The organism is Stenotrophomonas sp. 1278 (assembly GCF_029892765.1).
Lineage (GTDB): Bacteria > Pseudomonadota > Gammaproteobacteria > Xanthomonadales > Xanthomonadaceae > Stenotrophomonas > Stenotrophomonas indicatrix.
Genome location: NZ_JARXWD010000004.1, coordinates 224,273 through 281,943, shown reverse-complemented (window position 1 = coordinate 281,943; position 57,671 = coordinate 224,273). Strand labels below are relative to the sequence as shown.

Sequence of the window (57,671 nt, the reverse complement as noted above, 5' to 3'; positions counted from 1 at the left end):
GTGGGCGAGGTGCCGCCGGCGCTGCAGATCGAGGCGGTTACCCAGCGCGGGCGCGCACTGCGCATGCTCGGTCGCGGACGCGAGTGCCTGGCGCACCTGCAGCCACTGCAACCGCTGGCGGCCAGCCAGGCGGCGGCATTGCCGGCGGCGGTGGCCGAGTTCCACAGCCAGCTTGGGCGTTGCCAGGCCCAACTGGGTGACGCCGATGCGGCGCGACGTTCGTTCCAGCAGGCGCTGGCGCTGCGCCACCAGGGGATGGTCGAGCGCTTCGGGCGTGCTGAATCACTGGCCGATCTGGCCGCCCTGGACGCCACCGCCGGACGCCTGCCGGCCGCGCTGGCGGGGTACCGGCAGGCGCTGGCCCTGCTCGGCCAACGCGCCGACGCCAGCAGCCCGCAGGTGATCAGCCTGCATCGCCAGCTGGGCGATGTGCTGGCCCGGCAGGGCGACACGCAGGCGGCAGCGGCCGAGCTGGAGCTGGCCTGGCAGGCGGCACAGGAGGCATGGGGACCGCGCCACCCGGAGGCACTGGTGGTCCGCCGTGCACGCGCGTTGCTGGCCCTGCAGCGTGGCCAGCACGCGCTGGCCGGCCAGGAACTGCGGCAGGTGCAGGCACAGCTGCTCGGCGCCCTGGGCCCGGACCATCGCGAGATCGGCTACGGCGAGTTCGCCCTGGGGAAATGGGCCAGCGCCAGCGGCGACGCCTCGGCGGCGGCAGCACACTATGCCCGTGCGGTGGCGATCTGGCGCCAACCGGATCACGTCGCTCTGCTGCCGCAGGCGCTGCTGGCACAAGGGCAGGTCCTGCAGCAGGCCGGCCAGATCGCGCAGGCCCGCACCGTGCTGGCCGAGGCACGACAGCTGCTGCTGGCCCAGCGCGGTCCGCAGGCACCGGCCCTGCACGAGCTTGATGCCCGCCTTGCGGCATTGGCGCAGGCTGAACAGGGTATCGAGTCCACCGCTGCCCGTTAACGTTTGTCTGCCTATGATGGCCGACCTTCCCTTTGCTCCCGCGCCTGCATGCAACGACGCGACTTCATCCGCAATGCCTCCCTGGCCCTGGCCGCCTTCGGCCTGCCGTCACTGCCGGCCTGTGCGGCCAGCAAGAGTGGCCAGCTTGGGCTGCGCCGGCTTGGCCAGCCGCAGCCGTTCGATTTCGCCACCCTGAAGGGCCAGGCGCGCGCGCTGGCACAGGCGCCCTACCAGAGCCACAAGCGGGTGCTGCCGGGCAAGCTGGAGGCGCTGGACTGGGATCAGTACCAGTCGATCGGCTACCGCCAGGACCATGCCCTGTGGGCCGACCAGCCGGGTAAGTTCCAGGCCAAGTTCTTCCACCTGGGTCTGTACTTCCATTCGCCCGTGCGCATGTACGACGTGGTCGACGGCAAGGCGCAGGAACTGGCCTATGACGGCGCCGCGTTCAACTACGGCAAGAGCGGGTTGAAGAATGGTGAGCTGCCGGCCGACCTCGGCTTTGCCGGGTTCCGGCTGAACACGCGCAAGGACACCGACCGCGATTTCGCCGCGTTCCTGGGTGCCAGCTACTTCCGCGCAGTGGGCAAGGAAGGCCAGTACGGACAGTCCGCGCGTGGCCTGGCCATCGACACCGGCATGGGCAAGCCGGAGGAATTCCCAGACTTCATCGCCTATTACCTGGAACAGCCTGCTGCCGACTCGGACACCATCATCGTCTATGCGCTGCTGGATTCGCCCAGCGTGGCCGGTGCCTACCGCTTCGCCGTCACCAACGGCGATGTGCTGCTGATGGACATCGACAGCGCGTTGTACCCGCGCAAAACCATCGAGCGGCTGGGCATCGCCCCGTGCACCAGCATGTACCAGGTAGGCGAGAACGACCGCCGCATGGGCTGGGACTGGCGCCCGGAGATCCACGATACCGACGGCCTGTCGCTGTGGACCGGCGCTGGTGAATGGATCTGGCGGCCGCTGGTCAACCCGCGCAACCTGCGCTTCAACATGTTCGTCGACCGCAACCCGCGTGGCTTCGGCCTGCTGCAGCGTGACCGCAACTTCGACCATTACCAGGACGACGGCGTGTTCTACGAGAAGCGTCCGTGCCTGTGGGTGGAGCCGAAGGGCGAATGGGGCGAGGGTTCGGTGCAGCTGGTGGAGATTCCCACCGTCGATGAAACCTTCGACAACATCGTGGCCTTCTGGAACCCGAAGGAAAAGCCGCAGCCGGGCCAGGAACTGCTGGTCGGCTACCGGCTGTACTGGGGCGCACAGCCGCCGGCGCATACGCCGCTGGCCCATTGCGTTGCCAGCCGCACCGGCCTGGGCGGGGTGATCGGCAAGAAGCGCGAGTACTTCTCGTGGCGCTTTGCGGTCGACTTTGAAGGCGGCGAACTGGCCAGCCTGATCGACAAGGCCGACGTCGAAGCCGTTGTCGAAACCAACCGTGGCCGGGTGGAGATCGTCTCGGCGCGGCCGCTGCGCGAGATCAAGGGTTACCGCGCGATGTTCGACCTGGTGCCGCCGGAGGGCAGCAGCGAGCAGATCGACATCCGCCTGTACCTGCGCAGTGGCGGCAAGACCCTCACCGAAACCTGGCTGTACCAGTACACCCCGCCGCCGGCTGGTGCGCCGGAGCGCACGCTGTACTGAGTGATGCAGGGTGCCGGCTTGCTGCCGGCACCTTGGGTTACGGCTTGCCCTCGGTTGCCGCTGGAGGTGGCGTCTGGGTCGGCAGGCCGACTTCCACGGTGCCGCGACGTATTTTCATCCAGTTCTCGTCCTGCCAGCGCTGATAGCGGTCTGGATCCCAGTACGTGGGATCGTAGAGGCGGTCGGCTTTGATGGTTCGGCTCACGCCTCCATCCATGTAGACGATGTCGACGTTGTTGGACAGTGAGCCGGTCCGGCTCCCGGTCATCGCACGCTTGCCCCGCTGCAGCTCCGCGGCCAGGCGTGGGCGAGCCGCTGCATCGCCGTACTCATCGCGCAGCCGCAGCGCCTGCGCTCGTGCGATATCGTGCTGTTCCAACGGCAGTGCTGCCCAGTACTTGTCGCGCAGCTCGAGCATCAACGGGTATCCGCGCTCGGCCGCGACATCCATCCACGCAAAGGCCATGACCGGGTCGGCAGCACGTTTGACACCGTACCAGTACATCTCGCCCAGCAGCCCCTGCGCAGGCTTGTCGGCGTAGCGGGCAGCCTTGCGGAAGTTGTCCATCGCCGCTTCGGCGTCGCCGCGTTGCAGCGCATCCATGCCCCACTGCCGGAACTTCATGTCTGGATGCCCGTCCAGGAATCCGGCGCCAAGCAGTGCCGCATCATCCAGCGGAGCGGCGGGCCCCTGGCCGGAGGCGACGGCAAGTACAGGCAGGAACAACAGGGGAATCAACAGCAGGGCGGAACGCATGGCGGACTTCCAGTTCGGCAGCAGACGTTGCCGCAGCCTAGGCAGGTAGCCGTCCACTTGTAAACGGCTGGATGCCATGCCCTACAGCGGCAGCGGTGCCTGCGCCGGATCGATCCGCCCCTCGCCACGGGTGATCTTCTTGAACTCGGCGCGGCTGACCGACACGTAGCGCTCGTTGCCGCCGATCTCCACCTGCGGGCCGTCCTGCACGGCATGGCCATGTTCGTCCACGCGCACGGTCATGGTCGCCTTCTTGCCACTGTGGCAGATCGTCTTGATCTCCTGCATCTCGTCGGCCCAGGCCAGCAGGTACTGGCTGCCCTCGAACAGCTCGCCGCGGAAATCGGTGCGCAGGCCGTAGCACAGCACCGGGATGCGCAGCTGGTCGACCACTTCGCTGAGCTGCCAGACTTGGCTGCGGCTGAGGAACTGCGCCTCGTCCACCAGCACGCAGCCCAGCGGCCCGTTGGCCTGCAGATCCTGGCTGACCCACTGCTGCAGGTCGGTGTCGCGTTCGAAGGCCATGCCGTCGGCGCGCAGGCCGATCCGCGAAGCGACCACGCCCGCGCCGGCACGGTCGTCCAGGCGCGGGGTCAGGATCGCCACGCGCATGCCGCGCTCGCGGTAGTTGTGCGCGCTCTGCAGCAGGGTGGTGGTCTTGCCGGCGTTCATCGCCGAATAGTAGAAATAGAGCTTGGCCATCGGCCGATTGTACGACGCCACCCGGCGCCGGCCGAAGCCGTTCAGCAAGCCCACCGGCCGGCGGCTGTGGCCGCCACCAACGCCCGCTACAATCGCACCCCAATGCACGGTCTCAATCCCCCCCAAGCTGCCGCCGTCCTCCACATCGAAGGACCGCTGCTGGTGCTCGCCGGCGCCGGCAGCGGCAAGACGCGCGTGATCGTGGAAAAGATCGCCCACCTGATCGGCTGTGGCCGCTACCCGGCCAAGCGCATCGCCGCGATCACCTTCACCAACAAGTCGGCCAAGGAAATGCGCGAGCGCGTGGCCAAGCGCCTGCGCGAGCAGGATGCTGATGAAGTGACCATCTGCACCTTCCATGCGCTGGGCCTGAAGTTCCTGCAGATCGAGCATGCCGCCGTCGGGCTCAAGCGCGGTTTCTCGATCTTCGATGCCGATGACGCGGCCGCGCAGATCAAGGACCTGATGTACGGCGCCAAGCCGGACGACATCGAGGACATGAAGAACCTGGTGTCGCGCGCCAAGAACGCCGGCCTGTCGCCGGAGCAGGCGATGGCCGCTGCGCGCAGCAACCGCGAGAAGGAAGCGGCCGGCATCTACGAGCGCTACCAGTTGCGCCTGAGCGCGTTCAACGCAGTGGACTTCGACGACCTGATCCGGTTGCCGGTGCAGATCCTGGAAGAGAACCCGGAGATCGCGCTGGCCTGGCGCGAGCGCATCGGCTACCTGCTGGTCGACGAATGCCAGGACACCAACGATGCGCAGTACCGCCTGCTCAAGCAGCTGGCCGGTGACAAGGGCAACTTCACCTGCGTGGGCGATGACGACCAGTCGATCTACGCCTGGCGCGGTGCCAACCCGGAAAACCTGCAGCAGATGGGGCGCGATTACCCGGCGCTGGAAATCATCAAGCTGGAGCAGAACTACCGGTGTTCCAACCGCGTGCTGCGCGCGGCCAACGCGCTGATCGCCAACAATCCGCACGAACACCTGAAGAAGCTGTGGAGCGACCAGGCCGACGGCGAGCGCATCCGTGTGTGGGAGTGCCGCAACAGCGAACACGAGGCCGAGAAGGTCGCCGCCGAGATCGCCTTCGTAGCGCAGACGCGCAACGTGCCGTGGAGCGATTTCTGCATCCTGTTCCGCGGCAACTTCCAGTCGCGGCCGCTGGAAAAGGCCATGCAGCTGCTGCGCATCCCCTACCACCTGACCGGCGGCACCATGTTCCTGGAGCGCCAGGAAGTGAAGGACACGCTGGCCTGGCTGCGGCTGCTGGTGAACCCGGACGACGACACCGCGTTCCTGCGTGCGGTGCAGTCGCCCAAGCGCGAAGTCGGCGCCGGCACCCTGGCCAAGCTGGCCGAACTGGCCTCGGAAAAGGACATGCCGATGGCGCAGGCCGCCGAGGCGATCGGCGCGTTGCAGCAGCTGCCACCGCGCGCGGCCAACAGCCTGGCGCGCTTCACCGACATCCTGCGTGACCTGCGCGCGCAAACGCGGCAGATCAGCTCCGGCGACATGATCCGCAAGGTCGCCAAGGAATCGGGCCTGCTCAGCGAGCTGCGGCAGCAGGCCAAGGAAGAAGCCAGCTACCAGCGTCGCGCCAACAACATCGAAGAACTGGCGCAGTGGTTCGAGGGTGGCCCGCGTGGTGCCACCGCGGCCGATCTGGCCGGCCAGCTGGCGCTGTTGTCGCGCAGTGACAAGGACGAGGGCGGAAACCAGGTGCGGATGATGACCATGCACGCCTCCAAGGGCCTGGAATTCCCCTACGTGTTCATCGTCGGCTGCGAGGACGGCGTGCTGCCGCACCAGGTCAGCCTGGACGAGGGCAATCTGCAGGAAGAGCGGCGCCTGCTGTATGTGGGCATCACCCGCGCCAAGATCCAGCTGTGGATGAGCTACAGCAAGCTGACCCGCAAGTTCGGCGAGCACGTGCGGCTGAAGCCGAGCCGCTTCTTCGAGGAGATCCCGGCCGAGGAGATCCAGCGCGATGGCGCTGATCCGGTGGCGGATGCGGCGCGCAAGAAGGAGCGGGCGACGGCGGGGTTGGCGGCGATCGAGGCGTTGTTCGACTGAGGCGCTCCAACGGCGCCGCCCCTCCGTGGTGGAGCGCGCGTTGGCTACGCGGTGTGGCTTCGCGGGGGACGCCGTGAACCCGTCCCTGGGGGCTTAGCCGCGCCATCCATGGCGCGGATACCCCCGCGAACCCACCCCGACCGGCCTCTGTCAGATTCCGGGCGCGTCCTGCCACGGCAATGCAAAGAAAATCAAAATCAACAACCGGGGGCTGAGGCACAATCGGGGTCTCTGGCTGGAGACCTGTCCGTGCACCCGATTGAAAGCGAACGCCTGCGCCTGCGGGCCATTGAACCGGACCGCGATGCGGCACCGATGCTGGCCCTGCTCAATGATCCGGGCTTCGTGCGATTCATTGGTGACCGCAACGTGCGTGACGAAGCGCAGGCGCGCGAGTACATCGCCCTGCGTGTGCTGCAGAGTTATGCGTTGAATGGCTTCGGCATGTATGCGATCGAGCGGCTGTCCGATGGTGCGTGGCTGGGCAACGCCGGGCTGGTGCGCCGCGAGGGGTTGCCGGCACCGGATATCGGCTACGCGGTGCTGTCCGCATACGCGGGGCAGGGCTATGCCAGCGAGGCGGCACGGGCGGTGTTCAATCACGCGCGCACGGCGCTGGGCCTGCTGGATCTCTACGGCATCACCGATCTGGACAACGTCGCCTCGGCGAAGGTGCTGCTGGGCCTGGGCATGCACGAGCGCGGGGTCATCCAGCTGCCGGGCATCGAAACACCCAGCCGGCTGTTCGCCACCTTGGGTGCGGCCGACGTCGGGTAGTGCCGGCCGCTGGCCGGCAACCTGACCATGCCTGGATGCCGGCCAGCGACCGGCACTACCGGGTGCAGCTGCGGTGGCGCCGGGCCATGCCCGGCGGGCTGTTTCAGCCGCGCAGCCCGGCCAGCTGTGCCTGCAGCTCGGCCACTGCCGCTTCCAGCTGCGCCACGCGCTCGGCCAGGCCGGGGTCGGCCGGCTCGGCGCCGCCGCCACTGCTGGCGTACTTCGCTGCCAATGCCGCGCCGTCCACTTCACCGCACAGCAGGTGCATGTAGCGGTCTTCGCGCTGGCCGCTGGCGCGCGGCAGCACCACCAGCAGGGCACGCTGCTGCAGGCGCTCGATGGCGTGGCGGGCTTCGTCGGCATCGGCGAAGCGGTGCAGGCGCTCGGCGCGGGTGACCAGTTCGCCCAGGGTCTGCGGCCCGCGCAGCAGCAGCAGGGCCAGCAGCACGGTCTGCTGCCGGGTCAGGTCCAGCGCGCTCTGCAGGCGGTGCTCGTAACGGTCGGCGCGCGAGGAGAAGTGCTGGCGCGCCAGGCCCAGGGTCTCCAGCTGGCGCAGTGCATGCTCCACGCTGCCGGCGCTCACGTTCATCACCGGCTCGCGGGCGGTCTTCTGGTTGGCCGCCGATTGCGCGGCGTTGACGGTCAGCGGGTAGGTGTCCGGGGTGGTGGCTTCCTTCTCCACCAGGCAGCCCAGCAGGCGCGCCTGTACGGCATCCAGCAGCGGAACGTCGGGGGTCTGGGCAGGGTCGGTCATGGCGGCTTCCGGAAGACAACGTGTCAACCGCCAAGCATAGCCGTCCCGGCGGCGCCTTTGCCGGTAAAATGGGCCGGTATATCTGATTGCCGGTGAATCCATGCGTCGTCCCGTTTCCTTGTCCCTGACCCTGCTCGCCACTGCGGTGCTGGGCCTGTCCGCCTGCAAGCGCGTGGAAGCGCCTGCCGAAGCCGCCACCCCGCAAGCCCCGGCCGCCGCCGCCAAGGCCGACGGTGCCCTCGACGCGACCGCCAACGACAACCTCAATGCCGTGCTGTGGATGCAGCGCGCGCAGGAATACAGGGCGATCACCGAGCAGACCTACCGTGCCGCCGCTGACCATCTGGACGTTGCGCTGAAGGAAGCCCACTGGGACGCGCTGGTGCCGGAAGAGCGCGGCAACGAGGCCAAGGGCCTGAAGCCGGCCGTGGTGCTGGACGTGGACGAGACCGTGCTGGACAACTCGCCTTACCAGGCGCGCCTGGTGCGTGACGGCAAGGAATACGACGAACTCAGCTGGGACCAGTGGGTGGCCGAAAAGAAGGCCAAGGCCATTCCCGGCGTGGTCGATTTCGCCAAGGCTGCCAATGCCAAGGGCGTGACCCTGCTGTACATCTCCAACCGCGCCGTGCACCTGAAGGACGCGACCCTGGCCAACCTGCGCGAGCAGGGCCTGCCGGTGGCCGATGACAGCGTGTTCCTCGGTCTGGGCACCGTGGTTGAAGGGTGCGAGCAGGCCGGCAGCGAGAAGAACTGCCGCCGCCGCCTGGCCGGGCAGAAGTACCGCGTGCTGATGCAGTTCGGCGACCAGCTGGGTGACTTCGTGGAAGTGACCGCCAACACCAACGATGGCCGCGACGCGCTGCTGCAGCAGTATCACGACTGGTTCGGCGAGCGCTGGTGGATGCTGCCGAACCCGACCTACGGCGGCTTCGAGCCGGCGCAGTTCAACAACGATTACGCGCAGTCGCGGCAGGCCCGTCATGACGCCAAGCGTGCCGCGCTGGACTACGCGCCGTGAGCCGCGCCCCGCTGCCGCTGCGTGACGACGAGCGCCTGATCTTCGCGCTGGACGTGCCTGACCGTGTGCAGGCGCTGGCATGGGTCGACCGCCTTGGCGACAGCGTGGCGTTCTACAAGATCGGCATGGAACTGCTCGCCTCCGGTGAGTACTTCCAGGTGCTGGACGAACTGGCCCGCCGCGACAAGCGCGTGTTCGTCGACCTGAAGTTCTTCGACATCCCGGCCACCGCTGCGGCGGTGATCAAGCGCCTGGCGCAGTGGCCGGTCAGCTACGCCACCATCCACGGCTGGCACCCGGCGATGATGGAGGCCTGCGCGGCCGCCAACAGCGGCGACATGCGCCTGCTGGCGGTGACCGTGCTGACCTCGATGGGCCGCCCGGACCTGGCGCAGATGGGCATCGACCGCGAGCCGGTGGAGGTCGTGGTCGAACGCGCGCTGGCCGCGCAGGCCGCTGGCATCGACGGCGTGATCGCCTCTGGCCAGGAAGCCGGCCCGATCCGCGCCGCGACCGGCGCCGGTTTTTCGATCGTCTGCCCGGGCATCCGTCCCGGTGGCCCGGTCGGCGATGACCAGAAGCGCACGGTGGGTGTGGCGCAGGCGTTTGCCGATGGTGCCGATGCCATCGTGGTCGGTCGTCCGATCCGCCATGCGTCCGATCCGCAGGCTGCAGCACGGGCGATCCAGCAGGAAATCGCGACGGCTCTGGCCGCGCGCTGAGCCCCGCCCCGACGGCGGTCACGCCGGCACCACGAGCGCCATCCCGTCGAATGCGGGATGGCGTTCGCATTTGTGCCTGTTGCTCTGACGCACCCGACCCCAGCCGGGAAAACTGTGCGCCGCATCGCGCTGTGCGCGCGGAGCGCCCTCTATCAATCGATGCACCAGCACGGACCGCGGCCGTGCCGGTACCAACCATCGATAGAGGAATACACGGATATGTATCGCAGCACCTCTTTGTTGTTCGGCGGCCTGTTGGCGGCGGCCATCGTCTTTCCCTCCACGGCTGCACCCCAACCCCGCGAAGCACCGCGCATCATCGGCGGCGAGGATGCCAAGCCGGGCGACTACCCGTTCATGGTCAGCCTGCAGGGCATCTCCTACGGCCACACCGACCACACCCGGCACTTCTGCGGCGGCACGCTCATCTCACCGTCCTGGGTGCTTACCGCCGCGCACTGCGTGCAGGGCAATTCGCCCGCCTCGATCGCGGTACTCGGCAATGTCACCAGGCTGTCCACCGAACCGTCCGCGCATGCATCCAACGTCAAGGCCATCCACATGCACCCGGCGTTCAACAGCGGCAACACGCTGGAACATGATGTTGCCCTGATCCAGCTCAGCGCACCGTTGGCCGATGCGCAGCCGGTCGCGCTGCGGTTGCGGCCCGATGCCAGCTATCTCAAGCCAGGCCGGGAGTTCACGGTGATCGGCTGGGGCGACACCGACATCAGTGAAGAACGGCTCTATCCTACCCAGCTGCAGACGGTGCAGACCCCGTTCGTGCCTTTCGCCGAATGCCAGCAGGCCTACGGAGGGGAGCTCGCACGCGGCAAGGTCATCTGCGCCGGCCGCGAAGGGATCGACAGCTGCCAGGGTGACTCCGGTGGTCCGCTGCTGCTGCGCCTTCGCGGGGGCTGGACCCAGTTCGGTGTTGTCAGCTGGGGCGAAGGCTGCGCGTTGGCCGGCCACCCCGGCGTTTATGCCCGAATCGCCGAAAAACATGCCGTAGATTTCATTGAAGCAGTCTGGCAACGTGATTGATCCAATAAAATCAATGAGTTGAATGACATTTCATCATGCATTGCGTTAACTTTGCGGGCAGCGTAGGATCGCCGCCATCCGGTCTTCGGGCCGGACATGCGCCACAACACTGTCCACCGGCCTTGCGCCGGTTTGAAGAGCCTGCGATCCCTGTGGTCCGGGCTCTTTTTTTATCCGCCGGGTGCGGCAAGGGCCCATCGGCGCGGGGCGTGGATCCACCGCGCAGTGCGCGCCATGGCAGAAACCGTGACGCCCCGGCTTGCCGCTGTCACGTCGCAGGCCGCAAGATGCGGACCGGTCCGGGGAGTCCGATTGCATGAGCGTGGTAATGCGAGGAAGGTCTGCGCGGGGATGGGGGCTGGCGGCCATGCTGCTGCTGGCCATCGCCGCGTGCCGTGAATCCGGCAGTGATCCGGCCGCCGCGCCGGCCGAACCTGTCGCTGCAGTACAGGCGATGGCGCAACGGCTGGCCGAGGACGACCTGGTCGGCTATGCAAAGCTGTCGGTGCCCCCCAGCCAGTACCAGCGCCTGCAGCAGGCCTGGGCCGACGGCCACAGCCAGTGGCCGCTGACCGGACTGCCGCTGGGCGACCAGCTGCTGCCGATGCTGGCGGCGCTGCGTGAGCCCGGCGCCAGCGTGCAGCTGCAGCGCAGTTTCGACCGCCAGCTGGCCGGCCAGGCCCGCGCCGTGCGCCAGGCCGCGCAGTCGATGGGCAACTTCGGTGTGCAGTACCTGCGGCACCAGAAGGGCTATACGCCCGGCCAGCAGGCGCACTACATCCAGCTGGTGCAGACCCTGGCCGCCTGGGCGCAGGATGCCCCGATCAGCGACCGCGCCAGAGCCCGCAGCAGCATCGCCGCCCTCGTCGGCGCCGCCGCCCAGGTGGGTTTCCAGGACGATGCCGGTCTGCAGGCCGCAGGCATGGAAGGCAGCCTGCAGCAGCTGGCGCCGTTCATCCACACGCTGAAGGCGGTGCTGGCCAGCTATGGCCTGGGTGTGGACGAGGCGCTGCGCAGCGTGCGCGGTGAGCTGCTGTCGGTGGAGGGCGACAATGCTCTGGTGCGCCTGCAGTACGAGCTCGCCGGCCGCGCGATGACCGTGCAGGTGCCGCTGAGCCGGCGCGAGGGCCACTGGTACCTGACCCGCACCCTGGCCGATACCGATGCCCTGTTGCGGCAGGCCGATGCGGCGCGCGCCGCCGCCGCTCCGGACCCTGTGCCCGCCCCGACAACCGATGGGGAAGCGGCAACGCCATCGGCTAAGCCATAATGACGTCGATGTCGAAACAGAACCCGCTGCCGTTCCCCGGCGAAGAATCCCAGCCGACGCCCGCCGACACGGCGCCGGCGTCCCCCTCGACCGACGCCGGCACGCCGCCGGCGGCGACGCCTGTGCACGCGCGTCCTGCCGGCCGCCGCCCGCTGTGGGCGCGCCTGCTCGGGCGCCTGGTGGAACCCTGGCTGTCGCTGAAGATCGAGCCGGAAGACCCGGGCCAGTACAACGATGGCCGCCCGGTCATGTACGTGCTGGAAGACTACGGCCTGTCCAACGCGCTGATCCTGGACAAGGCCTGCCGCCAGGCTGGCCTGCCCTCGCCGCTGGTACCGCTGGCCGGTGACCCCACCGGCCGCAAGCGCGCCTACCTGGCCCTGTCGCGGCGCAGCTCGAGCAACTCGCTGATTCCCGAGCAGCGCGGCGCCAAGACCCATTCCGATTCGCTGGCCAAGGTCCTGCAGGCCCATCGCGTGCGCGACGACCTGGATGTGCACCTGGTACCGGTGTCGATCTTCGTCGGCCGCGCCCCGGACAAGCAGAGCGGCTGGTTCGCCGTGCTGTTCTCGGAAAACTGGGCGCTGGTAGGCCGCTTCCGCCGCCTGCTCGGCCTGCTGCTGAACGGCCGCAACACCATCGTCCGCTTCGCACCGCCGATCTCGCTGCGCAGCACCGTCGACGAGGGCCTGGAGCCCGAGCGTACGGTGCGCAAGCTGCAGCGCGTGCTGCGTACCCATTTCCGCCGCATCCGCGAGTCGGTGATCGGTCCTGACCTGTCGACCCGGCGCCTGCTGGTGGACCAGGTGCTGGCCGCCGAGACGGTGCGCGAGGCGATCGCCTCGCAGGCCAAGCGCGACAACAGCAAAACCAGCGATGCCTGGAAGAAGGCGCACGCCTACGCCTGGGAAATCGCCGCGGACTATTCCAGCCCGGTGGTGCGCTCGGCCAGCTTCATGCTCAGCCATGTGTGGAACCGCATCTACGCCGGCGTGCTGGTGCACCACCTGGACAAGTTCAAGGCCGCAGCGCCGGGCCACGAAGTGGTCTACGTGCCCAGCCACCGCAGCCACATGGACTACCTGCTGCTGTCCTACCTGCTGTACGACCGCGGCATCGTGCCGCCGCACATCGTGGCCGGCATCAACCTGAACCTGCCGGTGGTGGGCACCCTGCTGCGCAAGGGCGGTGCGTTCTTCATCCGCCGCTCGATCCGCGGCAACGCGCTGTATTCGGCGGTGCTGAGCGAGTACGTGGCGCAGCTGGTCGCCGGCGGCTATTCCATCGAGTACTTCGTCGAGGGCGGGCGCTCGCGTACCGGCCGGTTGCTGCAGCCCAAGGGCGGCATGATCTCGATGACCCTGCGCGCGTTCCTGCGCCAGCCGCGCAAGCCGGTGCTGTTCCAGCCCATCTACATCGGCTACGAGAAGCTGATGGAGGGCGGCAGCTACCTGGATGAACTGTCCGGGCGGCCCAAGGAGAAGGAATCGATCTGGCAGCTGCTGTGGGGCATCCCCAAGGTGCTCAAGCAGAACTACGGCCAGGTGGTGGTGAACTTCGGCGAACCCATCGCGCTGAACGATGTGCTGGCCGAGAAGGCTCCGGAGTGGGGTGGCGAGGCGGTGTCCGAGGACGAGAAGCCCTCGTGGCTGTCGACCACCGTCGACACCCTGGCCGAGCGCATCCAGGTGCGCATCAACGGCGCGGCCGACGTCAATCCGATCAACCTGCTGGCGCTGGCCCTGCTGTCCACGCCCAAGCATGCGATGGGCGAGGCCGACCTGATCGCGCAGATCGAGCTGTGCAAGACCCTGCTGGTGGAGATGCCGTATTCGGGCCGGGTGACGGTGACTCCGCACTCTCCGGAGCGGATCATCGCCCACGCCGAAGAGATCAACGTCCTCACCCGCATCAAGCACCCACTGGGCGACGTGCTCAGCGTCAGCGGCGATACCGCGGTGCTGCTGAGCTACTTCCGCAACAACGTGGTGCACCTGTTCACCGCATCGTCGTGGGTGGCCTGCTGCTTCCAGAACAACCGCCGCATGAGCCGCACCGGCTTGGTGCAGCTGGGCCGCACGGTGTACCCGTTCCTGCAGGCCGAACTGTTCCTGCCGTGGACCGAGGACGAGTTCGCCCAGCGCATCGACCAGACCATCGACGTGTTCGTGCGTGAGGGCCTGCTGCAGAACGTCAACGAAGACGACGGTGGCATCCTTGCCCGCAACACCGGGCAGACCGACGAAGTGTTCCGCCTGCGCGCGATCGGCCACTCGCTGCAGCAGGCATTCGAGCGCTACTACATCGCCATTTCGGTGCTGGTGAAGAACGGCCCGGGCACGCTCGGCGCCGCCGAGCTGGAAAGCCTGTGCCAGCAGGCCGCACAGCGCCTGAGCCTGCTCTATGCACCGGCCGCGCCGGAGTTCTTCGACAAGTCGCTGTTCCGCGGCTTCATCCAGAAGCTGCGCGAGCTGCGCCTGGTGTGGCCGGACGAGAACAGCAAGCTGCTGTTCGACGAGCGCCTGGACGCCTGGGCCAAGGATGCCAAGTTCATCCTCGGCCGCGAACTGCGCCACACCATCGAACGGGTCAGCCCGGAAGCGGCGCGCCCGGACGAACCGGCACCGCAGGATTGAACCTGCGGCGACTGTCGGGCCTGGCCGCGTTGATCGCGGCCGGAGGCCTTGCGGCTACTTCGGCGCAGGCTGCAGAAGCCTGCGTGGACGACAACCTGCCCGGGCGCCTGGCCGATGCGCCGGTGCGCCTGTGTATCGAGGCCAGGCAACCGGTGCGCTACCGCTTGTGGTTGGCCGGCGAGGTGCGCATCAGCGGTGATGAATCCGCCGCTCGCCAGGGTCTTGCCGGTGACTGGTACGGGCACCCGCTGGGCCTGCGCTGTTCCGGTGCCGACAACGTGCGCCGCTGCGACCTGACCGTGGACGGTGAGGCGGCCTGGAGTGCGGAGCTGGCGCTGCCGCGTTGATGCAGGGCCCCATCCACGCATGGCGTGGATCTACCGGGACATCCCGGCATGGCGTGGATCCATGTGTTTCCGGGTCGCCCCATCCACGCATGGCGTGGATCTACCGGGACTTCCCGGCATGGCGTGGATCCATAGGCTGCCGCTGTGCCATCGGCGTTCGGGGCGGCGTAGGCCAGTAGATCCACGCCATGCGTGGATGGGCCACCGGTTACGCCGGTTCGTCCGGAATCTGCAGGCTTTCCAGCTTGGTGATGCAGTCCTTCAGCTGCAGCTTGCGCCGCTTCAGGCGCTTGAACTCCAGCTCATCTTCGCCGTTGGCGGCCATGCGCGCGATCTGTTCATCCAGCAACCGGTGCTCGGCGCGCAGGGCGACGAGGTGTTCGACGATTTCGGCGGGGTTGTAGGTGTCCACGGTCTCCGAGCATACACAGCGACGATGACTGCCGGGAGAGGGGAATCCCGACCCCGGGTCCGGGCTGCCACAAGCCGGTAGAATGGCGCCATGTCCGCCGTGATCTCCCTGCCCGATCCCCCGCAGCGCGTTCCGCGCGATCCGCGCGTGGACGGGCTCGGGGCGGACAAGCTGGGCAAGCGCCTGCGCCGCCAGGTCGGCCAGGCCATCGCCGACTTCGGCATGATCGAAGCGGGCGACAAGGTCATGGTCTGCCTGTCCGGCGGCAAGGACAGCTACACCCTGCTGGACCTGCTGCTGCAGCTGCAGAAAAAGGCGCCGGTGCCGTTCGAACTGGTGGCGGTGAACCTGGACCAGAAACAGCCGGGTTTCCCCGCGCACGTCCTGCCGGAGTACCTGGCCGGGCTGGGCGTGCCGTACCAGATCATCGAGCAGGACACGTATTCAGTGGTCAGCCGGGTCATCCCGGAAGGCCGCACGATGTGTTCGCTGTGCTCGCGCCTGCGCCGTGGCGCCCTGTACAACCACGCCAAGGCGCATGGCTTCAGCAAGATCGCACTGGGCCACCATTGCGATGATGTGGTGGCCACGTTCTTCCTGAACCTGTTCCACCACGCCAAGCTGGCCGCCATGCCACCGAAGCTGCTCAGCGACGATGGCCAGCACGTGGTGATCCGCCCGTTGGCGTACGTGCGCGAGCACGACATCGCCCAGTACGCGCAGGCGCGCCGTTTCCCGATCATTCCCTGCACCCTGTGTGGCAGCCAGGAAAACCTGCAGCGTCGGCAGGTCGGCCTGATGCTCAAGCAGTGGGACCAGGACCATCCGGGGCGCATTGAACAGATCGCACGTGCAATGGCCGACGTGCGACCTGCGCAGCTGGCCGATGCCGCCCTGTTCGATTTCATGGCCCTGGGCCGCCGTGGCGATGCGGCGCATGCCGATGCCTGGCCGGCCGACGCAGTTCCCGAGACGCCTGCCGTTTAAGGTCGGGCGCCCTTCTTCTTCAGACACCGGAATTCCATGTTCTTTCGCAACCTGACGTTCTTCCGCTTCCCGACTGCCACTGATTTTTCCGAAGTCGACACCCTGCTGCCGCACGCCCTGCTCAAACCGGTGGGCGCACTGGAAATGAACTCGCGTGGTTTCATCTCGCCATTCGGCCGCGAAGAGAAGGAAGTGCTCTCGCACCGCATTGCCGAACACCTGTGGCTGACCGTCGGTGGCGAGGACAAGATCCTGCCCGGCGCGGTGGTCAACGACCTGCTCGAGCGCAAGCTGGAGGAGATCGAAGAGAAGGAAGGCCGCCGCCCTGGTGGCCGCGAGCGCAAGCGCATGAAGGACGACCTGCTGCATGAACTGCTGCCGCGCGCCTTCGTGAAGTCCTCGCGCAACGATGCCTTCATCGACCAGCTGCACGGCTATGTGGCGGTGGACACCTCCAGCCGCAAGACCGGCGAATACTTCATGTCCGACATCCGCGGCCTGCTCGGCAGCTTCCCGGCGATGCCGCTGAACGCCGAAGTCGCGCCGCGTTCGATCCTGACCGGCTGGATCGCCGGCGAGCCCCTGCCCACCGGCTTCAGCCTGGGCGAGGAGTGCGAGATGAAGGACCCGGTGGAAGGCGGCGCGGTGGTCAAGTGCCAGCACCAGGAACTGCGCTGCGACGAGATCGACAAGCACCTGGATGCCGGCAAGCAGGTGACCAAGCTGGCCCTGGTGTTCGAGGACAACCTGTCCTTCGTGCTGGGCGACGACCTGATCGTGCGCAAGCTGAAGTTCCTGGACGGCGCGCTGGACCAGCTGGAACATGCCGACGAAGACGGCCGCCGTGCCGAGTTCGACGCCCGCTTCGCCCTGCAGAGTGCGGAGATCCGTCGCCTGTTCCTGCTGCTTGAAGAAGCCTTCAAGCTCAGCAAGGCTGACTGAACAGGCAGGCCGTCGGCCGCCGGTCATCCGGCGGCCTCGCACGGCGCTATGCTGGGACCATGAGCCGTCTGCTGCGCCGCCTGATCTCGCCGGTCCCACCCGCCACCGTGCAGCGCGATACCGTTCGCCTGCGCCTGGAGGATGTCGAGATCGAGATACTGCGCGTGCGTGATCCGCGCGCGCGCCGGATCAAGCTCAGCGTCGATGAGCGCGGCGCACGACTGACGTTGCCGCCGCGTGCCAGCCTGGTGATGGGCGAGCGCTTCCTCGAACTGCATCGCGAATGGCTGGGGCTGCAGCTGCGCCACTACCAGGGGCATGGTCTGCCCGCCGCGTTGCAGCCCGGCGTTGAAGGGGTGCTGCCGCTGCGCGGCGAGTTGTTGCCACTGCGCTGGCAGGAAGGCCGCTACGCGCGGCTGGAAATCGACGGGCACGGTGCCTGTGTGCAATGGCCGAGCCGTGGCGGCGATGCGACCCTGCGCCGCCTGCTGCGCGAATTCTACGAAGCACAGACCCGCGCCGATGTCGGCCGCTGGTTGCCGAAGTACCTGCCCGGCCTGCCGCGCGCGCCCAGCCGCCTGCGGTTGAAGGTGATGTCCTCGCAATGGGGCTCGCTGGCCCCCGACGGCAGCATGGCGCTGGACCTGGCACTGGTACTGGGCCGTCCCGCCGCCTTCGAGTACGTGCTGGTGCACGAACTCTGCCACCTGATCCAGGCCAACCACTCGCCCGCGTTCTGGCACGAAGTGGAACAACGCTTCCCCGACTGGCGCGAGCAGCGCGACTACTTCCAGCTGGAAGGGCGCAGATTGAAAGCAATGCTTCGGCAGCTGCTGTAGCGCTGTGATTTTGTAGAGCCGAGCCATGCTCGGCTATCGCGCACGGCGTGGATATTCAGCCATCGCGACCAAGAGCAGTCGAGCAAAATCGGCTCTAGTGAAGCGCGCACAGCGCGCGACCCGCTTCTGCTCCTGCTCTTCTTTTTCTCTTCCGTGGTGGCACGGAAACTGTCTGAGGTCGGGCGGGTGGGCCATGCAGGGGCGTTGGCGCCATGGATGGCGCCATCGAGCTTACAAGGGTGAGGGCGCTTTGCTTGCGAAGCACTGCTTCGCAAGCGACCGAACGCACAGCCGCCAGCGGCTGGGCCGGGCCCCGGAGGGGGACTTGCAGCGTCCCCTGCATGGCCCACCCGCCCGGCCAAGCGCGGCTTTTGATTGTGCCCCTGCGCCACGAGGGGCTCAGCCGTTGGCCGCAAACCTCATCGACCCGCGCGCAAGGCCGCCGCCTCCGCCCACCGCGCCGCCACGCGCGGCGCAGTGATGCACACCGCCTGATCGGTCACCGTGGTCACCGCCCGTTCCAGCAGCTGGATGTCCGCTTCGTGCTGGCGCGCCACGTGCGGATCCTCGAAGAAGATCGCGCGCTGGCAACGGCCTTCCAGCACGCGGTCGGCAATCTGCGCGTCGCCGCCCATCGGCCCGCTCTGGTAGCGCGTCACCCACGCCGCATCCGCTGGCCAGCCGCGGCTCCAGGCCAGCTCGTTCAAGCGCTGGCCGGTGGTACCGGTGGCGACGCGTTCGCCGAAGCGCGCCAGTACGTCGAAGTGTTCATCGGCGAACGCCAGCATCGCCGGCTTCATCGCATCGTGCGCGATCAACGCCAGCGTCTGCCCTTCGAATGCATGCAGGTCGTTGGCGCCTGTATCGGCAGCCAGGCCAGCATGGATGCGCTCCACCTCGATCCAGTCGCGGGCGGTGGCCACGGTGGAAATGAAAGGCTTGCCGTGGATCACGCACTGGCGCTTGAGCGCGGTCGCCTCGGGGAAAACCGAGGAAGGGTCCACCGGATCCATCAGATAGACCGCACCGTCCAGCGTACGCTCGGCGCCCATGCCCACCACTTCGGCCACCAGTTTCATCAAGCCGCCGTCGCGACCGTAGGGATAGCGCTGCAGGCCGTCGTAACCGGCAAGGAAGCCGTTGCGCTGGATCGCGTCGTGGGTGCGGCCGACCGCACACAGTGTCACGCCCAGTTCGCGCAGCCCGGGTTCGCTGGCGCGCAGCCAGCGGAACAGTGCCGCGCGCGCGTCGTGGTGATGGAGACGGTTGGCGGCCAGGCCGATGCGCATCGAAAGCTCCGGGATCGGTAGAAGCGGCAGTGTATGTCGCTATTGGCGGTTTCGGAGGGTTTTACAAATTTCCTCATTGTTGCTGGCAGGGGCGTCGCTAGCGTGGCAGGAGGCCGCACCGCGATGCGGCCATGCCCCTGCCTGCGACATGAGGATGTCCACCGTGAATGTCGCTGGCCCTTTGGCCCGCATCGCCGCCCTGTCGCTGTTGTCGGCGCCGGCCTGGGCCGGACAGTGCGAAGGCCCCATCCTGCTTGCCTATCCCGCTGACCGTGCGCCGTTGTCGTCCAGTCAGGACGACACGCCACAGGGGCTGGTGGCCGCCTACCTGGCGCTGCTGCAGGAGCAGGTGCCCACGCTGCGCGCCACACCGGTCGCGGCGACGACGCTGGCCGCTGCCGCGCTGCCTGCAGGGACCCACGCCGTGCTCGGCTGGCCGCGCGCGCAGACGCCGAAAGGCTGGGTGGCCAGCGTGCCCTACCTGCAGGTGCCGCAGGTGATCGTGCGACGCCCCGACGCGCTGCCAATCCACGGCCTGGACGGACTGCACGGTCGCGGCGTGGCCAGCCTCGACACCGTGCCGCTTGCCAGGGTGCTGGAGGAGTCGGGCGCGCATGTGCCGCTGCTGCAGGTGGCGGCGTTGGACAAGGCGCTGCAGCTGCTGATCAGCGGCCAGATCGATGCAGTGGTGGGCAACCTGGTGGAAGTGGAAGCGGCGCTGCGCGATCAGCCTGGCGGCGCGCTGGACGTGGCGGCGCCGGCCGGCTTCAGCGACGCACTGGTATTGGCGGCGCTGCCGGCGTGCGCGCACCTGGTGGATCGCTTCAACCAACTGCAGGCAGGCATGACGGAGGAGCAGCGCGAGGCATTGCGGGCCCATTGGGTCTCGACATCCCCTCGCCGCGGCCACGTGCCGCCGGTGTCGCCCCTGCGCGGCTTGATCGCAGTGCTGCTGATGCTGCTGACAATGGGCCTGGTGCACGCATTCGGCTACTGGCGACTGCACCGCGAAGGCCTGCGCAGGCAGGCGCTGGAGCAGCGGCTGCAGGAAGTCACCGCCAACCTGCCGGCGGTGGTGTACCAGGCGCGGCGCAGCAGCACCGGCGAGTACAGCGTTCCCCACATTGCCGGCGATGTGCATGCCCTGTTCGGGATCAGCGTAGATACCGCGCGGGTCGACCATGGAAGCCTGCTGGCAGCAGTCCATCCGCAGGACCGCCGCTCGGTGCTGGCCTGCGTTGATGCCGCCGCGCTGGTGCGCGGGCCCATCGACATCACCTTCCGCACGCGCGGCCCCAACGGCTGGCGCTGGGTACGTTCGCACGGGCGCCCGATCGCCTGCAGCGACAGCGGCGTGGAATGGAGCGGATACTGGATGGATGTCACCGAGGCGCGCGCACGTACGCAGGCACTGAACGATGCGCGGCGTGATGCCGAGCAGGATGCTGCCGCCAAGTCCCATTTCCTGGCCACCATGAGCCACGAGATCCGCACGCCGATGAGCACCATGCTGGGAATGCTGGAGCGCTTCGGCAACGGCGCGCTGGATACGCGCCAGCACCAGGTACTGGTGACCATCGATGATGCCGCGCAGATGCTGCGACAGATCCTTGATGACGTCCTGCACAGCCAACGCCTGCAGTCCGGGCCACAGCCACCGCAGTGCCTGCCCACCGACCTGGCCGGGCTGCTGCGTGCGGTGCAGCGCCTGCTGGTGCCGGTGTCAGCAAGCAAAGGGCTGCATCTGCGCTGCGAGGTGGATCCTGCGCTGCAGCGTGGATCGTTGGCCGATGCGCTGCGCCTGCGCCAGATCCTGTTCAACCTGGCAGGCAATGCGCTGAAATTCACCCTGCACGGTGGGGTGGACCTGCAGGTGCGGGTGCTGCAGCAGCGCGAACGTGGCCAGCAGCTGCGCCTGCAGGTGACCGATACCGGTGTGGGCATCAGCCGGGAGCGCCAACGGGCGGTATTTGCAGCATTTACCCAGGCCGACGCCTCCACCACCCGGCGCTTCGGTGGCAGCGGCCTGGGCCTGGCGATCTGCCGGGACCTGGCGGCATCGATGGGCGGGCAACTGCACCTGTGCAGTACGCCGGGCGTGGGCACCACGGTGTGGCTGGACCTGTACCTGCCGGCCTGCGAGGCGCCATCGGTGGAGCATCGTGATGATGCGGCTGGCCTGCACGAATTGCCGCCGGTACGGGTACTGGTTGCCGAAGACCATCCCACCAACCTGCAGCTGCTGATGCGACAGCTGCGGGATCTGGGCCTGCAGGTGCATGCCGCAGCCAATGGCGAGCAGGCCTGGCAGGCGTGGCAGACGCAACGGTTCGCGCTGGTCATTACCGACTGCCACATGCCGGGCATGGACGGCTTTGCCCTGGCCCGCGCGATCCGCGCCGATTCCCGTGCCGACGCGGCAAGGGTGCCGATCATTGCGTTGACCGCCAGCGTGCTCGACAGTACCCGCCAGGCCTGCCTCGACGCTGGCATCGATCATTTCATCGCCAAGCCGGTCGACCGCCAGGCACTGCATGCCACCCTGGCCGCAGTGCTGATGCCGCTCGATCTGTCAGTGCGCCAGTAGCCGGGCGATGCTGGCGGCGGCGTCGCGACCTTCGGCCACGGCGGTCACCACCAGGTCGGCACCGCGCACCGCGTCGCCACCGGCGAACAGGCGCGGATGTGCGGTCTGGAAGGGCAGCTTGCCCTTGCCTCCGGCGAGGATGCGGCCGTTGGCCTGGCCCTCCACGCCATGCTCGGCCAGCCACGACGGCACGCTGGGCGAGAAACCGAACGCGATGATCACCACGTCCGCTTCCAGCAGCGACTCGCTGCCCTCGATCTGTACCGCGTTCTGGCGGCCGTTGGCATCGGGTTCGCCCAGGCGCGTCTCGATGACGGTGACGCCGATCACTTCGTCATCGGCGCCGGCTTCGATCGACAGCGGCTGGCGGTTGAACAGGAAGCGCACGCCTTCCTCGCGCGCGTTGGCCACTTCGCGCGCGCTGCCCGGCATGTTGGCTTCGTCGCGGCGGTAGGCACAGGTGACCTTGGCCGCGCCCAGTCGCACCGCGCTGCGCACGCAGTCCATGCCAGTGTCGCCACCGCCGAGGACCACCACGCGCTTGCCGTTGAGGTCGGGCAGGGCGATCTGGTCTTCCCAGCCGGCGATCGGGCGGCCCTGCGGATCATCGCCGCCGACGATGCGGCTGTTCTGCACCAGGAACGGCAATGCCGGCAGCACGCCCTTCAGGTCCTGGCCGTCGAGGCCACCATCGGTGTAGCGATACGCGCCGGTACCGACGAACACCGCATCATGCGTGTCCAGCAGCTGCTGCAGGCTGATGTCGCGGCCGATCTCCACGCCGAGGCGGAACTGCACGCCCATGCCTTCAAGCACGTCGCGACGACGACGGATCACGTCCTTGTCCAGCTTGAAACTGGGGATGCCGAACTGCAGCAGGCCACCGACCTGTTCGTAACGGTCGTAGACCACCGCGGTGATGCCGGCATGCGCCAGGCGGTCGGCACAGGCCAGCCCCGCGGGACCGGCACCGATCACCGCCACCGTGTGGCCGGTGGGCTGCACCGCCGTCATGTCCGGCCGCCAGCCGGTAGCCAGCGCGGTATCGACGATGTACTTCTCCACCGCACCGATGGTGACCGCACCAAACTCTTCCAGCGTGCAGCTGCCCTCGCACAGGCGATCCTGCGGGCACACCCGGCCGCACACTTCCGGCAACGGGTTGGTGCTGTGGCACAGCGTGGCTGCTTCGTGGATGCGGTTTTCCTGCACCAGCTGCAGCCATTGCGGAATGGCGTTGTGCACCGGGCACTTCCAGCTGCAGTACGGGTTGCCACAGTCCAGGCAGCGACCGGCCTGGTACTGCGCATCCTCCTTGCCGAACTTTCCGTACAGCTCACCCCAGTCGCCGGAGGTGCGCAGTTCAACCGGGATGCGCTGCGGCATGGTCCGGGGCAGGTCGAGGAACTGGAAGGCGTGCTTGCGGCTCATGGCGGACTCTGTGGATTTCCGGATGCCGGCCAGCGGCCGGCACTACAGCGGTGGGGAAGCCGGTGCGCCCAGTGCATGCGGCGCATCCGTCACGTGCGGTGTGTCACGCCGCGCGGCGCAGGGTTTCGGTCAGCGACTCGATGCTGGCGGCCTTGGGTTTGACCAGCCAGAACTTGCCGATGTAATCACGGAACTCGTCCATGATCTGCTGCGCCCAGATGCTGCCGGTCAGTTCGCGATGACGGCCGATCAGGCGGTGCAGATGCTGGCGGTAGTTCTCGAACCCTTCGGCGGAGACGCGATGGATGTCGATCAGCTCGTGGTTGTAGCGGTCGACGAAATCGCGGTCCACGTCCAGCACGTAGGCCAGGCCACCGGTGAAGCCGGCACCGAAGTTGAGGCCGACCTTGCCCAGCACCAGCACCACGCCGTCGGTCATGTACTCACAGCAGTGATCGCCTGCACCTTCCACTACTGCCAGTGCGCCGGAGTTGCGCACGGCGAATCGTTCACCGGCACGGCCAGCGGCGAACAGCTCGCCACCGGTTGCGCCATACAGGCAGGTGTTGCCGATGATCGCGGTACTGCGTGCCTCGAAGCGTGCGCCACGCGGCGGACGCACCACCAGGCGGCCACCGGCCATGCCCTTGCCGACGTAGTCGTTGGCTTCACCTTCCACTTCCAGATGCAGGCCGCCGACGTTGAAGGCGCCGAAGCTCTGCCCGGCGCTGCCGCGGAAGCGCAGTTCCAGCGGCGATTCGGCCATGCCCTGGTTGCCGTGCGCGCGCGCCACGGCGCCGGCCAGGCGGGTGCCGATGCTGCGGTCGGTGTTGTGGATCAGGAAGCGATGCTCGCCACCGCGCTTGTGTTCGATGGCCTCGGCCAGCAGGCCGTCCATCTGCGTGGCCAGGCTGTCGGGAGATTCATACAGGCGCTGTGCGGCGCAGTGGCTGCCCGGGTAACTGGCGTCTGCCAGCAGCCGCGACAGGTCCACGCGCACGTCCTCGCGCGGCGAGACCTCAAGCTGGCGCAGCAGGTCGGTGCGGCCGACGATTTCCTGCAGCGAACGTGCGCCCAGTACCGACAGCCAGCCGCGTACTTCCTCGGCCAGCAGGCGGAAGAAGTTCTCCACGCGCTCGGGTTGGCCGGTGAAGTGGTTCTCGCGCAGGCGTTCGTCCTGGGTGGCGACGCCGGTGGCGCAGTTGTTGAGGTGGCAGATGCGCAGGTACTTGCAGCCCAGCACGATCATCGGCGCGGTGCCGAAGCCGAAGCTGTCCGCGCCCAGCAGCGCCGCCTTGACCACATCCAGGCCGGTCTTCAGGCCGCCGTCGGTCTGCAGCAGGGTGCGCCCACGCAGGTCGTTGGCCACCAGCGCCTGGTGCGCCTCGGCGATGCCCAGTTCCCACGGCACGCCGGCGTAGCGGATCGAGCTGACCGGTGAAGCACCGGTACCGCCGTCGTGGCCGGAAATGGTGATCAGGTCCGCACCGGCCTTGACCACGCCCGCCGCGATCGTGCCGACGCCGGCATGGCTGACCAGCTTCACCGACACCAGCGCGGTCGGGTTGACCTGCTTGAGGTCGTAGATCAGCTGCGCCAGGTCTTCGATGGAGTAGATGTCGTGGTGCGGCGGTGGCGAGATCAGGCCGATGCCCGGCCTGGCATAGCGCAGGCGTGCGATCAGTTCATTGACCTTGTGCCCGGGCAGCTGGCCGCCTTCGCCGGGCTTGGCGCCCTGCGCAACCTTGATCTGCAGCACTTCGGCGTTGACCAGGTACTCGGCGGTGACGCCGAAGCGGCCTGAGGCCACCTGCTTGATCTTGCTGCGCTTGTCGCTGCCATAGCGCGCCGGGTCTTCGCCACCTTCGCCGGAATTGCTGCGGCCGCCGAGGCGGTTCATCGCAATGGCCAGCGCTTCATGCGCCTCGGGCGAGAGCGCACCGAGGCTGATCGCGGCGGTATCGAAACGCGGGAACAGATCGCTGGCCGGTGCCACTTCGTCCAGCGGCGTCGGCGTTGCCGCCGGCACCAGCTGCAGCAGATCGCGCAGCGCCGACGGCGGGCGCGCATGCACGGCATCGCAGTACTGCTGCCACGCACGCGGGTCACCGCTGCGCGCTGCGCGCTGCAGGGTGGTCACCACGTCCGGGTTGTACATGTGGTACTCGCCGCCGTGCACGTACTTCAGCAGGCCGCCGACATCCACGCCCTGCTGGGCGTCCCAGGCCTGCGCGCACAGTTCGCGCGCGTCGGCATCCAGGCGCGCGAAGCCGGCGCCACCGATGCGCGACGCGGTATCGGGGAAGCACAGCTCCACGACCTCCGGCTCCAGGCCGATGATCTCGAACAGCTGCGCACCGCGGTAGCTGGCCACGGTACAGATGCCCATCTTCGAGATGATCTTGGACAGGCCCTTGTAGATGCCCTTGCGGTAGCGGCGGCCGATCTGCGACTGCTCACCGCCCTTGCTGAGCTTGAGGATGCCGCGTCGGCCGAGGTCGAACAGGGTCTGGTAGGCCAGGTACGGATACACCGCCGTGGCACCGAAGCCGAGCAGGCAAGCCATGTGGTGCGCGTCGCGCGCGGTGCCGGTTTCCACGATCAGGTTGACGTCGCAGCGCAGGCCCAGCCGTGACAGGTGGTGGTGGATGGCGCTGGTGGCCAGCAGCGCATGCACCATCGGCCTCCCGGCCACCGGGTAGCGGTCGGACAGCAGCAGCATCACCATGCCGTCGCGCGCAGCCTGTTCGGCCTCGACGCAGATGCGTTCGATGCCCGCACGCAGGCCTTCCTCTTCGCTGTAGGACAGGTCGAGCAGGCGGTTGGCCTGCACGTACTGGTCCATCTTCAGCAGCTGGCGCAGCTTGCGCTGGCTCAGCACCGGCGAGTTGAGGATGACGTGGTTCACCGTCTCCGGGCCGGCATGGAAGATGTTGGTCTCCTTGCCGAGCTGGGTGGACAGGGACATCGCGCAGTCTTCGCGCAGCGGGTCGATCGGCGGGTTGGTGACCTGCGCGAAGGCCTGGCGGAAATAGTCGTACAGCGGACGGCTGCGCTGGCTGAGCACGGCCATCGGCGTGTCATCGCCCATCGAGCCGGTGGCTTCCTGCTCGGTCTCGGCCAGCGGCCGCAGCACCTGTTCCACTTCCTCGCTGCTGAGCTGGTACAGCTTGTGGTAGCTGCGCAGGGTGCTTTCGTCGAACGGCTCTTCCACCAGCGACGGGTCGATCAGTTCGGTCTGCAGGTAGGTGACGCCCTGCTGCAACCACTGCTTGTACGGTGCACGCCCGCGGTTGATGCGGTCGATGGCCTCCGAATCGAGCAGGTCACCGCGCTTGAGGTCGATGGCGATCATCTCGCCCGGGCCGAGCTTGCCCTTGCGCACCACGCGCTCGGTCGGTACTTCCCAGACGCCTGCTTCGGAGGCGACCAGGAAGTGGCGATCGGCGGTCAGCATCCAGCGCGCCGGGCGCAGGCCGTTGCGGTCGAGGGTGCACACCGCGTAGCGGCTGTCGCAGGCGACGATGCCGGCCGGGCCGTCCCACGGTTCGCTGTTGAGGCCGTGGAACTCGTAGAACGCAGCCAGGTCCGGGTCCTTGAATTCCAGCGACTGCGTTGCCGGCGGCACCAGGATGCGCAGGGCCTGGATCAGCTCCATGCCGGCGGACACCATCAGTTCCAGCATGTTGTCCAGGCTCTGCGAATCGGAGCCGTGCATGGAGATGACCGGGTCGAACTCGCCGATGTCGAAACGGGGTGTCTTCCACACCTTGCTGCGCGCCTGTGCCCAGCGCCGGTTGCCTTCGATGGTGTTGATCTCGCCGTTGTGGGCGAGCATCCGGAACGGGTGCGCCAGCGGCCAGCGCGGCAGCGTATTGGTGGAGAAGCGCTGGTGGAACACGATGGCGCTGGAGGCCAGTTCGCGCCGCTGCAGGTCCGGGAAGAAGCGGCTGAGCTTGTCCGGCAGCACCATGCCCTTGTAGCTGATGGCGTTGGGGCTGAGCGTGGTGACGTAGTAGTCGGCGTGCGCGCGCAGCTGCTGTTCGCTGCGGCGGCGGGCCAGGAACAGGGCCAGGCCGAAGCCGGCGTCATCCTGACCGACGCCGGCATCGACGAACACCTGCTCGATGCGCGGCAGGGTATCGCGTGCCAGTTGTCCGCAGACGCTGTCGTCGGTCGGTACCTCGCGCCAGCCGGCCACCTTGCAGCCCACCGCTTCGATCTGCTGCTGCAGCTGCGTGCGGCAGGCCTGCGCGGCATCGGCATCGTGCGGCAGGAATACCAGGCCCGCAGTGAAGCGCGCGCCGACGGCGATGCCGGCTTCACTGGCCAGCAGTTTCAGGAAGGCATCGGGGCGGCGCAGCAGCAGGCCACAGCCATCGCCGGTGAGCCCATCGGCGGCGACACCACCACGGTGGGTCATGCGCGAGAGCGCAGCGATGGCGGTATCGACCAGCAGGCGCGAAGGCTGGTCGTCGAGCTGGGCGACCATGCCAAATCCACAGGCATCGCGCTCGGAGCGCGGGTCGTAAAGCCCTTGGCGGTTGCGGGGGGCCATCTCTACCTCGATGCAGATTGAAATGAACGGGGACACTCCTGCCCGCTCTGTAGAGCACGCCCTGTACGTCATGGTGGAGTGTGCCGCGCATGGCGCGCCCGTCGGGAAGCCGCTTGGCGCACGCCCATACGGCGTTGCTCACCTTGCGCAGGCACTCGCCTGCGCGGCGGCGCGCGCCTTGTCGGGCCGCACGCCAAGTGTCTTCACACTCACCCTGACGCACACGCCGTGCTCTTCCTGGAGCGCATCATGAGGCCACCGGATGCCTCGACTAGATCACAGGTTGCTGCAACGCCGCAATACACGGTTGCAGGCGCAACCAAAGCGCCGGCAAACGCTTGCCGGCGCGGGGTTCCTCAGCCGCAGCGGACGCCGCTTACCACGTCCTTTGCGTCCACTTCGATGTTCAGGCGGTCGCCCAGGAACTCCATCGTGGTGACGTCATTGGGGTGCAGCACGCGCAGCTGCTTGGCCGCGGCATCTTCCTGGGCCTGCTTGCCGAGCGCTTCGGTATAGGGCTGGCCGACCAGGCTCTGCACCTGGCTGGCATCGCAGTTGCCGACCGGCGGTGCTTCGGTGGCCTTGCCGGCTTCGTCGGCCGGCGCCTTGGCGGCCTCGGCGGCCTGCTGTGCGTGGGCGGTGGCCGAATCCTGCTCATCCAGCGACGGCGCCTGGCAGGCGGTCAGGGCCAGCACGGCCGGCAGCAGCAGGGCGGAGAGGGAACGGGCGCGGATCGGGAACGACATCATGACTCCGGAATGGAAGGGACGGTGAAAGGCCGAGCATAGCGGCGAACCCGCCCTCACGTGTTTGTCTTGCGTTATTGACGTGGCCACGCCGCGCCGATCGGCAGACTGCAGGCATGCCAGCGACCCCCACACCCGAACGCCAGGCCGCGCGCGCCGCCGGCCTGCGCTACGTCGATGACACCCAGCCCGGTTTCAGCCGCGTCCGCGCCGGCAAGGGTTTTTCCTATCGCGATGCCGATGGTCATGCCGTGCGCGATGCCGCCACCCTGCAGCGCATCCGCGCGCTGGCCATTCCACCGGCCTATACCGCCGTGTGGATCTGTGCCCGCGCCGATGGCCACCTGCAGGCCACCGGCCGCGACGCGCGCGGGCGCAAGCAGTACCGCTACCACGCCGACTGGGCTGCCGTTCGCGACGCCGGCAAGTTCGACCGCACCATCGCCTTCGGCCAGGCGTTGCCAGCGCTGCGGCGGCGCCTGGGCCGCGACCTCAAGCGCAGCGGTTTCCCGCGCGAGAAGGTGCTGGCGGTTGTGGTCGCGCTGCTGGCCGACACGCTGGTGCGGGTGGGCAATGAAACCTATGCGCAGGAGAACAAGTCATACGGCCTGACAACGTTGCGCAACCGTCACTTGGACCTGCTTCGGGGTGGCCGGGTGCGCATGCGCTTCCGCGGCAAGTCCGGGCAGTTGCAGGAGGTGGTGGTCGGTGACCGTCGGCTGGGCGCGCTGGTGCGCAGCGTGCAGCAGCTGCCGGGTCAGGCCCTGTTCCAGTACCGCGACGACGCGGGCGAGGTGCAGCCGGTGGATTCGGGCGCGGTGAACGACTACCTGCGCGAGGTGATGGGCGAGGACTTCACCGCCAAGGACTTCCGCACCTGGGGCGGCACGATGGCGGCGGTGCAGGCCTTCGCCGCCACCGAGCTGCCCGAGCCGGCCAGCCAACGCGCGCTGGCCAAGGCGCAACGCGAGGTTGTGTGCCAGGTGGCTGCGCGCTTGGGCAATACGCCAGCGGTATGCCGCAAGGCCTACATTGATCCCTGCGTGTTCGCCGGTTGGGAACGCGGCGAACTGACCGCACTGGCGGGCCTGCGCGGCCCGCGGCAGTGGGAGCAGGCCACATTGAAGGTGCTGCGCCGGGCCCGGCGGCTCAGCCGCAAGGCAGGTCAGCCGCAGTAGATGGCGGTGATGTTGTTGGTGCGGCCGGTTTCGATGGTCAGGCGATCCCCACCTTCCGTGGCTGCGCCGGCGGCCGGATCGGCAGCGCCGCTGGCGGTGTTGCCGCTGCGCTCGCGGCTGCCGCGGGTTACCTGCACGTGCAGGCTGTCGCTGTCCACGCGCGCACGTTCGATGGTCATGCCCGAAGCGGCCAGGCCGACTGCGCCGCGCACCTTGTCGGTGTGGCACTGGCCTGAAATCACCCCATCGATCGGCTGGACCTGGGCGACCGGGCTGCTGCTGCAGGCGGCGAGAGCGAAGCAGACGGCGGCGGTGGCAATGGCATGTTTCATGGGGGGCGTTCCTCGTGTTGTGGCCTGCAGGGTGCGACGACACGCGTGGTGGCGGAATGAATGCCGTGCACGCGATGGACACAGTTCGCTCACTGTCGCCAACAGCCTGCGTGGAGACACTGCACGAGCGGCGCACGCCGCCCCCGGTACTGCGGCGCACGCGCCCCGGTAGTGCCGGCCGCTGGCCGGCAACCCCCATCCTCCCGAGGAGACCTGCATGGCCACCACCAAGAAGACCCCCGCCCGCCGCAAGGCATCGCCGAAGGTACGCAAAGGCACCCAGGCAGCGCCCGCCGCCGCCGAAGCCACCACGTCCGAGCGCCCGCGCGTGGTGAAGACCGCCACCCGCAAGGCCGCCGCTTCCGATCCGCGCGCGGCGCGTGTCGCAGCACGGCAGCGGCGCCTGCAGGACCAGGAAAAAGCGAAGGATGTACGCGTAGCGAAGGAGGCGGCAAAAAAGGCGACCAAGAAGACCACCACCCAGGCTGGCCCGCGCCATCAGCCGGAGAAGATGCCGGCGCAGCATCTGGCCAAGCCCGGCCATGAGCACGCACTGGAACTGGCCCCGCGCTTCCTCGCGCCGGATTACGTCGGCAGCGGCAAGCTGCAAGGGATGCGAGCCATCGTCACCGGTGGTGATTCCGGCATCGGCCGGGCGGTGGCGGTACTGTTCGCCCGCGAAGGCGCCGACGTTGCCGTGCTGCATCTGGATGAAGCCAAGGACGCCGAGTTGACGCGTCAGCACGTGGAAAAAGAGGGCGGCCGCTGCGTGGTGATCGCCGGCGACGTGCGCGACCCGCGCTTCTGCAACAAGGCAGTCAAACAGGTGGCCAAGGCGTTTGGTGGCATCGACATCCTGGTCAACAACGCGGCGTTCCAGCTGCACTGCGAGCGCCTGGAAGACCTGGAAGATGCGCACCTGCAGGAAACCCTGCAGACCAACATCGGCGGTTACATCCAGATGGCACGCGCAGTGCTGCCACACTTGGGCGAGGGCGCCAGCATCATCAACACCGGCTCGGAAACCGGCCTGTTCGGCAGCAAGGCACTGATCGATTACTCGGCTACCAAGGGCGCGATCCATGCGTTCACCAAGGCGCTGGCCAGCCAGTTGCTGCCGCGCGGCATCCGGGTCAACTGCGTGGCGCCGGGGCCGGTGTGGACGCCGTTGAACCCGGCCGACAAGCAGGCCAAGGACGTGGCCGAGTTCGGCAAGGACAGTGACATGGGGCGGCCGGCACAGCCGGAAGAACTGTCGCCGGCCTATGTGTTCCTGGCCTCACCGGCCTGCGCCAGCTACATCAGCGGGGTGATCCTGCCGGTGATGGGCGGGCCGCGCGGTTAGCGCGCGGCGGCGCCGCTCTTGGGTGCGGCAGTGTAGAAACCGGCGATGCGCGGTATGAACTGCTGCGGATTGGCGCCGACCAGATTGGTCAGCACGACAACGGCGAGTTCGCGCTCGGGATAGACGATGAAGGCTGAGCGCGCGCCGCCCATGCCACCCACCTGCAGGTCGGGCGCGGTGCTGAACACCGGCCAGCCTGCGGCCCAGTCGCCAGCACTGCCATCATTGAGGCGTTCGGCCGTCCACATCTGCTGCACCGCGCGCTGCTCCAGCAGGCGTCCCTCCTGCAATGCAACCAACCAGCGCGCGGTGTCATCGGCCGTGGTGAGGATGCCGCCGCCGGCCCACAGGCCGGGCGGCATGTCGTAGAACCAGTGCGACAGGCGCGGCGGTGCATCCTTTGCATCGCTGGCGCGTGGCAGGTAGCTGTACATCGTCGCCGCATCCGGGATCAGGTCGTAGCTGTCGCCAAAGGTGGTGCGTGCCATGCGCGCGGTGGAGAACTGGCCGGTGGCCAGGAAGCGTTCGTAGGGCATGCCGGATTGCCGCGCGATGATCCGCGCCAGCAGCAGGTAGTTGGTCTGGTTGTACTGGAAACGCTCGCCGGCCCTGGCCTCTGCCGGCAGCGCGCGGACCGCCTGCCATGCGTCCTGTTCCGAACCCCCACCCAGCAATCCCTCTGCATCGAGGATGTCGGGCAGGCCGGAGGTGTGGGCGAGCAGCTGGCGCACCCGCACTGCCCGCCAGCTTTCGGGCAGGTCGTCGAGATAGCGCGCGATGGGCGCGTCCAGATCCACCCGCCCGTCCTGTGCCAGCTGCGCCAGAGCGACGCCGGTGAAGGATTTGGTGGCCGAGTTGAGCGGGAACCGGGTGCTGCGGGTGGCGACCACACCGTTCTCGACGTTGGCCAGCCCATAGGTTTCCGACAGCACCACCTGGCCATCCTTGACCACCGCGATCTGCAGGCCCGGGATGCGCTGTTCCTGCATGGTCTGGCGGATGAAACGACGGGTCTGGTCGTTGGCCTGGTCCTGGTTGGCGGAGACGGCGGCGAAGGGCAGCAGGCTGATGATCATGAGCAGGGTTCGTAGCGTCTGGCGAGTCATGCGGGTTCCCGGAGGTCGGAAAGATCGGCGGCGGTGACGGCTGCCGCAGGCGACAGGCCATGGGTCGGATGCGCGCCCGGCGTAAAAGGTTTAAGCCGGCTGCGCGCGCTACCGTTCGTCGGCCCATGACTTCCGGGGGGTTGACTACAGGTGTCGTCATGGCAACAGTAGCGACACGTGTAGTCAATGGAGTGTTGTCATGCGTGGCAAGACCATCGGGGACCAGGAACTGGCCCTGCTGCAGTATGTGGATGAGCAGGCACCGGCCAGCGTCGGCGAGGTCGCCAGCGGCTATGGCGAACCGCGCGGACTGGCCCGGTCCACGGTGTTGACGATGATGGAGCGCCTGCGCGCCAAGGGTTACCTGCAGCGCAGGCAGCAGCAGGGTGTCTACCGTTACCAGCCCACCCGTGGCCCGGAGAGCGTGCTGCAGGGCGCCGTTGCCCAGTTCGTCGACAACACGCTGCAGGGCTCGGTGTCGCCATTCGTGGCGTACCTGTCGCAGCGGCAGAAGGTCAGCGACAACGAACTGGCCGAACTGGAAGCGCTGGTGGCCGAACTGCAATCGCGTCGCCAGGAGGACTGAGCCATGGATACCTCGATGTTGATTCCGATGCTGGAACGGCTGGGCTGGACGAGCCTGCAGACCGTGCTGCTGGTGGCGCTGGTGTACCTGCTGTGCCGCGCGCTGCCGGCACTGTCGGCGGCCACCCGTTGCCGGTTGTGGTGGCTGGTGTCGCTGCAGGCGGTGGTCGGTCTGTTGTGGAGCCAACCGCTGCAGCTGGCCTGGTTGCCCGCACCCGATGCGGTGGCAATGACGACCGTGGATCTTGCGGCGGACGCGATATATACGATGGCACCGGAGGCATCGGCGCACCTGCTGGCGAACACGCCGATGGGTGATGTCGGCAGCACCCCGGTGGCCTGGTGGGCATTGGCCCTGGCCGCGCTGTGGATGTCCGGTGTACTGCTGATGGCGTTGCGGACCTTTGGCGAATGGCGCCGTTGCCGCGCGCTGCTGGCGGCGTCGTATCCGTGCGAGGACCAGGCACTGGTGCAGGCGCTGCAGCTGGCTTCGGATGCGCACGGCCTGCGCCGCGCGCCGCGCCTGTGGATGAGCGACCAGGTGGACGCGCCGCAGTTGGTCGGGCCGTTCCGTCCGGTGCTGCTGCTGCCGGCGGGAATGAACGCGCTGCAGGGCGATGCGCTGGACCTGGCGCTGACCCACGAGCTGCAACACCTGCAGCGTCGTGACCTGCAGTGGGGGCTGCTGCCTGCCTTGGCCCAGCACCTGTTCTTCTTCCATCCGCTGCTGCGCCTGGCCGTGCGCGAATACGCCCAGGCCCGCGAGGAAGCCGTGGATGCGGCGGTGGTCGGCCAGCACGGTGCCAGCCGCCATGCCTATGGCCGGTTGCTGCTGCAGCTGGGTGTGGCGCCGCAGCCACACCTCGGCGTGGCCAGCGCAGCGCCCAGCACCACCAGCCTCAAGCGCCGCCTGCTGTCGCTGCAGTCGCACCGGGCGTGCCCGCGCCTGCTGGCCGTCGGCTTGACGCTGGTTGTATTGGCCGTGGGTGTGGCGCCGATGCGGCTGGTGGCCGCGCCGGTCCCGCCTGCACCGCCGGCACCGCCGCGCGCTGTGCCAGCGCCGCCGCCGCCGCCCGCAGCACCCCCGGCACCGGCAGCGCCGCCTGCCGCAGCGGTACCGGCAGAGCCGGCCGACTGGGCCGAGCCGGCAGAACCCGCCGAGCCTGAGGAACCTGCCGACGTCAATGAAGACGAGGAGCAGGACGCAGGCACCCATGCGCACTCGCAGACCACCATCGTCACCCATGGCCAGCTGGATCTGGGTACGCCGCCACAGCAGGCCTTCGTTCTCGTCGATCACGGCCAGGCGTTCGCCAATGCCGGCATGGACGATGTGATGCAGGCGCGCAGCCGGCTTGGTGACGGCCCCGCCCTGTGGTTCCGCCAGGGCGACAAGCGCTACGTCGTGCGCGATCCGATGCTGATCCAGTCGTTGCAGCGTGCCTATGCCGGCGCCGTCGACCTGAGCCGCCAGCAGAGTGAACTGGGGCGCCAGCAGAGTGTGCTGGGTCGTCAGCAGGGCCAGCTCGGCCGCGAGCAGGGCGAGCTGGGCAGGCTGCAGGGCGAAGAGGCGCGTGAAATCGCCCTCGCAGCCGCACGGGCTGCACGCAGTGCGATCAACGATCGCGACATCAATCGCGAAGCGGCAGCCGAAGCGGCGCGGGCTACACGCGGCGCGGTGGATGATGCGGCGATTGCACGCAAGGCTGCGGCCGAAGCACAGCGCGCATCACAGGTTGCCCGCAACCAGGCGCTGCAGTCCGAGCGTAGCCGCGAGATGAGCCGACTCGCCAGCCAGCAGGCCGCGTTGGGAAGCCAGCAGGCGGCACTGGGCAGTCAACAGGCCGCGTTGGGTGAGCGTCAGGCACGGCTGCAGGCACAGGCAGCGAAGCAGGCAGAGCAGGTCATCGCGCGTGCGCTGGCCAGCGGCAAGGCCGAGCGGCTCTGACAGAGCGGAGCGCCGGGCCATGCCCGGCGCCCGCAGCGGCGCGTATGCGAATGGAATCCGCCGGTCAGGGCCCGGCGCTACCCCATCAACCGCAGCTGGCGCGTTCGATACGGTTCTGTGCGTCCACCTGCACGGTCACCCGGTCCTGGCGGAAGTCCATGGTCACCGCCATCCCCGGTTTGACCACGCGTGCGTTGCGCGCGCCACTGTCGGCCACCAGCTTCTTGATCGTCGCTTCGTCGGCGGTCTTGCCGGTGAATGCGTCCAGCGCCTCGGGGCGGCACTCCTGCGGACCATCGGACACCTTGGCCGGCAGGCTGCCGGCATCGGCGGAGGCGTTGCCACCGGCATGGCTGCAGGCGGCCAGCGGCAGGATGGCCGCAAGCAGCAACAGGGGGGATCGACGCATGGCAGTACTCCTGGGTGGTGTTCAGTAGCGGCAGTGTCGCCGAGCGCTGTGTCAGTGATGTCAACGCGGCCTGGATCCACCCTCTCCGTTCATCCGCTTACCAGCGCCAGGGTCTCCCGTTCGCGCTGCTCTTCCCGCACCAACCGCTGCAGCAGCAGGGCCAGGGTCACCACGTCCTGGTGGTTGTGGTCGGCCACCCGGCGCAGATTCACCGCATCACCGCCGCGCAGGAAGCGCAGCCATGCGGCGGGGGCTTCCGAGCCGGGCAGGTCATCTTCGCGCACCACGCGCAGCAGTTGCCGCTCGATGGTGGACAGCTTGCAGTTCTCCCACGTACCGCGGTAACGGCGGCGAGTGGGATACAGCAGGTCGACATGGTCCAGCGCGGTGATGGGATCGGCCTGGCGGGCCAGCCGATAGCGTGTCTTCAGCAGTGGGGCATCGTAGCTGCGGCCGTTGTAGCTGCAGAACACGGTATGCGGCTGCAGCCAGCTGGCGAAAGCGGCCAACATCGTTTCCTCGGCAGCCATCGTCGACATCAGCAGCTGGCGGATGCGCAGGCCTTCGCCACGCTGCGGGCACACATGCCAGTCGGCGGCACCGATCATGAAGGCGCGGGTGCCGGTGCCGCCGGCCAGGCCGGTGGTCTCGGTATCGAAGAACAGCAGGTCGCGCGCAGCCACGTGTTCACCCTCGCGCTTGGCGAAGGCCAGCGACAGCGGCATGGCGGGAATCGGCTGCGGCAGCAGTGACTCGATCAGGAACAGGCCGGGCGCAATCTCGTTGCCGGGCAGTTGGCGATCCTGCGCGCTGGCGCGTGCCGGCGCAGGGCCACCCCGCGAGCGCATGCCGAGCAGGCGATGCAGGCTGCCGACCTCGGGCCGTCGCAGTGCTGCCGGCGCAGGCGTGGTGGTGGCGGTGCCGGTCGGCTTGTGGCGGATCTCCTGTTCCACCCAGGCAAATACCGAACGCTCGGCCGGTGGCTGCCGCGCATCGTTGGCGGCCATGAGTGCCGGCGGCGTCTGCTGCGTCGGCGCGGCAGGCGTGGCTGCTTTCGGGTCACCCGCCTGCTTGCGAAGCAGCCGCAGCTTGTCCAGGCTCAGGCTCACGGGGCGATCAGCTCCATCGGGTCGCGTGTGCTCACCACCACATCGGCCACATGCTGGCAGGCCTGCGCATCGAACAGGTCGAGCACGCGCAGCGCCAGCGCACGCGGCGAGGTTTCATCCTGTTCCTGCGCGGCAAGCACCGGACCGACGCAGGCCGGGCAACCCGCCTTGCAGTCGCAGCGCTGTACCAGTTCGCGCGCGCGCTGCACCAGCTCGGCCTGGCGCTGCCACAACGGCTCGCTCAGGCCGACGCCACCCGGGAAATTGTCGTACAGGTATACGGTCGGCACGAATTCCTGCAGCAGTTCCACCGCGCCAGGCTCGCCATCGCTGCCCCGCAGCTGGCCGCGCCCGCTCTGGTCGGCAATCGCGATCCAGGTGCCATCGCCGTTGCCCACCGACTTCTGCAGGTCGCGCGCATCGGCCATCACCGCCACCGTGGCTACGATGTGCAGTGCATAGGCGGCGCCGAGGAACCCATCCAGCGCATCCTGCTTGCTGGCGAAGGCGCGCAGCAGCAGCGCCTGCGGCAGCTGCCACCACACCGCGGTGGTGTGCAGTTCCTGGTCGGGCAGGTTGACCGGGCCGTAGCCGATGTTCTCGTGGGTGTAGTAGCGGATCTTCTTGTAACCGGCCACGCGGCGCACCACGTGCACTTCGCCATGGTGCGAATCACCGCGGCCGGCCACGCCGCCATCGAAACGGTCCAGCACCTTGAGCTTGGTGAAGTCGATGCTGTCGGTGTAGTAGTCCACGTGGGTGCGGGTGACGTAGGCCTTGCGGCCTTCCCAGTCCAGCGTTTCCACTTGGTAGGGCGTGGACTGCACCATGTGGATGGCGCCTTCGTACAGGGTCAGCGCTGCAGCGGAGTAGTCCACTTCGGCGATGATCTGCTGGCGGCCATCGCTGCGGTCGACCACCACGAAGTTGCCATCGGCCACCGCGCGCAGGCTGACCGCGTTGGCCGGATAGCTGTCGGCGATCCACTCCCAGCGTTCGCCTTCGCGGTGGATGACCTCGGTTTCGGCCAGTGCTTCCAGGAACACCTCAGGATCGATCGGGCCGAAGCCATCGCCGACCCGGAACGGCAGTTCGAACGCCGCGCAGCGGATGTGATCGAACAGGATCAACGGCTGGTCGGGTGCGATGCGTGCGTGTTCCGGCGACGCCTCGGCGAAGAAGTCCGGATGGCGCACCACGTACTGGTCCAGCGGCTGCGAACTGGCCACCATCACTCCGAGTGCGGGCTGCTGGCGGCGTCCGGCGCGGCCGAAGCGCTGCCAGGTGGCAGCCACGCTGCCGGGGTAACCGTTGAGGATCACCACGTCCAGGCTGCCGATGTCCACGCCCAGTTCCAGCGCCGAGGTGCTGACGATGCCGTCGATGTTGCCGGCACGCATCGCACGCTCGGTCTCGCGGCGCTCGGTGGGCAGGTAGCCGCCGCGGTAGGCGCGGATGCGGGGTGGCTTGCGCGGATCGTGATCGAAGATGTCCTTCAGGTACTTGGTCAGCACCTCCACCATCAGCCGGGTCTGCGCGAACACCAGCGTCTTCAGCCCGGATTTGATCGCGATGCGGGCGATGCGGTTGCTCTGCGAGCGCGCCGAGGCACGCAGGCCCAGGTCGGGGTTGATCACCGGCGGATTCCACAGCAGCACCTGCTTCGGCCCGCTGGGTGCACCGGATTCGGTGATTGCGGTGACCGGTGCTTCGATCAGCGCCTCGGCATGCGCCTGCGGGTTGCCGATGGTGGCCGAGCACAGGATGAACTGCGGTTGCACCCCGTAGAACGCGCAGATGCGCTTGAGCCGGCGCAGCACGTTGGTGACATGGCTGCCGAACACGCCGCGATAGGTGTGTATTTCGTCGATGACGATGTAGCGCAGGTTCTCGAAGAACTGCGCCCACTTGGTGTGATGCGGCAGGATCGCCTGATGCAGCATGTCCGGGTTGGAGACCACGATGTCGCCATGCAGGCGGATCGCCTGCCGCGCGTCGCCGGGGGTGTCGCCGTCGAAGGTGAAGGCCTTCACTCCGAGGTCGCCGGCGCGGTTGAGCTCCAGCAGTTCGGCCACCTGGTCCTGGGCCAGTGCCTTGGTGGGGAACAGGTACAGCGCCTTGGCCTTGTCCTGCATGGCGGCGCTGACCACCGGCAGGGTGTAGCACAGCGACTTGCCGCTGGCGGTGGGGGTAACGATGGCGACGTGGTCGCCACGCTGGCTGGCCTCCCATGCCTCGGCCTGGTGGCTGTAGAGCTGCTCGATGCCGCGTGCCTTCAGTGCCGCAGTCAGGGCCGGTGGCACGGAATCAGGAATCGGCGCATAGCGGCCTTCGCGGCCGGGAATGGCGAAGCTGCCGGTGATGCGATCCTGGTAGCGGCGCTGCAGGCGTGCACTGAGCAGTGCGCCATCGCGCGCGGGCAGGCCATCGCGGGTGGCGAGCTGCTGCTCCGCATCGGCGGTGCGCTTGGCGAGTTCGTAGGCCATGGAAGATGGAGCCGGGACATTTTTCGAGGGGTCACATGGCACCACATTCACGTCTCAGGATGTGAGACACGGCGATGGGATGGAGTGAATCATTCAGTGCCGTGCGCTGTGCGCTGAACGCCTTTGCCACCTCCAACGAAATCTGAAGCCCGCACCCGTATCCTCGACACTTGGACGCAACAGGCAAGGGTGATGGCTGTGGCAAAACGGGCAACGCAGGGAGCACTTCTGGCCGGCATGCTGCTGGCGGGCATCGCGCACGCGCAGCAGACGACGCCGGCGGCCGTACCCGTGCCCACGCCTGATCCCGTACCGGCGCCTGCCGTGCCGCCCGCTGCTGATGACGCGCCCGTGGTCGTGCCGCCCGCGCAGGGGAACGTGACCACGCTGGGCGAAGTGCGCGCGCTCAAGCCCGAAGACGACCAGCCGCTGGACCTGTACCGCTTCAAGAACCCGATGCGCGCGGAGAACAACCGCTTCAGCCGCGACTGGAGTGAGCCGCCCTCGCCCGAGCAGGTCAGTATGGGCGGCGGTTACATCATGATGGGCGTGGTCAAGGGCGTGATGGCTGCGGCCAAGGGCCTGAACAAGATCACTGGCGGCCCGGACCAGATCCAGTCGGCCATCGCGCGGCCGCCACCGGAACTGAGCGCCGAGCAGCAACGGCGCGCGCTGCAGTTCTGCGCCCAGCAGGATGGTTGCGGCGCACCGCCGGAGAAGTAGGCGTTATCCTGCGGGCCTTCCCTTCGAGGCTGCCTGGATGCTGCTGCGTACCCTGTTCCTGCTTGCAACGCTGAGCCCGCTTGCCGCGTTCGCCAGCGACCTGACCGATGGCGGTTCGTGCCGCAATGGCGCGTTCCCTTCGGAACAATCGGGCTTTGCCCTGGCCAAGGTGGTGGGCACGCCGCGCCTGTACCTGCTGGGCGACATGGACGGCTGCCCGGCCAAGGGCGAACCCGCCTGCCGCCAGCGCAGCTACGTGGTGAGTGGTGACACGGTGGTGACCGGGCGTGATCTTGGTCGCTACCGCTGCGCGTTCTTCCCGAACAAGGTGGGTGGCAGCGCAGGCTGGGTGGATCGCAGCAAGCTGCAGGCGTTGCCGGTACCCGCGCCGACGCTGCAGGCCTGGTCCGGAGACTGGAAGGACAGTGACAACGGCCTGCGCATCCGCGTGCGTGACGGCCAGCTGCACGTGGAAGGCGATGCCTACTGGCCCTCGGCCAACCCGACACCGGCAGAACGCCCGGGCGGCCCGAACATCGGCGCGGTAAGCGCACAGGCAGTACCGCGTGGTGCCCAGGTCGACTTCGTGGAGGACACCTGCACGGTGCACGCGCAGCTGCTGGGCGATGTGCTGATCGTGGCCGACAACAGCGAGTGCGGCGGCATGAACGTGCGCTTCAACGGTGTGTATCGGCGCAAGTAGATCCACGCGATGCGTGGATGAAACGCGCGGACGGCCCGGCGCCAACCAAGGCGGGCATCTACCCTGCACGGCATCAGTAGATCCACGCCATGCGTGGATGGTGTTCGCGATCCAAACGGTGGGGTCAGGGCCCTTTCGCAGGCGAAAGGGATCCAACCCCGGGATCAGCGTCGGCGCTCAAGCCACCACAGCAGCGATGCGCACAGCACGAACGCCAGCCACCACGGCCAGCGCGGCCCTGGTACACGCTGGCTCGCCTGCGCGGTTGCTGGCGCCGCAGTGGCCAGCCGCTGCGCGGTGGCATCCATCATCGCCTGCCGGTGCAGGGAAGGGGCCTGCTTCGGATCGAACACGTAGCGCCACTGCGTGCGGTCGCCGTGCTGCAGGCGCTGCCAACCGGCCTGGCGCGGCCACCAGCCCGCGCATCGTGCTGTGCTGGTGGTGCTGTCGACGATCAGCGGCACGCCATCGCCGCGTCCGTCGAAGGCCCGCAGCGGTGCCTGCACGCCGCACAGCGACTGCCGTTCGCCCGCCCAGGCCAGTGCCTGTGTCGACCACGGTCCTTCGGTACCGGGCTGCGCGCGAGCGAGGGAGGCGAACACCGTGCTCCACAACTCACCGTGGCGATCCTCGCGACCGGCCAGTACCCAGCGCCAGCTGTCCGTGATCGGCAGCAGCCCGATGCGTCCCTTGCCGACGGCGCGCCACCCACCGATGGGCTTGCTGTCGCGATCCTGCAGCAGGGGGCGGCTGTCGGCTGCCTGCAGCGCCAGGTACTCCAGCGCCGGCAGCGCCGCGGCGTGCGATGCGCGGTCGGCGTCTTCGCCATCAGTGGTGGGCAGGGTGCCGGCGGCAAGCGGCCCGCGACGTGCCTGCAGCATCGTTGCGTCACCCTCGCCGGGCATTGCCGCAACCTGGCTGCTGGCATCGCCCTGCACGGGCAGGCCGAGATCGCGCAGGCGTTGTCGTGCGCTGGCTGATGGCGCGCCGGTACTGCGCACCAGCAGGCCGAGGCCATCACGCAGGGCCTGGCGCACGGCCGCCAGCTGAGCGGCACCGAGCGCGGCCAGGCTGCGTTCGTCGAGCAGCAGCAGATCGCTGCGCGCCAGCGTGGAGGCGTCCAACGCCACGTTGCCGTCGCCCAGGCTGAGGCCTGCGCCGGTCTCGGCCTGCACCTGTACGCGGATGCCGGCATCGGTGGCCCAGCGCCGCAGGTACTTCAGTTCGGCGCCGGGGGCAGCCGAGCGCACCAGCACGCGCAGCGGAGCGGCGGGCAGCGTCTGCTGCGGCACCGGCACGCTGTCGGCCACATGGCCCTGCGCATCCAGCAGGCGCAGCTGGAACACGCTGCGGCCCTCGGCGCGGGCGATGCCGCTGAGCTGTACACGGCCATCCTCTGCCAGCGTTGCACGATCGACCACGGCACCGGCCGGGTCCAGCAGTTCGGCCTGCGCTCGGTCTACGCCGCGTGCCTGTGCGTGTACGTCGAAGCGCGCACCGGGAGCGGTGTCCACGGGCGGCTGCAGGGCGATCCAGCCGTTGGCTGCAGAGGGTGCCTGCCAGCGCGTGTCAGCGGGCAGTGCGGCATCGCGGTCACGCGCGGCCAGGCCGGCACCGATCAGTGTCACCGTGGAGGACGGATAGCGGCGCAGTGCGGTGGCCAGGTCCGGCACGCGCGCTGCACCGGCCATATCGGTTGCTTCCGGCAGCAGCACCCGGGTGTCGCCGGTGGGCAGTGCACCGGTCTTGTCGGCCCCGGCGCCGATCACCACCAGGCCGGCCAGGGAAGCGCGCTGTGAGGGCGGCACCAGGCAGACATACAGCAGCGCAGCGGCGGCCGCCTGCAGCGTGAGCACGGCGATAAGACGGCCGCGCCTCTGCGTGGGCGAACGCAGCTGGCGCGCACTGGCGACCAGCACGATCAGCGCCAGCGCCACTGCGACCCACACGTTCAATGCCGATGTGCTCATGGCTGTGCTTCCAGCGCATCGAGGTAGCGCTGCCCCATGGCATCGGCCGCACGGCGTCGCATCACCTGCGGCAGTGGCCGCTGCAGTGCACGCCACAGCTGCGCGCGCAGGCGCTGCCGGCACTCGGTGCAGCCGGGGTCGATGCGTAGTTGTTCGATGGCGGCAGCCAGGTCCAGTGCATCGGGCAGGAAGGCGTTGTTGCGCTGCTGCCAGGCGGCCAGCATGTCCAGATCGGGCGTGCCGTCCTCGTCGCCCAATCGCTGCCAGGCCTCGACGACGGCCGGATCGGGCGGCGTGCGCGCGGCCAGCGGCAGGTCGCGGCTGGCCAGCCCGGCACGGTCGCCGCCCAGGCGCCGGCTCTCGTCGATCGGCGGCAGCTCCGGGCCGACGCGCGCCAGATAGATGCGCTCGGCCTGCTGCACCTGCTTGATGAACGCCAGCGCTTTGTAGGCAAACGGCAGGGCCTGCTCGGGGCGGCCCTGGCGCAGCTCGCCTTCGGCCGACCACATCTGGTCCAGCGCGGCCTTCAAGGTGGCGCGTGTCTGCGGGTCAAGCAGCGTCGCCGCCTCGGCGTGGTCGTGGGTATGCCCGTACTCGGACAGCACGTCGGTGGCGCTGCCGAACACCGGTGGCGTGTCATTGCCGCTGGCTGCGCCACCGTGGTCGTGGCCGTGCTCGTCGTGTGCGCCGGCCTCGGCGCCGTGACCGTGCTCATGATCGTCATCGTGTGCGTCTGCCGCCGGCGTATCGCTGGTGGGCAGGTCGCTGGTCGGCGGTGGCTTCGGCGCGCCCTCGCTTTCTTCGCCCAGGAACTGGCCGTAGCGCAGGCGCAGGATGCGCTGGTCGACGCCGATCGCATCGCTGCGCTTGACGAAGGTATCGGCGGCTACGCTCCGGCGTTCGCGGATCAACGCCTCGGCGTCGATGATGATCTGCCGCTGGCTGCGGAAGTACGCGGGCAGGGTCTTCTTGATGCGGCCTTCCAGTTCGGCACCGAGCACGGCCTCGGCGCTGGGCAGGCGCAGGATCACGCTGCTGCTGCGGCCGACCTGTGCTGCCGGCGCGTGGTTGTCGCGCACTTCCAGCTGGGCGATCACATCGTTGCCGGGCTGTGCGCCCAGCGCGGCCAGATCAAGGGTATGGGCAAAGCGCCGTGCCTTCACCTCGCCGCTGCCGCTGAGCGTCACGCTGCGGCGCACGAAGGTGATGTTCTCGCCGCTGCCCTGGGTGATGGTGATCGACAGCGTCGCCCGCGCGGAGACGCCATGATCGTCGCCGGCCTCGAAGCGCAGCGTCCACTGCCGTTGCCCGGGGGTGCCCAGCACCAGGCTGGTGGCAGGCTCGATCACGCGCACCGTCGGCGCACGGTCGGCGACCACGTCGAGTCGATGCAGGCGGGTTTCGGCCAGCGCCGGTTCGCTGACCACGCGATACAGCACCGGGGTACGCGCTACGTCCTGCGCTTGCCATTCACCATTGCGCTCACGCAACGGCAGGCGTCGACCGTCGTGGAACTGCAGCCAGGCATTGCTGGGTGCACGGTCGAAGCGCAGTGACCAGGACAGGCGACTGTCGGCGGCGACCTTGGCGTCGAGTGCGTTCTGCGTACGCGTGGGTTGGCCGGTGTAGGCCGGTGCGTCGATGCGCAGTCGAGTGGACTGCAGGCGCAATGGACCGGCCCTGGCGCTGCTTTGCGGCGAGGCAGGCGCCGTGGGGCGCGGTGCGCCGCTGTGCGGCCAGCCCAGTGCCAGCACAGCGACGGCGATGCCGCCGATCCAGCACAGCGCCACTGCCCTGCGTGGCCAGCGTGGTCGCAGCTCGGGGAGGTTGCGTTCAAGCGCAGCCAGCACGTGGGTGCGCTGGCGCTGCTGCAATGGGTTGAGCGCAGCACCATCGGCAAACAGCAGATCGGCGCTGTCTTCGCTGGCGCCACTGGCATCGAGCCTGCGCTGCAACCAGCGTCGGTCCAGCTGCCGGGCGCGCATCGTCGCGGCGCCCGCAATGATCAGCAGGGCCACGGTTGCCACGACGCAGGCGATATCGAAACCGGACACGCGCAGCGCGAGTGCCGCTGACGCCAGCGCCCACGGCAGGCCCAGCAGCAGGGTGATCGCCGCGCGGCGCCGACGTGCGCGCTGCCATGCCTGTTGCAGCGCCTTCATGGTGCAGCCCTGCGTCGCGCGCTGCTTGCCATCCAGCGCTCAAGCGCGAACAGCAGCACGATCACCAGCAGCAGCCAGGCGGTGGGTTCGCGCACGGGCGACGTTGCGGCAGGCAGGGGCGCCTGGCGTGGTGCCTGGTCCTGCGCATCTCCCAGCCGCGGCGTTGATGGCGGTTGCAGGGCCTGCAGCAGGTCGCGCGGCAGGCCGTCATCGCGCAGTGCACTGTTGCGGGCCACGTTCCATTCGCCGGGCAGATGCAGCAGGCGGCCCTGGCCGATGCGCTGCTGCCACAGCAGCGGTGCATTGTCTGCATCGCGCAGCAGTACGGGTGCACCCGCTGGCGGTTTCGCAGCGGTCAGCACCGTGCCGCCCTGCTGCAGCCAGCGCTGCCAGGTGCCAGGCAGCGCATCGGTGGCGGTCCATACGCCGCTCTCGCCGCGGGCAGGCAAGGCGTCGTCGGCCAGGGGGGCCGCCAATGGTTGCGTGCTCCACGCGCGCTGCAACGCGCCCAGCCATTGCAGCGCAGCGGCCGGTGCATCGCTGCGCGTACGCAGGCGTGGTGCCGGGGAAGCGTGTGGCGGCGCGGTGACGGCCAGCGCGTGTGGCTGCCACTGCACCTCGCGCGACAGCTGCAGGCGGGCACCATCAAGGCCGGGCAAGGGGTCGGGTACGTGTACGGTCAGCGCGGTGCCGGCCGGCAACTGCGCGTCCAGCTCGCGCAGCAGGCTGGGCAGGGCAGCAGCGTCTGCCGGCGCGGGCTGGTCGATGGTGGGGAAGCCCGGCGCCAGCCAATGCCAGTTGCGCGCATCGGTGCTGCCGCGCAGCGCGGTCGCGTCCAGGCCCGGTGCCACCACCGTCCACGCTGCTGGCACGGGCGCAGGACCGGTCAGCGCCGGGCGCGCCAGCAGCAGGGCCAGTGCGGCCAGCAACAGCAGGCGCACCAGCAACAGCGGCCAATCATCGAAGCGGATGCGCTGCCGCGGTCGTACCTGGGCGCGCAGCCAGCGCAGCGCAGCGAAATCCAGTGGCGTGTAGGGATGACGGCGGGCGAGGTGGATCAGCAGTGGCAGCAGCCATGCGGCCAGCGCCGCCAGGCCCAGCGGGAACAGCAGGCTCATGCGTCGCCCCTGCGGCCGAACAGCGCCTGCAGCGGCTGGTCCAGTGGCTGATCCAGCCAACCGGTCGCGCAGGCGATGCCACTGGCCTGCAGGCGCGACTGCAGCGCGGCGCACGCCTGGGTGAAGCGCTGCAGGTAGTCGGCGCGGATCGCGGCGCCATCGCCGAGAAGTTCATCGCCCGTTTCCGGATCGCGGAAACGATGGCCTGCGTCGAAGGGGAAATCGCGCTCGTCGGCCGTCAGTACCTGCAGCAGCATCACCTCGCGGCGGGCGCTGGCCAGCTGCTCCAGCAGCACGATGCCCGCGTCGTCGAAGCCATCGCCGATGGCCAGCAGCAGATCGCCGGGGCGCACGCGCTCCCACAGCGGTCGCAGCCGCTCTGCGGCCGGCCATGCGCCGCGCGCCTGCAGGGCATGCAGCTGCAGATGCACGCGGTCGCGCTGGCGCGCGCCATGCGCGGCCGGCATCAGCTGCAGGCCTTCGCCGTTGATCGCCAGCAGGCCGAAGCGATCACCCTGCTGCAGCGCCAGCTCGACCACGCAGGCAGCCAGCTGCCGCATGTGATCCAGGCGGCTGCGTCCGGGCGCTGTACGGTCGGACTGGCCCGCCGAGGCCGTGGCATCGAGCAGCAGCCAGACGGCAATCGGGCTTTCGCGCTCGGATTCGCGCACGAAGAAGCGGTCCGAGCGCGCATACAGCTTCCAGTCGATCTGGCGCAGTTCGTCACCGGGCTCGTAGGCGCGGTACTGGGCGAATTCCAGGCCGGCGCCGCGGCTGCGGCTGGCATGCTGGCCGATGCCGCTCGCACCGCTGGCCAGGCGTGGCCGCAGGCGCAGCGCACGCAGGCGCGCACGCAGGTCGGGTGGCAGCAGCAGCGGCGTGCCTGCGGTCACCAGTGGATCAACCCGGGAAGGGAACGGCCTGCAGCAGTGCGGCGACCACATCGTCGGCCCGCTTCTGCTCGGCTTCGGCGGCAAAGGACAGCAGCAGGCGATGGCGCATCACCGGTGCCGCCAGCGCCTGCACATCCTCGCGGGTGGCGGCGAAGCGTCCCTGCAGCAGGGCGCGCGCCTTGGCGGCCAGCACCAGCGACTGCCCGGCACGCGGACCCGCGCCCCATTTCACCCACTGGTTGATCGCTGCCGGTGCACCATCGCCGGGGCGGCTGGCGCGGACCAGGCAGGTGATCCAGGCCAGCACGTCGGGGCTGACATGCACTTGGCGCACCGCCGCCTGCAGCGCGATCACCGCTTCGGCATCCATCACCTTCGGCACGCTTTCCGTGGCACCGCCGGTGGTCTGTTCAAGGATCTGCCGCTCTTCTTCCTCGCTGGGGTAATCGACCAGCACATGCAGCAGGAAGCGGTCCAGCTGTGCTTCGGGCAAGGGGTAGGTACCGGCCTGTTCGATCGGATTCTGCGTGGCCAGCACGAAGAACGGCGCCGGCAACGTGTAGGTCGTGCCGGCGTAGCTGACCGTACGCTCCTGCATCGCTTCCAGCAGCGCCGCCTGGGTCTTGGGCGGGGTGCGGTTGAGCTCGTCGGCCAGCAGCAGGTTGGTGAAGATCGGGCCCTGCTGGAAGCGGAAATGGCGATGACCGGTGCCGTGGTCTTCTTCCAGCAGTTCGGTGCCCAGGATGTCGCTGGGCATCAGGTCCGGGGTGAACTGCACGCGCCGGAACTGCAGTTCCAGTGCCTGCCCCAGTGAGCGCACCAGCAGGGTCTTGCCCAGCCCCGGCGCGCCTTCCAGCAGGCAGTGGCCACCGGCCAGCAGGCCGATCAGCAGCTGCTCGACCACGGTGTGCTGGCCGACCACGGCGTGGGCCAGGGCGCTGCGCAGCGCATGCAGGCGCGGCAGCAGGGAATCGAGGTCGGGGGAGGTCATGGGCGTGGTCCGTTCAATTGTTCAATGCGTACATCACGATGTTGACGCCGAAGCGGGTGTTGTCTTCGGCCAGGAAACGCTTGTTGCGCCAGTCGTAGTCCCACTCGCAGCCGTAGTCCTTGTTGCTGTAGAGCAGACCGAGCCGGCCATCGACCTCGATGCCTTTCAGGTAGTCGTGCACCAGGTCATCGCCCCAGCCGTTGAGCTCGAAGCTGGTCGCGGGCGGGCCGTCGGGGAAGCGGAAGAAGCTGCGGTACAGCGCGTGGCTGTTGGGCAGTTTCTGCAGCGCCTTCGGCCCAAACAGCCGGCCCATCTGCGCTTCGAACGAGGTGGCGAACAGGCCGTCGATATCGTGGTTGCAGTCGTCGACGAAGACGAAGCCACCATTGCGCACGTAGCGCACGAAGTTCTGCCGTTCGGCGGCGTTGAACTCGACCAGGGTGTGCCCGGCCAGGTAGCAGAACGGCGCCTCCAGCATGCGCGGGTCGGCCAACGCCACCACGCGTTCCTGCGGGTCCACCCGCAGGGAGGTGTAGTCGATCAGCGAGGTGATCAGGTTGGACGGCATGCGCGCGTCCACGTCCCAATCGCCGGAGTCGTACTGCAGGCGGGTGAACCAGAAGTCGTAGCGCGAACTGCGCGGGCCTGCCTGCGCCCATGCCGGCAGCGCCGCCGCCGAAGCGGCAGCGGCCAACCAGCGCAGGCAGGCCCGCCGATCCATCAGACCGCGTCGGACAACGAGGTAAAGGTGAAATCGCGCAACTTCATCGGCGGAATCATCATCACGAAGTTGGACTCGTCACCGGCCACGCGCACCGGCTTGCCCAGCTCTTCGATGTTGTTGAGCATGATCACCGGCGATTCGTTGAAGCGGAAGTTCTTCACCGGATGCTTGATCTGCCCGTTCTCGATGTAGAAGGTGCCATCGCGGGTCAGGCCGGTCAGCAGCACGGTCTGCGGATCGACCATGCGGATGTACCAGGTACGGGTGACCAGGATGCCCTTCTGGGTGCCGCGCACCAGTTCGGCGGTGCTCTTCTCGCCACCGCTCATCAGCAGGTTGCCGGGCGTGGCCTTGGCGGTCTTGCCCTGCTTCTGTGCCCAGAAGCGCGAGTAGTCGAGGTTGGCGACCTTGCCGTTCTCGATGATGGCGATGCGCTCACGCGGCATGCCCTCGTTGTCCCACGGCAGCACCGGCGCGTCCGGGTGCCACGGGTCGGCATGCATGTTCACGCGCGGATCGTAGACCTGCTCGCCCAGCTTGTTGCCACCGCCCTTCTTCGACAGGAAGCTGCGCCCTTCATCGGCCGAGCGTGCGCTGAAGAAGTTCATCATGAAGCTGATCAGGCCGGCGGCTGCTGCCGGCTCCAGGATCACCGTGTACTTGCCGGGTTCCAGTGCCTTGGCTTCCTGCGACTCGGTCGCCTTGCGCATGGCGATGCGGATGTCCTGGTCGGCCTTGAAGTCGGCAGCGTCCTTCAGGTTGCGACCCACCCAGCCCGAACCACGGCCGTCTTCGGTGCGCACGGTGCAGGTGTAGTCAAAGTTGGTGGTGCGCTGGTAGCCGAAGTTGCCGTTGCTGTTGGCCGTGGCGTAGAAGCCCTGGCCGTCTTCGAGGAAGCCTGCAGCGATCAGCCCGTTGCCACGGCACGGCGCGATCGAATCGGCGGCGACCTTGGCGCGGAAGGCCGGATCGATGGCGGCGGTGGATTCGCTGAAGGTCGGGCTGGGGCGGTAGGTCTGCTTGCCGATGGCCGGCATGAACTCCGGGTTTTCCGGGGCCAGGCGGGCCAGGTCTTCGGCGCGACGCACCACGCGCTGCAGCGCCGCGTCGTCGAACTCGTTGATCGAGGCGGTACCCACGCGCTTGCCGAAGGCCACGGTGACGGCCAGTTCGGTGTTGTCGACGATGCCGCTGGTGGACACGTTGTTCAGGGCGAAACGGATGTTGCCGTTGATGGAACCGGCCAGTACGGCCGTGCACTCATCGGCCTTGGACAGGGCGATGACCTTGTCGAGGATGGCCTTGGCCTGGGCTTCGGTGAAGATACTCATGGTGTAAGGGCTCCTGACCGGTCAGCCGAGGCTGCGTGCGGTGTTGATGACGTTGATGCCGTTGAAGCGCGCGGTGGACGAACCGTGCGAGACCGCCGAAACCTGGCCGGGCTGGCCCTTGCCATCGAAGAACGAACCGCCCAGGCGGTAGTCGCGTTCATCGGCCACGGCACTGCAGGCATTCCAGAATTCCGGGGTTCGGATCTGGTAGGCCACGTCTTCGAGCATGCGGGTGATCTTTCCGTTCTTGATCTCGTAGAACAGCTGGCCGCCGAACTGCGCGTTGTAGCGCTGCTGGTCGATCGAGAACGAACCATCCCCGATGATGTAGATACCGTTCTCCACGTCCTTGATCATGTCCGACACGCTCAGCGGCGACTTGCCCGGCGCCATCGACACGTTGGCCATGCGCTGGAACTGCACGCTGGACCACGAGTCGGCATAGCAGCAGCCATCGGATTCGGTCTTGCCGAGGATGTGGGCCTGGTCGCGGATGGTCTGGTAGTCGACCAGCTTGCCGTTGCTGATCAGGTCCCAGCGCTTGCACTTCACGCCTTCATCGTCGTACGCGACCGCGCCGAGGCTGCCCGGCTGGGTCTTGTCGGCAAAGATGTTCACGTGCTCGCTGCCGTACTGGAAATGCTGCTCGCGCTTGTCCAGGGTGGCGAAGCTGGTGCCGGCGTAGTTGGCTTCGTAGCCGAGCACGCGGTCCAGCTCCAGCGGGTGGCCGATCGACTCGTGGATGGTCAGCCAGGTGTGCGACGGATCCAGGATCAGGTCGTACTTGCCGGGCTTCGCCGACGGCGCCTTCAGCTTCTCCTGCGCCTGCTTGGCCGCCGCGATGGCATCTTCCTTCATGTCGTAGGACGAGCTGTAGTTGACCACGCCATTGGGCGTGAGCACCTTGCCGGCAGCCGCGCCATCGAGGTACTCGTAGCCCAGGCCCATCGGTGCGGACAGGCCTTCGCGGGTGCGGAACTTGCCGCTGGCCTTGTCGATGGCGGTGATCGTCATCGGTGCCCAGATGCGGTGCACGTCCTGGTCGATGTAGGAACCGTCGGTGGAGGCGAAGTACTTCTGCTCGTTCACCAGGAACAGCATCGAGTTGACGAAGCTGGCGCCGGCGCCCATCGCCGCGGCGTTGACGTCCAGCAGCAGGTCGACCTTCTCCTTGATCGGCACCTCCATCGCATTCTTGCGGATCGGCGTCTTCCAGCTGACCTCGCCCACGCCCGGCGCCTTGGCCAGCTGCACCGGCGCGGTCTGCACGCCCGCGTTGGCCTTGGCGATCGCCGCGGCCTGCTGCGCGGCACGGGCCACGTCGGCGGTGCTGAGCGCATTGGTGGCGGCAAAGCCCCAGGCGCCGTTGACGATCACGCGGATGCCCACACCGGTGGACTCGGTGTTGACCACGTTCTGCACCTTGTCCTCGCGGGTGATCACGAACTGCCGCAGGTAGCGGCCGATGCGCACGTCGCAGTAGGTGGCGCCGGCGCTGCGCGCGGCCTGCAGGGCGGCGTCGGCCAGGCGCTTCTTCAGCGCAGGGTCGAGGCTGGACTGCAGCTGCTCGGCGGCGATCGCCTTGCCGAAGAACGACGGCACGATCAGGCCGCCAGCGGTAAGCCCGGTCAGGGCCAGGAAGTCACGTCTGTGCAAGGCTGCTCTCCATGAAGGACGGGTGGCTCAAGCGCCGAGACTGCGCGCGGTGTTGATGATGTTGATGCCGTTGAAACGGGTGGTGGACGAACCGTGCGAGACCGCCGACACCTGGCCGGGCTGGCCCTTGCCGTCGAAGAACGAACCGCCAAGACGGAAGTCGCGTTCATCGCAGATGGCGGTGCAGGCGTTCCAGAACTCCGGCGTGCGGATCTGGTAGGCCGCATCCTCGACCATGCCGGTGATCTTTCCGTTCCTGATCTGGTAGTACAGCTGGCCGCCAAACTGCGCGTTGTAGCGCTGCTGGTCGATGGAGTACGAGCCGCGGCCATGGATGTATATGCCGTTCTCCACGTCCTTGATCATGTCCTCCACGCTGAGCGGCGTCCTGCCCGGCGCCAGCGAGACATTGGCCATGCGCTGGAACTGCACGCTGGACCACGAGTCGGCATAGCTGCAGCCATGCGAGGCGTTGCGGCCGAGGATGTGCGCCTCATCGCGCGTCGCCTGGTAGTCGACCAGGATGCCGTCGCGCACCAGGTCCCAGCGCTGGGTCTTCACCCCTTCGTCGTCGTAGCCGACCGCGCCGAGGCTGCCCGGCTGGGTCTTGTCGGCGAAGAAGGTGACGATGTCGCTGCCCCAGCGGAAACCAGCATCGCGCTTGTCCAGGGTGGCGAAGCTGGTGCCGGCGTAGTTGGCCTCGTAGCCGAGCACGCGGTCCAGTTCCAGCGGGTGGCCGACATTCTCGTGGATGGTGAGGAACAGGTTGGACGGATCCAGCACCAGGTCGTACTTGCCGGGCTTCACCGAGGGCGCCTTCAGCTTCTCGCGCGCCTGGCGGGCGGCTGCGATGGCGTCCTCGACCGGGTCATAGGAATCACGGTACGCAGTGATGCCACCGGGCAGCTGCACCTTGCCGCGTGCATCGCCATCAAGGAACTCGTAGCCCATGCCCATCGGCGAGGACAGGCCGGCGCGGGTGCGGAACTTGCCGCTGGCCTTGTCGATGGCGGTGGCGGTGAACGGCAGCCAGATACGGTGGATGTCCTGGTCGATGAACGAGCCGTCGCTGGAAGCGAAGTACTTCTGCTCGTTGACCAGGAACAGGGTGGAATTGATGTAGTCGGCACCCGCATTCAGTGCGGCCGCATTGAGCGCCAGCAGCAGCTCGACCTTGTCCTGGATCGGCACTTCCATCGCATTGCGGCGGATGGGGGTCTGCCAACGCACCTCGCCGACCGCCGGGCTGGGCGCCAGCTGCACCGGGCGGGACTGGATGCTGGCATTGGCGCGGGCGATGGCGGTGGCCTGTTCGACGGCGGTGCGCACCGCCGCTTCGGTCTGCTGGTGGGTGGCGGCGAAACCCCACGCACCGTTGACGATCACCCGCACGCCCACACCGGACGATTCGCGGTTGGTCACGTTGCCGACCTGGTGCTCGCGGGTGATCACCGACTGGTTGAGGTAGCGCCCGATGCGCACGTCGCAGTAGCTGGCCTTGGCCGAACGCGCGGCAGCGAGGGCGACCTCGGCCAGGCGCCGGCGCTTGGCCGGGTCGACCGGGGCCAGCAACTGCTCGGCGGCGATCAGCCGCGAATGCGGCAGGGCCAGGCCCGCCAGGCCCAGAGCGGAAAATGCCAGGAACTCACGTCGTTGCACAGCGTCTCTCTCTCACTTCCGTGCGGCCGGCAAAGGACCGATCCGATCACGTCAACTCCTCGACTTTCGCCAGCGGCGGGCATTCGGGCAAGTGACTGCAGTCATGGTCGGGAGGGTTTCGGCAGGGCTTGCAGCCCTGCACCTGCTGTAGCGCCGGCCGCTGGCCGGCAACCTCAGCAGCAACGTCAACGTCAAAAGCGGGCATTCCGTGGGTGGGCGGGGCGGTGTCGGAGTGCGGGGACGCTGTGAATCCGTCCATGGAGGCTTGGCAGCCGCATCCATGCGGCTGACACCCCGCACTCCGACACCGCCCCACCTCTGACAGATCTCCGCGGCTGTTGGTAGGTGTCGACCTTGGTCGACACATCTGTCAGGTATCGAAACGGATCTGACCCCAAGAGCCGTTCCAGCAGATCGCGGAAAACTGTCGAAGGCGGGATGGGTCCGGTGGCGGGGGTGTCCGCGGCATGGATGCCGCGGCCAAGCCCCCAAGGACGGGTTTACGGCGTCCCCCGCCACCGGACCCACCCCGCCATCCCGCAGGAAGCCAGCTTCTGCTGTTGCTCCGGCAGTTGCCGCGGCCTCTGCAGGTGCAGGGTGCAGCCCTGCTCATTACCCCCGTCATGCACAATGAGGCCGACCCCGCCTGGACGCCGTCTCGATGTCGAGCAAGCCGTATTCAGAAGCCTGTGAACGCAACCGCGAACCGATCGCCGCTGCGCTCGACCCGTGGATGGGAGATCGCCACCGGGTGCTGGAGATCGGTAGCGGCACCGGCCAGCATGCCGCTTTCTTCGCCGAGCGCTGGCCATGGCTGCGCTGGCAGCCCAGCGACCATCCGGATCATCTGCCCGGCATCGAGGCCTGGCGCGCGGAGGCGGCGCTGCTGAACCTGCTGCCGCCGGTGGCGCTGCAGGTGGAACTGCCGCCAGCGCCCGGCCTGAGCTTGCCGGAAGGCAGCACGTTCGACGCTGCCTTCAGTGCCAATACCCTGCACATCATGAGCTGGGAGCATGTGCAGGCGCTGTTCGCCGCACTTCCCCCCCGGCTGCGCCACGGCGCGTTGCTGGCGGTGTACGGCCCGTTCAACTACGGCGGTCGCTACACCAGCGACAGCAATGCGCAGTTCGATGCGTGGCTGAAGGCGCGTGATCCGCGCAGCGGCATCCGCGATAGCGAAGCGGTGCAGGCGCTGGCCGCCGACAACGGCTTTACCCGCCTGGGGGATGTGGCGATGCCGTCCAACAACCGCCTGCTGCTGTGGCGGTTGGGGTGAATCACCGGTAGTGCCGGCCGCTGGCCGGCAACACATTGTCCGGGAAGGGCAGATGCCGGCCAGCGGCCGGCACTACCACCTGCCACTATTACGCCACCTGCACGATATGCAGCGCCTTCGGGTTGCGCCACTGCGCCAGCAGCACTGCTTCGCGGGCCTTGGCCTTCTCGAAGTGCGCTTCCTTGACGTGGCCGAAGCCGCGGATGTGCTCGGGCACGCTGGCAATCTCCACCGCCAGCGCCAGGCGGTCGTCATCCAGTCCGTCGATCAGCTGCTGCACGGTCGCCTCATAATCGGTGATCAGCTGGCGCTCCATGCGACGCTCTTCGGTGCGGCCGAACACATCCAGGCGACCACCGCGCAGGAACTTCAGCTTCGCCAGCAGGCCGAACGCCTTGAACATCCACGGGCCGTATTCCTTCTTCTGCAGCCGGCCCTGTTCGTCCTTCTTGGCGAACAGCGGCGGTGCCAGATGGAAGCGCAGCTGGTAATCGCCTTCGAACTGCTGCTGCAGGCGCCGTTGGAAGTCGCCGCTGGTGTACAGGCGCGCCACTTCGTACTCGTCCTTGTACGCCATCAGCTTGAACAGGTAGCGGGCCACGGTTTCGGTCAGCGCGGTGGAGCCGCCGATGCGCTCGGCTTCGGCCGCGCGTACGCGCTCGACCAGCGTGCGGTAGCGGTTGGCGTAGGCCGCATCCTGGTAGTCGGTCAGGAAGGCCGAGCGGCGCTCGATCATCTCGTCCAGCGAGCGCGACAGGCGCGCGTCGTCCAGCGGCAGGAAGGCGACATCACCACCGTGCGTCGGCAGTCCACGCAGCTCGCGCTCGTCACCGGTGTTGCGCGGTGCGGCGGTAGCGCCCCATTCGTTGCCTTCCCATTCGCCCGGCGGCAGCGCATGCAGCGGCCCGGGCGTGTTCTCGGTGTCGGTGTGGCGGTTGCGCATCAGGCCGGCGGCTTGCTGCACGGCCTGCGGATCGACCGCGGCCAGGCGGCCCCAGGCGAAGGCCTGCTGGTTCATCGCCACGGCCGCGCCGTTGAGTTCAATGGCGCGCATCAGCGACTCGAACGACAGCGGCACCAGGCCCTGCTGCCAGGCGTAGCCGAGGATGAACAGGTTGGCGGCGATCGCATCGCCGAGCAGCGCGGTGGCCAGCTGGGTTGCGTCCAGCAGCAGCGGCTCCTCGCCACCCAGTGCCACGCGCACGCCGGCGATGATGTCGGCGGCGGGGAACTGCATGTCCGGGCGGGTGGTGAAGGTGCCCGGCATCGCTTCGTAGGTATTGAGCACCACCTGCGAACGGCCGGCGCGTACCTTCGACAGCGCCCAGTAGTCGTTGACCACCACCATGTCGCAGCCCAGCACCAGATCGGCTTCACCAGCGGCGATGCGCACCGCATGGATATCGTCCGGGCGGCGGGCGATGCGGATGTGCGTGGTCACCGCGCCACCCTTCTGCGCCAGGCCGGTCTGGTCGAGCACCGAGGCGCCCTTGCCTTCAAGGTGACCGGCCATGCCCAGCAGGGCGCCGATGGTCACCACGCCGGTACCGCCAACGCCGGTGATCAGGATGTTCCAGGGGTGCTCCAGGGTGCCGCGCACCACCGGTGCCGGCAGGTTGTCCAGCAGCGTGGAGGCATCGCGCTTGCTGCCCTTGCGCGGTTGCCCACCGTGCACGGTGACGAAGCTCGGGCAGAAGCCGTTGACGCAGGAATAGTCCTTGTTGCAGTTGGACTGGTCGATGTCGCGCTTGCGACCGAACTCGGTCTCCTTCGGCAGCACCGACACGCAGAAACTCTTCTTGCCGCAGTCGCCGCAGCCTTCGCAGACCAGCGAATTGATCATCACCCGCTTGGCCGGGTCTTCCAGCTTGCCGCGCTTGCGGCGGCGACGCTTCTCGGTGGCGCAGGTCTGTTCGTAGATCAGGATCGAAACACCCTTCACTTCGCGCAGGCGCTTCTGCACCGCATCCAGCTCGCTGCGGTCGTGGAACTCCACGTCGCTGGGGAAATGCTCGCGCTGGCGCGTCCACTTGGCGATGTTGTCCGACAACACCATGATGGTATGGATGCCCTCGGCCCGCATCTGCTTTGCGATGTCCGGTACGCTCAACGGGCCGTCCACCGGCTGCCCGCCGGTCATCGCCACCGCGTCGTTGTAGAGGATCTTGTAGGTGATGTTGACGCCGGCGGCGATCGCCTGGCGGATGGCCAGCGAACCGCTATGGAAATAGGTGCCGTCGCCCAGGTTCTGGAACACGTGCTGGGTGTCGGTGAACGCGGCCTGCCCGGCCCACGTCACGCCTTCGCCACCCATGTGGGTGAAGGTGTCGGTGCTGCGGTCCATCCAGGTCACCATGTAATGGCAACCGATGCCAGCCAGCGCACGCGAACCGTCCGGCACGGTGGTGGAGGTGTTGTGCGGGCAGCCGGAGCAGTAGTGCGGCACGCGCGGGAAGCTGGCGCGCGGCAACGCAAGCTCGGCTTCCTTCTCCTGCATCCACTGCAGGCGCTGCTCGATGGATTCGTTGTTGAAGAACTTCTGGATGCGGCGACCGATCACGCCGGCGATGGTGGCCGGGGTCAGTTCGCCGGTGGACGGCAGGATCCACTCGCCGGCCTCGTCGTACTTGCCGACGATGGACGGGCGCTGGCCCCAGCTGGCCGGCCAGTTGAAGAACTGCTCCTTCATCTGGCGCTCGATGAAGGCACGCTTCTCCTCCACCACGATGATGTCTTCCAGGCCCTGCGCAAAGCGCGCGATGCCTTCCGGTTCCAGCGGCCAGGTCATGCCGACCTTGTACACGCGGATGCCGATGTCGGCGCAGGCCTGCTCGTCCAGGCCCAGGTATTCCAGTGCCTGCAGCACGTCCAGGTAGCTCTTGCCGGTGGTGACGATGCCCAGCCGCGCACGCGGCGCGTCCATCACCACCTTGTCGATGCCGTTGGCACGCGCGAAGGCCTGCGCGGCTTTCACCGCATAGCGGTGCAGGCGCATCTCCTGGTCCAGCGGCGGATCGGGCCAGCGGATGTTGAGGCCGCCGGCGGGCATGTCGAAGTCCTCCGGCAGCACGATGCGCCGGGCCAGCGGATCAACCTCGACCGAGGCCGACGATTCCACCGTCTCGGCGATCGTCTTGAAGCCGACCCAACGCCCGGTGTAACGGCTCATCGCCCAGCCGAGCAGGCCCATGTCGAGGATGTCCTGCACGCCGGCCGGGTTCAGCACCGGCATCATCGCGCTGACGAATTCGTCCTCGCTGCCATGCGGCAGCGTCGAGCTGCGGCAGGCATGGTCATCGGCAGCCAGTGCCAGCACACCACCATGGCGCGACGTGCCGGCGGCATTGGCGTGCTTGAACACGTCGCCGCAGCGGTCCACGCCCGGGCCCTTGCCGTACCACATGCCGAACACGCCCTGCACGTTGGCACCGGGGAACAGGTT

At 68.1% G+C, this 57,671-nt stretch carries 44 protein-coding genes (2 of these 44 running past the window's edge); 21 read left to right on the top strand and 23 right to left on the bottom strand.

Annotated features, from left to right (window positions below; all coding sequences use genetic code 11):
- Both M2299_RS06620 and M2299_RS06615 read left to right on the top strand, forming a co-directional pair.
- Positions 1 to 972, top strand: the 3' end of a protein-coding gene (locus M2299_RS06620; RefSeq protein WP_099844546.1) for a serine/threonine-protein kinase. The gene continues 1,494 nt to the left of window position 1, outside the view; 972 of the gene's 2,466 nt are visible here — the last part of the coding sequence; the start codon falls outside the window, past its left edge; it ends in the stop codon at positions 970 to 972.
- A 48-nt stretch (positions 973 to 1,020) separates the two neighbouring features.
- Positions 1,021 to 2,625, top strand: a complete 1,605-nt coding sequence (locus M2299_RS06615; protein ID WP_223487106.1) for a glucan biosynthesis protein D — start codon at positions 1,021 to 1,023, stop codon at positions 2,623 to 2,625.
- Between the two features lie 37 nt (positions 2,626 to 2,662).
- Here M2299_RS06615 and M2299_RS06610 read toward each other — a convergent pair whose 3' ends face one another.
- The gene (locus tag M2299_RS06610; RefSeq protein WP_025875444.1) at positions 2,663 to 3,382 is read right to left on the bottom strand and encodes a sel1 repeat family protein; all 720 of its coding nucleotides are present in this window, start codon (positions 3,380 to 3,382) and stop codon (positions 2,663 to 2,665) included.
- A gap of 81 nt (positions 3,383 to 3,463) precedes the next feature.
- Positions 3,464 to 4,084, bottom strand: a complete 621-nt coding sequence (locus M2299_RS06605) for a thymidine kinase (RefSeq protein WP_025875442.1) — start codon at positions 4,082 to 4,084, stop codon at positions 3,464 to 3,466.
- A 102-nt stretch (positions 4,085 to 4,186) separates the two neighbouring features.
- Here M2299_RS06605 and M2299_RS06600 point away from each other — a divergent pair, with 102 nt between their 5' ends.
- Positions 4,187 to 6,163 (top strand): UvrD-helicase domain-containing protein, encoded by a 1,977-nt coding sequence (locus tag M2299_RS06600; protein WP_025875440.1) that lies wholly within the window; start codon positions 4,187 to 4,189, stop codon positions 6,161 to 6,163.
- 249 nt (positions 6,164 to 6,412) lie between these two features.
- A complete protein-coding gene (locus M2299_RS06595; protein ID WP_080150240.1) occupies positions 6,413 to 6,940 on the top strand; it encodes a GNAT family N-acetyltransferase in 528 nt (175 codons plus the stop codon).
- Positions 6,941 to 7,043: 103 nt separating this feature from the next.
- Here M2299_RS06595 and M2299_RS06590 read toward each other — a convergent pair whose 3' ends face one another.
- Positions 7,044 to 7,694: a DUF480 domain-containing protein gene (locus M2299_RS06590; protein ID WP_025875434.1), complete on the bottom strand. Its 651-nt coding sequence runs from the start codon at positions 7,692 to 7,694 to the stop codon at positions 7,044 to 7,046.
- Between the two features lie 100 nt (positions 7,695 to 7,794).
- On the opposite strand from M2299_RS06590, the gene M2299_RS06585 reads away from it, so the two are divergent.
- The 6 genes from M2299_RS06585 to M2299_RS06560 all read left to right on the top strand — a co-directional run bounded on the left by M2299_RS06585 (position 7,795) and on the right by M2299_RS06560 (position 14,734).
- Entirely contained in the window at positions 7,795 to 8,715 is a 921-nt protein-coding gene (locus tag M2299_RS06585) for a 5'-nucleotidase, lipoprotein e(P4) family (protein WP_025875432.1), read from the top strand.
- Positions 8,712 to 9,437 (top strand): orotidine-5'-phosphate decarboxylase, encoded by a 726-nt coding sequence (pyrF, locus tag M2299_RS06580; protein WP_025875430.1) that lies wholly within the window; start codon positions 8,712 to 8,714, stop codon positions 9,435 to 9,437. Before M2299_RS06585 ends, pyrF begins: the two co-directional genes overlap by 4 nt.
- A gap of 57 nt (positions 9,438 to 9,494) precedes the next feature.
- Positions 9,495 to 10,481 carry a serine protease gene (locus tag M2299_RS06575; protein WP_280884084.1) on the top strand — a complete coding sequence of 329 codons (987 nt, stop codon included), beginning with the start codon at positions 9,495 to 9,497 and terminating at the stop codon, positions 10,479 to 10,481.
- 316 nt (positions 10,482 to 10,797) lie between these two features.
- On the top strand, positions 10,798 to 11,751 hold the full coding sequence (locus M2299_RS06570) for a hypothetical protein (RefSeq protein ID WP_025875426.1): 954 nt from the start codon (positions 10,798 to 10,800) through the stop codon (positions 11,749 to 11,751).
- The gene (gene plsB, locus M2299_RS06565) at positions 11,751 to 14,387 is read left to right on the top strand and encodes a glycerol-3-phosphate 1-O-acyltransferase PlsB (protein ID WP_025875424.1); all 2,637 of its coding nucleotides are present in this window, start codon (positions 11,751 to 11,753) and stop codon (positions 14,385 to 14,387) included. The genes M2299_RS06570 and plsB overlap by 1 nt, the downstream gene beginning before the upstream one ends.
- Complete coding sequence (locus M2299_RS06560) at positions 14,384 to 14,734, top strand: hypothetical protein (RefSeq protein WP_280884083.1); 351 nt, start codon at positions 14,384 to 14,386, stop codon at positions 14,732 to 14,734. The genes plsB and M2299_RS06560 overlap by 4 nt, the downstream gene beginning before the upstream one ends.
- Before the next feature lie 208 nt (positions 14,735 to 14,942).
- On the opposite strand, the gene M2299_RS06555 is transcribed toward M2299_RS06560, so the two are convergent.
- Positions 14,943 to 15,146, bottom strand: coding sequence for a YdcH family protein (locus M2299_RS06555; protein WP_099844556.1), 204 nt, complete (start codon positions 15,144 to 15,146; stop codon positions 14,943 to 14,945).
- Between the two features lie 90 nt (positions 15,147 to 15,236).
- Between M2299_RS06555 and ttcA the strand changes: the two genes are divergently transcribed.
- From ttcA to M2299_RS06540, 3 genes are read left to right on the top strand one after another with little or no spacing between them, the layout of a single operon-like run.
- Positions 15,237 to 16,133 (top strand): tRNA 2-thiocytidine(32) synthetase TtcA, encoded by an 897-nt coding sequence (gene ttcA / locus M2299_RS06550; RefSeq protein ID WP_088100834.1) that lies wholly within the window; start codon positions 15,237 to 15,239, stop codon positions 16,131 to 16,133.
- 36 nt (positions 16,134 to 16,169) lie between these two features.
- Positions 16,170 to 17,075 (top strand): recombination-associated protein RdgC, encoded by a 906-nt coding sequence (locus M2299_RS06545; protein ID WP_025875418.1) that lies wholly within the window; start codon positions 16,170 to 16,172, stop codon positions 17,073 to 17,075.
- A gap of 59 nt (positions 17,076 to 17,134) precedes the next feature.
- Complete coding sequence (locus M2299_RS06540; protein ID WP_059063103.1) at positions 17,135 to 17,914, top strand: SprT family zinc-dependent metalloprotease; 780 nt, start codon at positions 17,135 to 17,137, stop codon at positions 17,912 to 17,914.
- A gap of 419 nt (positions 17,915 to 18,333) precedes the next feature.
- Here M2299_RS06540 and M2299_RS06535 read toward each other — a convergent pair whose 3' ends face one another.
- A complete protein-coding gene (locus M2299_RS06535; RefSeq protein ID WP_099844558.1) occupies positions 18,334 to 19,203 on the bottom strand; it encodes a methylglyoxal synthase in 870 nt (289 codons plus the stop codon).
- A gap of 154 nt (positions 19,204 to 19,357) precedes the next feature.
- Here M2299_RS06535 and M2299_RS06530 point away from each other — a divergent pair, with 154 nt between their 5' ends.
- Entirely contained in the window at positions 19,358 to 21,790 is a 2,433-nt protein-coding gene (locus tag M2299_RS06530) for a response regulator (protein WP_280884088.1), read from the top strand.
- Here the strand turns inward: M2299_RS06530 and M2299_RS06525 are convergent.
- The 3 genes from M2299_RS06525 to M2299_RS06515 form a co-directional block, all read right to left on the bottom strand.
- A complete protein-coding gene (locus tag M2299_RS06525) occupies positions 21,776 to 23,221 on the bottom strand; it encodes an FAD-dependent oxidoreductase (protein WP_025876048.1) in 1,446 nt (481 codons plus the stop codon). The two genes, M2299_RS06530 and M2299_RS06525, sit on opposite strands and share 15 nt — an antisense overlap.
- 103 nt (positions 23,222 to 23,324) lie before the next feature.
- Positions 23,325 to 27,779: a glutamate synthase large subunit gene (gltB, locus tag M2299_RS06520; RefSeq protein WP_280884082.1), complete on the bottom strand. Its 4,455-nt coding sequence runs from the start codon at positions 27,777 to 27,779 to the stop codon at positions 23,325 to 23,327.
- A 356-nt stretch (positions 27,780 to 28,135) separates the two neighbouring features.
- Positions 28,136 to 28,525: an I78 family peptidase inhibitor gene (locus tag M2299_RS06515; protein ID WP_025876043.1), complete on the bottom strand. Its 390-nt coding sequence runs from the start codon at positions 28,523 to 28,525 to the stop codon at positions 28,136 to 28,138.
- Between the two features lie 116 nt (positions 28,526 to 28,641).
- Between M2299_RS06515 and M2299_RS06510 the strand changes: the two genes are divergently transcribed.
- Positions 28,642 to 29,703, top strand: a complete 1,062-nt coding sequence (locus M2299_RS06510; protein ID WP_032978407.1) for a DNA topoisomerase IB — start codon at positions 28,642 to 28,644, stop codon at positions 29,701 to 29,703.
- Here M2299_RS06510 and M2299_RS06505 read toward each other — a convergent pair.
- On the bottom strand, positions 29,691 to 30,035 hold the full coding sequence (locus M2299_RS06505; RefSeq protein WP_025876040.1) for a hypothetical protein: 345 nt from the start codon (positions 30,033 to 30,035) through the stop codon (positions 29,691 to 29,693). The genes M2299_RS06510 and M2299_RS06505 overlap by 13 nt on opposite strands.
- Positions 30,036 to 30,252: 217 nt before the next feature.
- Here M2299_RS06505 and M2299_RS06500 point away from each other — a divergent pair, with 217 nt between their 5' ends.
- Positions 30,253 to 31,380 carry an SDR family oxidoreductase gene (locus tag M2299_RS06500; RefSeq protein WP_280884081.1) on the top strand — a complete coding sequence of 376 codons (1,128 nt, stop codon included), beginning with the start codon at positions 30,253 to 30,255 and terminating at the stop codon, positions 31,378 to 31,380.
- Here the strand turns inward: M2299_RS06500 and M2299_RS06495 are convergent.
- Positions 31,377 to 32,456: a serine hydrolase domain-containing protein gene (locus tag M2299_RS06495; protein WP_099844568.1), complete on the bottom strand. Its 1,080-nt coding sequence runs from the start codon at positions 32,454 to 32,456 to the stop codon at positions 31,377 to 31,379. The genes M2299_RS06500 and M2299_RS06495 overlap by 4 nt on opposite strands.
- A gap of 229 nt (positions 32,457 to 32,685) precedes the next feature.
- Here M2299_RS06495 and M2299_RS06490 point away from each other — a divergent pair, with 229 nt between their 5' ends.
- Both M2299_RS06490 and M2299_RS06485 read left to right on the top strand, forming a co-directional pair.
- Positions 32,686 to 33,072 carry a BlaI/MecI/CopY family transcriptional regulator gene (locus M2299_RS06490; protein WP_025876036.1) on the top strand — a complete coding sequence of 129 codons (387 nt, stop codon included), beginning with the start codon at positions 32,686 to 32,688 and terminating at the stop codon, positions 33,070 to 33,072.
- A 3-nt stretch (positions 33,073 to 33,075) separates the two neighbouring features.
- Complete coding sequence (locus M2299_RS06485; RefSeq protein ID WP_059063112.1) at positions 33,076 to 35,019, top strand: M56 family metallopeptidase; 1,944 nt, start codon at positions 33,076 to 33,078, stop codon at positions 35,017 to 35,019.
- An 85-nt stretch (positions 35,020 to 35,104) separates the two neighbouring features.
- On the opposite strand, the gene M2299_RS06480 is transcribed toward M2299_RS06485, so the two are convergent.
- The 3 genes from M2299_RS06480 to M2299_RS06470 all read right to left on the bottom strand — a co-directional run bounded on the left by M2299_RS06480 (position 35,105) and on the right by M2299_RS06470 (position 39,023).
- A complete protein-coding gene (locus M2299_RS06480; protein WP_025876032.1) occupies positions 35,105 to 35,428 on the bottom strand; it encodes an I78 family peptidase inhibitor in 324 nt (107 codons plus the stop codon).
- An 89-nt stretch (positions 35,429 to 35,517) separates the two neighbouring features.
- Complete coding sequence (locus M2299_RS06475) at positions 35,518 to 36,537, bottom strand: ribonuclease H-like domain-containing protein (protein ID WP_099786315.1); 1,020 nt, start codon at positions 36,535 to 36,537, stop codon at positions 35,518 to 35,520.
- Positions 36,534 to 39,023 carry a DEAD/DEAH box helicase gene (locus M2299_RS06470; protein WP_280884080.1) on the bottom strand — a complete coding sequence of 830 codons (2,490 nt, stop codon included), beginning with the start codon at positions 39,021 to 39,023 and terminating at the stop codon, positions 36,534 to 36,536. The genes M2299_RS06475 and M2299_RS06470 overlap by 4 nt, the downstream gene beginning before the upstream one ends.
- Positions 39,024 to 39,215: 192 nt before the next feature.
- Here M2299_RS06470 and M2299_RS06465 point away from each other — a divergent pair, with 192 nt between their 5' ends.
- Both M2299_RS06465 and M2299_RS06460 read left to right on the top strand, forming a co-directional pair.
- Positions 39,216 to 39,746 carry a hypothetical protein gene (locus tag M2299_RS06465; protein WP_059063117.1) on the top strand — a complete coding sequence of 177 codons (531 nt, stop codon included), beginning with the start codon at positions 39,216 to 39,218 and terminating at the stop codon, positions 39,744 to 39,746.
- Positions 39,747 to 39,783: 37 nt separating this feature from the next.
- Complete coding sequence (locus M2299_RS06460; protein WP_099844572.1) at positions 39,784 to 40,449, top strand: hypothetical protein; 666 nt, start codon at positions 39,784 to 39,786, stop codon at positions 40,447 to 40,449.
- Between the two features lie 164 nt (positions 40,450 to 40,613).
- Here the strand turns inward: M2299_RS06460 and M2299_RS06455 are convergent, their stop codons facing one another.
- The 9 genes from M2299_RS06455 to M2299_RS06415 are packed head-to-tail and all read right to left on the bottom strand — an operon-like array spanning position 40,614 to position 52,953.
- The gene (locus M2299_RS06455; RefSeq protein ID WP_280884079.1) at positions 40,614 to 42,419 is read right to left on the bottom strand and encodes a hypothetical protein; all 1,806 of its coding nucleotides are present in this window, start codon (positions 42,417 to 42,419) and stop codon (positions 40,614 to 40,616) included.
- The gene (locus M2299_RS06450; protein ID WP_280884078.1) at positions 42,416 to 44,581 is read right to left on the bottom strand and encodes a hypothetical protein; all 2,166 of its coding nucleotides are present in this window, start codon (positions 44,579 to 44,581) and stop codon (positions 42,416 to 42,418) included. Before M2299_RS06450 ends, M2299_RS06455 begins: the two co-directional genes overlap by 4 nt.
- Positions 44,578 to 45,699: a BatA domain-containing protein gene (locus M2299_RS06445; RefSeq protein ID WP_280884077.1), complete on the bottom strand. Its 1,122-nt coding sequence runs from the start codon at positions 45,697 to 45,699 to the stop codon at positions 44,578 to 44,580. The genes M2299_RS06450 and M2299_RS06445 overlap by 4 nt, the downstream gene beginning before the upstream one ends.
- Entirely contained in the window at positions 45,696 to 46,592 is an 897-nt protein-coding gene (locus tag M2299_RS06440) for a DUF58 domain-containing protein (RefSeq protein ID WP_280884076.1), read from the bottom strand. The genes M2299_RS06445 and M2299_RS06440 overlap by 4 nt, the downstream gene beginning before the upstream one ends.
- 7 nt (positions 46,593 to 46,599) lie before the next feature.
- Positions 46,600 to 47,583, bottom strand: coding sequence for a MoxR family ATPase (locus tag M2299_RS06435; RefSeq protein ID WP_100437177.1), 984 nt, complete (start codon positions 47,581 to 47,583; stop codon positions 46,600 to 46,602).
- Positions 47,584 to 47,596: 13 nt separating this feature from the next.
- Positions 47,597 to 48,304, bottom strand: coding sequence for a DUF4159 domain-containing protein (locus M2299_RS06430; RefSeq protein WP_025876014.1), 708 nt, complete (start codon positions 48,302 to 48,304; stop codon positions 47,597 to 47,599).
- A complete protein-coding gene (locus tag M2299_RS06425; protein WP_025876012.1) occupies positions 48,304 to 49,638 on the bottom strand; it encodes a TldD/PmbA family protein in 1,335 nt (444 codons plus the stop codon). The genes M2299_RS06430 and M2299_RS06425 overlap by 1 nt, the downstream gene beginning before the upstream one ends.
- 21 nt (positions 49,639 to 49,659) lie before the next feature.
- Positions 49,660 to 51,294 carry a TldD/PmbA family protein gene (locus tag M2299_RS06420; protein WP_280884075.1) on the bottom strand — a complete coding sequence of 545 codons (1,635 nt, stop codon included), beginning with the start codon at positions 51,292 to 51,294 and terminating at the stop codon, positions 49,660 to 49,662.
- Positions 51,295 to 51,321: 27 nt separating this feature from the next.
- Positions 51,322 to 52,953 (bottom strand): TldD/PmbA family protein, encoded by a 1,632-nt coding sequence (locus M2299_RS06415; RefSeq protein WP_280884074.1) that lies wholly within the window; start codon positions 52,951 to 52,953, stop codon positions 51,322 to 51,324.
- A gap of 661 nt (positions 52,954 to 53,614) precedes the next feature.
- On the opposite strand from M2299_RS06415, the gene M2299_RS06410 reads away from it, so the two are divergent.
- Entirely contained in the window at positions 53,615 to 54,229 is a 615-nt protein-coding gene (locus M2299_RS06410; RefSeq protein ID WP_280884073.1) for a DUF938 domain-containing protein, read from the top strand.
- An 88-nt stretch (positions 54,230 to 54,317) separates the two neighbouring features.
- On the opposite strand, the gene M2299_RS06405 is transcribed toward M2299_RS06410, so the two are convergent.
- Positions 54,318 to 57,671, bottom strand: partial view of an indolepyruvate ferredoxin oxidoreductase family protein gene (locus tag M2299_RS06405; RefSeq protein WP_280884072.1) — the 3' portion only. 333 nt of this gene lie beyond the right edge of the window; 3,354 of the gene's 3,687 nt are visible here — the last part of the coding sequence; its start codon lies off the right edge, out of view; the stop codon is at positions 54,318 to 54,320.

Coding starts and splice junctions, on each gene's coding strand:
- M2299_RS06460 (WP_099844572.1), top strand. CDS start 39,784: ATGCTGCTGCGTACCCTGTTCCTGCTTGCAACGCTGAGCCCGCTTGCC.
- M2299_RS06485 (WP_059063112.1), top strand. CDS start 33,076: ATGGATACCTCGATGTTGATTCCGATGCTGGAACGGCTGGGCTGGACG.
- M2299_RS06480 (WP_025876032.1), bottom strand. CDS start 35,428: ATGCGTCGATCCCCCCTGTTGCTGCTTGCGGCCATCCTGCCGCTGGCC.
- M2299_RS06535 (WP_099844558.1), bottom strand. CDS start 19,203: ATGCGCATCGGCCTGGCCGCCAACCGTCTCCATCACCACGACGCGCGC.
- M2299_RS06585 (WP_025875432.1), top strand. CDS start 7,795: ATGCGTCGTCCCGTTTCCTTGTCCCTGACCCTGCTCGCCACTGCGGTG.
- gltB (WP_280884082.1), bottom strand. CDS start 27,779: ATGGCCCCCCGCAACCGCCAAGGGCTTTACGACCCGCGCTCCGAGCGC.
- plsB (WP_025875424.1), top strand. CDS start 11,751: ATGACGTCGATGTCGAAACAGAACCCGCTGCCGTTCCCCGGCGAAGAA.
- M2299_RS06610 (WP_025875444.1), bottom strand. CDS start 3,382: ATGCGTTCCGCCCTGCTGTTGATTCCCCTGTTGTTCCTGCCTGTACTT.
- M2299_RS06455 (WP_280884079.1), bottom strand. CDS start 42,419: ATGAGCACATCGGCATTGAACGTGTGGGTCGCAGTGGCGCTGGCGCTG.
- M2299_RS06510 (WP_032978407.1), top strand. CDS start 28,642: ATGCCAGCGACCCCCACACCCGAACGCCAGGCCGCGCGCGCCGCCGGC.
- M2299_RS06525 (WP_025876048.1), bottom strand. CDS start 23,221: ATGAGCCGCAAGCACGCCTTCCAGTTCCTCGACCTGCCCCGGACCATG.
- M2299_RS06600 (WP_025875440.1), top strand. CDS start 4,187: ATGCACGGTCTCAATCCCCCCCAAGCTGCCGCCGTCCTCCACATCGAA.
- M2299_RS06425 (WP_025876012.1), bottom strand. CDS start 49,638: ATGAGTATCTTCACCGAAGCCCAGGCCAAGGCCATCCTCGACAAGGTC.
- ttcA (WP_088100834.1), top strand. CDS start 15,237: ATGTCCGCCGTGATCTCCCTGCCCGATCCCCCGCAGCGCGTTCCGCGC.
- M2299_RS06435 (WP_100437177.1), bottom strand. CDS start 47,583: ATGACCTCCCCCGACCTCGATTCCCTGCTGCCGCGCCTGCATGCGCTG.
- M2299_RS06470 (WP_280884080.1), bottom strand. CDS start 39,023: ATGGCCTACGAACTCGCCAAGCGCACCGCCGATGCGGAGCAGCAGCTC.
- M2299_RS06530 (WP_280884088.1), top strand. CDS start 19,358: ATGTCCACCGTGAATGTCGCTGGCCCTTTGGCCCGCATCGCCGCCCTG.
- M2299_RS06495 (WP_099844568.1), bottom strand. CDS start 32,456: ATGATCATCAGCCTGCTGCCCTTCGCCGCCGTCTCCGCCAACCAGGAC.
- M2299_RS06410 (WP_280884073.1), top strand. CDS start 53,615: ATGTCGAGCAAGCCGTATTCAGAAGCCTGTGAACGCAACCGCGAACCG.
- M2299_RS06450 (WP_280884078.1), bottom strand. CDS start 44,581: ATGAAGGCGCTGCAACAGGCATGGCAGCGCGCACGTCGGCGCCGCGCG.
- M2299_RS06540 (WP_059063103.1), top strand. CDS start 17,135: ATGAGCCGTCTGCTGCGCCGCCTGATCTCGCCGGTCCCACCCGCCACC.
- M2299_RS06615 (WP_223487106.1), top strand. CDS start 1,021: ATGCAACGACGCGACTTCATCCGCAATGCCTCCCTGGCCCTGGCCGCC.
- M2299_RS06605 (WP_025875442.1), bottom strand. CDS start 4,084: ATGGCCAAGCTCTATTTCTACTATTCGGCGATGAACGCCGGCAAGACC.
- M2299_RS06430 (WP_025876014.1), bottom strand. CDS start 48,304: ATGGATCGGCGGGCCTGCCTGCGCTGGTTGGCCGCTGCCGCTTCGGCG.
- M2299_RS06490 (WP_025876036.1), top strand. CDS start 32,686: ATGCGTGGCAAGACCATCGGGGACCAGGAACTGGCCCTGCTGCAGTAT.
- M2299_RS06570 (WP_025875426.1), top strand. CDS start 10,798: ATGAGCGTGGTAATGCGAGGAAGGTCTGCGCGGGGATGGGGGCTGGCG.
- M2299_RS06500 (WP_280884081.1), top strand. CDS start 30,253: ATGGCCACCACCAAGAAGACCCCCGCCCGCCGCAAGGCATCGCCGAAG.
- M2299_RS06505 (WP_025876040.1), bottom strand. CDS start 30,035: ATGAAACATGCCATTGCCACCGCCGCCGTCTGCTTCGCTCTCGCCGCC.
- M2299_RS06445 (WP_280884077.1), bottom strand. CDS start 45,699: ATGAGCCTGCTGTTCCCGCTGGGCCTGGCGGCGCTGGCCGCATGGCTG.
- M2299_RS06545 (WP_025875418.1), top strand. CDS start 16,170: ATGTTCTTTCGCAACCTGACGTTCTTCCGCTTCCCGACTGCCACTGAT.
- M2299_RS06515 (WP_025876043.1), bottom strand. CDS start 28,525: ATGTCGTTCCCGATCCGCGCCCGTTCCCTCTCCGCCCTGCTGCTGCCG.
- M2299_RS06575 (WP_280884084.1), top strand. CDS start 9,495: ATGGCGTTCGCATTTGTGCCTGTTGCTCTGACGCACCCGACCCCAGCC.
- M2299_RS06465 (WP_059063117.1), top strand. CDS start 39,216: ATGGCTGTGGCAAAACGGGCAACGCAGGGAGCACTTCTGGCCGGCATG.
- M2299_RS06590 (WP_025875434.1), bottom strand. CDS start 7,694: ATGACCGACCCTGCCCAGACCCCCGACGTTCCGCTGCTGGATGCCGTA.